The organism is Streptomyces sp. ISL-94 (genome assembly GCF_018614075.1).
GTDB lineage: Bacteria > Actinomycetota > Actinomycetes > Streptomycetales > Streptomycetaceae > Streptomyces.
Window position 1 is genome coordinate 56,973 of record NZ_JAGGOZ010000023.1, and the last position, 54,869, is coordinate 111,841.

Consider the following 54,869-nt stretch of genomic DNA (forward strand, 5'->3'; position numbering starts at 1 on the left):
GGAGCAGGACCAGCAGGGCGATGGGTTTCCGGTACGGACCCAGATGGGTCCGCAGAAGTCGTATGAGCACGCGCAGGCTCCGGTCGGCAAGATCGAGGGGGTTCACCCCATCTTCGGCCAACCGGCGGCCCGATCCCCACCGGTTTTCGCAAAGCCCGGTCAAAAGGAGTAGTCCGCCTGCGCCCCCGGTCCTAGGGGCGCCCGGCCGGAACGCCCCTGGGCGGGGCGGGAACGCCCCTGGGCGCGGGGGAATGCCCCGGCGCCCGGGGGAATGCCCCTGGGCGCGGGGGAATGCCCCGGCGCCCGCCTGGAACGCCCGGCGCGCCGCTGGAACGCCGCGGTGCCCGGCCGGAACGCCCCCGCGCCGCCTGGAACGCCCGGCGCGCCGCTAGAACGCCCCGGCGCCCGGCTGGAACGCGCCGGGGTGGATCTGCTCCCGCGTTGCGATGTACTGCTGGCGCACCGCCTGCCAGGCCGGGAACTCCTCGCGCGGCTCGAACACCTGCGCCGCGGGGGCCGGCCAGACCGGCGGGGTGTGCGGGGCCAGCGTGCCCTGCGCCACACCGAGCGCCCACGCCGCCTGGCGCGCCGCGCCCAGCGCCGCGTAGTCGGCCGGCGCCGGTACGACGACCTGCGTCCCGAACAGCCCCGGAGCCGCGGCCTGTACGGCGGGCAGCTCGGCCGCCGCGCCCAGCAGGAACACCCGGCGGATCTCGACCCCGCGCGTGCGCAGCACGTCGAGCGCGTCCACCAGCCCGCACAGCATGCCCTCGAAGGCGGCCCGCGCCAGGTGCTCCGGCTTCATCGAGTCCCGGCGCAGCCCGGACAGGGTCCCGGCGGTGTGCGGCAGGTTCGGCGTCCGCTCACCCTCCAGGTACGGCAGGAGTACGAGGCCGTGCGCACCCGGCGTCGACTTGAGCGCGAGCTCGGAGAGCCCCTCCAGATCGGTGCCCAGCAGCTCGGCGGTGCCGCGCAGCGCCCGTACGGCATTGGAGGTGTTCACCACCGGCAGGTGCATGCCGGCCGCGTCGGCCAGGGAGGTGATCAGACCGCCGGGCTCCGACAGCGCCTCGTCGTGTACCGCCATCACCGAACCGGAGGCGCCCAGCGAGACCACCGCGTCGCCGGGGCCTAGCCCCAGCCCGAGCGCGGCGGCCATCGTCTCGCCGGTGCCGGCGGATATGAGCAGCCCCTCGGGCGTGGTCCCGGCGGCGTCGGCCGGACCGAGCACCTCGGGCAGCAGCGCCCGGTGCCCGAGGGCGAGCTCGACCAGGTCGGGGCGCCAGGAACCGGTGGCCGCCGACCAGTACCCGGTGCCGGAGGCGCCGCCGCGGTCGGTGGTCCGGCGGGCCGGCCGGCCCAGCAGCTGCCAGACCAGCCAGTCGTGCGGGGACATCAGCACGGCCACCCGGCGGGCTGCCTCGGGTTCGGTGCGGGCCAGCCAGGCCAGCTTCGCCAGGGGCTGCGCGGCGTGCGGGACCGAACCCACCGCCTCAGCCCACGCCTGTCGGCCGCCGAGGCTGTCGACGAGATCGGCGGCGGCCACCTGCCCGCGCTTGTCGTTGCCGACCAGGGCCGGACGTACGAGCCCGCCCTGCGCGTCGAGCGGCAGCAGGCCGTGCTGCTGCGCGGACACCCCGATGGCCTGGACCCCTTCGAGGAGCCCGCCGCCGGCGGCCTCGCCGAGCGAGAGCAGCCAGGCCTGCGGATCGGTCTCATGGGGATTCGCGCCGTCCGGTTCCCCGGCGGGCTGTGGATGGGGTGCGTACCCCTGGCGCAGCACGGCACCGGTCTCGGTGTCGCAGACGACGATGCGTGTGAACGCGGAAGAGCTGTCCAGCCCGGCGACTATCCCCATGCGGAGAATTCTGCCGCACGCCGGCCCGGTCTCCACCGCCGCGGGCCCCCGGGATCCCATAGGTCCCGGAGGCCGCGGCAGCCTCGGAAATCTCAGGTCTCCCAGGTGACCCGGGACACGGGCGGGTTCCGGGTCACCTCGGCACCTCAGGTGTTGCTGGTGCCCCACTCGTCCTCGGAGCCGCCGCCGTACCGGCCGCGCAGTCCCCGTACCCGCGCGGCCAGCCCGGCCGGTACGGCGTCGCCGACCTTGTCGCTCACTGCGGCGAAGGCCTTCCCGGCGAACTCGCGCCCGCTCTGCCCGGCCGCCTCGGCGGCATTGCGCACCGCGGGGTTCTGCGCGAGCTCCCGCGCGGACTTCTTCAGCTCTTCGTACCGCTCGCGCCCGGCCCGGGTCCCGAGCACGTACCCGAGGGCCAGTCCGACTACGAACGTGACCTTGTACCGCATGCCTGTCACCTTTCGTCGTGTGGTGCCCGGCCTGCTGTCGATACCGATTGGCGGAGCACCCCCCTGCTTGCGCTAATCTATGACTCGCAACGGGCGCTCGCCCCCCGGCAAGGCCGGAGGTGGGCCGTTCGATGCACCGCAGCAATCCCCTGTAGCTCAATTGGCAGAGCAGCCGGCTGTTAACCGGCAGGTTACTGGTTCGAGTCCAGTCGGGGGAGCGCGGTCCCCTGTAGCTCAATTGGCAGAGCATTCGGCTGTTAACCGGAGGGTTGCTGGTTCGAGTCCAGCCGGGGGAGCAAGGAAGAAGAGGACCCCCTGGGTCCTCTTCTTTTTTTGCCCTGGCGGGGAACCGGGCAGCCCTCAGCGCGGTCTCCCTCACAGGCGAAGCCGATCATGCGAGGCATCCGAGGCAGGAGATCGTATGAGCGGCTATGCTGCGGCAGACGGCGCGCACACGTGTACGCGCCACGCCGTGAAGGGGCGGTAGCTCAGCCGGTTAGAGCAGCGGACTCATAATCCGTCGGCCGTGGGTTCGAGTCCCACCCGCCCCACCAGTACAGGTCTCTGACCTGCGGAAACGTCTCTTTCGAGGCGTCGGAGTGGCAACTTCAGCTCAGCGGACTGAATCCGCTGCCCGCCAGTTTGGTTCTGGACCGGTTTGTGATGGCTGGCACTGCGGTGACCTGCATGAATGCATGGTCTCGCTGTTCGCGCGAGCTGGTCGGAGATGGCTGGCTCTGACGGCCTTGGCCGTGAATTCGGGACGCTGGCAGGACACAGGGAACCGGAAGTCGCTACCTCGGGACCATCTGATAGGCGCTGCTCGAGTGGTGCGGAGTAGGTGCTGTCCGGCAGCAGTCGACCGGGGCTGCCGACCTCTGGGTCGTAATGTGGCCACCGCGGCGGACCGGCGGGAAACGGCCCGTACTGGAAACGGTCCAGAAAAGCACCCGGCTCGTGCAGAGATGGCTCATGGGTCGTGGCTCCTCGCTCCCAACAGCTGGGCCGGACGTCGGCCTCGCGGAGGCCGGACATACGGCTCTTCCGCGAGACTTGGACGCCGTCTTCTGGACGTCGGACTCGCAGAAGCACGCGCTCCGCCTTCCTCTTCTCGTCCGCCGCCGCCTGAGCCAGTCCTTGCGGACCAGGAGTCCATCGGCTCTTCGTCGGCGGCGTCCCAGTAGCGCGAGCGCGGTCGATAGGCGGTGTGCGGTTGGTGCCGGAGCAGCCGACGGCACAGCTTGAACGCAGGCAGACCGTCTCATGCGCATGGCGTACTCCGGGCTGCCACATATGCCCTGTCGGGTAAAGCTGGTCGAGACGACGGAGTAGGCACGTTCACGGCCGTCGACGTCGGAGGAGGCGGTATGGCAGCACTGGCTCGGATATCGCTGGAGGGTGGAGGCTGCATTCTGCTCGAGGACCCGGCGTCTGCGGTGGAGGGGCCGGTGAAGGCCGGTCGCATCGGCGATGCCGTCCATGACCTGCCGGGGACTTTGCAAGGGGCTCTGGAGCCGATCACGGAGGCGGCGCGTGCCGCACTCGACCAGCTGCGCAAGGCCCGCCCGGAAAAAATCACGGTCGAGTTCGGTGTCGACCTCGCGGCCGAGGCCGGCGCGGTGATCACCAGGAGCCAGGTCAGCTGCCATCTGCGGGTGACCTTGGTGTGGAAGAAGGACGACACCGGTCATTCTCACGCAGACGAAAATCCGGGCTGAGCCGTGAACAGTGCCGATAAGCAGCCAGGCGGCGGCACGGCGACGGAGCTGCCCGCTGCTGTGGCCCAGATCCTCGCACCGAACGGGAGGGTGGCTGGGGCGGGTTTTCTGGTCGCCGAGGGCCTCCTGGTCACCTGTGCGCACGTCGTCCAGGCAGCGGCAGCTGGCCCGGGGCAGACGGTGCGGCTGGCCTTCCCCCATCTGGAGGGCGGCCGCCAGCTAGAGGGACGCGTCCTGAACGAACGATGGCGTGCTCCCGAGCAGGACGACCTTGCCGTTATCCGTCTCCGCAGCACGTCGGCCGGCATGAGGCCGTTGCCACTAGGCTCCGCAGCAGGTTGCCGCGGCCACCATGTGCGCTCCTTCGGCTTCCCCGCCCAGGCACCGCCGCAGGGACACTTCGGCTTCGGGGTGGCCGGTGATCTACTGCCGACCGTCGCGGGCGAGGGACCACATTTGCAGCTGACCCTCGCCAACGACCTCACTACCGGCTTCAGCGGTGCACCGGTCCTTGACGAGGTAACCGGCCTGGTCATTGGCATGCTCACCGAGATCGCCGCCCCCGACGCGTACGGACGGGGACAGGGCATCGCCTACGTCACTCCGACACAGGTGCTCCGCGAAACCCTGCCGGAACTGGCGGTGCAGGACCTGTGCCCCTACCGGGGGCTGGAGCCGTTCACCGCCGAGCAGGCCCGCTGGTTCGAAGGCCGCAAGGACGCAATCCGACAGGTCGTTGCGAACCTGGCCCGGCAGCGGCGACTCACGTTGCTGCTCGGTCCCTCCGGCTCGGGCAAGTCGTCCTTGATCCAAGCAGGCGTCCTGGGTGCCTTGGCCGCGGGCGAGTTGCCGGGCAGTGACCGGTGGCTGCCAGTCCTGCTCCGGCCGCGACGGGACCTGCTGGCGGAAATCGAGCGCGCCGGACTGCCCGGGGCCACCACTTACGGGATTGCCGCAGCGGTCAGCCGCAAACTCGCGGCTGAACCCACCTACGAGCGCATCCTGTTGATCATTGACCAGTTCGAAGAGCTCCTGACCGAGCCCGGCCAGCATGACCGTCTGGCCGCCGCGGAGGAGATCGCCACTGCGGTCGACTCGTCGGCTGAGCTCAGCGTGATCCTGGTCATGCGAGATGACTTCTACCCCCAGTTGGCCGCCCTGACTCCCCAGCTGCTGGAAACTGCCATGCCCGGCCTCCTCAACGTGCCGGCCACCCTGAGCCAGCAGGACCTGCACGACATCATCACCCTGCCCGCCCAGGACGTGGGACTGCACTTTCAACCAGGGCTGCCGGAGCAGATCGTCACCGACGTCCTGGTCCCCAGCCCCGAGGCAGCCGCAGGGCGCCAGGCATCGGTCACCATGCTGCCCTTGCTGGAACTGACACTCAGCCAGTTATGGGCTAGACGCCGCGACGGGTACCTCACCCATGACGCGTACCGCCGCATCGGTGCGGTCAGCGGGAGCCTTACAAACTGGTGCGACACCGCCCTCAATGAGCTGGGCCTCGAGCAACGGCCCATCGCACGGGAAATCCTGACCTCCCTAGTGCATCCCGCTGACCCCGCCCGTAACGTACCCGCCGTACGGGCGCAGGTCCCTCTCCACGAACTGCACGACATGGCCGCCGATCCCGATGACGCGAGCAGCGGCAAAACCGTCAACGACGTCCTCGCCGCCCTTACGCACCACCGCATCATCACCACCCAAACACTGCACGCCCCGGAACGCCCCGACGCCCCTATTGGCCAACCGGTGGCCGAGCTGATCCATGACGCCCTCATCCGTGACTGGGGCACACTGCGCGAGTGGGTCAGCCAAGATCGCCGATTCCAAGGATGGCTGAACCGCACCCGCGATCGGTACGCCCGCTGGGCCGCAACATCCGACCCGGGAGACCTGCTTGGTGGTACAGCACTTGCAGAAGGCCTCGAATGGTCACGCAAGCGCCGCCTGCCAGGCGACCTCGCAGCCTTCCTCACTGTCAGCAAGCAGCGCCAGCAGGCGGTCATCCGGCGCAGCAGGCGCATCAACGTCATCCTCGCTACCGTGCTGGCTCTTGCACTCGTCGCCGCAGCGGGAGCGTTGTGGCAATGGCGGACAGCTGAAGCCGAACGACAAGCAGGTTTGTCGCGGCAACTCGCTGCGGAATCAAACACGCTCATCGACAAAAGCCCTGATCTGGCGTCGTTGCTGGCCATCTATGCGTACCGCGCGAGCCATACTCCCGAAGCCGCTGCGAGTCTGCAGGACGCCGCAGCCCTCCCGCTGCACCGGCGTCTGGTCGGCCACAAAGGTGAGGTGTACTCGGTGGCGTTCAGCCCCGACAGACACACCCTCGCCACCGCCAGCACCGACCACACAGTACGGCTGTGGGATGTGGCTGCAGGGAAGACCCGCACCGTCCTCACTGGACACAAGGGTGCTGTGTGGTCGGTGGCGTTCAGCCCTGACGGGCGCACCCTCGCCACCGGCAGCACCGACCACACGGTGCGGCTATGGGACATGATGACGGGCAAGACCCGCAGCATCCTCACTGGTCACGCAAATTGGGTGAGCTGGGCCACCTTCAGCCCGGACGGGCGCACCCTCGCCACCGCCAGCAAGGACCGCACGGCCCGGTTGTGGGACGTGGCCACTGGCAAGATCCGCACCATCATCACCGGCCACGCCGACTGGGTGTACTCGGTGGCGTTCAGCCCTGACGGGCGCACCCTCGCCACCGCCAGCAAGGACCGCACGGCCCGGTTGTGGGACGTGACCAACGGCAAGATGCGTACCATACTCTCTGCCCACACGGATGCTGTTTGGGCCGTAAAGTTCAGCCCGGACGGACGCACCCTCGCCACCAGCAGCTCTGATGGGACAGCCCGATTGTGGGACGTGGCCACTGGAAAGGCCCGCAAAACGCTCGTAGGCCACACTGATCAGGCGTGGGCGGTCGCGTTCAGCCCGGACGGGCGCACCCTTGCCACAGGCAGTGCCGACCAAACCGCCCGGTTGTGGGATGTGGCCACCGGCAACGCCCGAGCCAGCTTTGCCGGCCACACGGGCGCGGTAGAGGCGGTGGCGTTCAGTCGGGACGGCCGTACCCTCGCCACCGCCAGCGATGACCGCACCGCCCGGTTGTGGGATGTGGCCACCGGCAACGCCCGAGCCAGCTTTGCCGGCCACACGGGCGCGGTAGAGGCGGTGGTATTCAGCCCGGACGGGCGCACCCTCGCCAGCGGCAGCGATGACCGCACCGCCCGATTGTGGGATCCGAAGACGGGCAAGACTCGATTCGTCCTCACCGGCCACACGGACGCGGTTTGGGCCGTGAGATTTACCCCGGACGGACACACTCTCGCCACCGCCAGCTCTGACAAGACGGTGCGGTTGTGGGACGTGGCCACAGGGAAGCCTCGATCCACGCTCACAGGCCACAAAGCTGCAGTGACCTCGGTGGCGTTCAGTCCCGACGGACGCACCCTCGCCACCTGCGGTAATGACGAGACGGTACGGCTGTGGGACCTCTCCACCGGTCACATCCGCACCACACTTGTCGTCAGCCATGGGGCGGGCTTCTCGGCGAGTTCCGTGGCGTTCAGCCCGGACGGGCGCATCCTCGCCATCGGCAGCTCTGACAACACGGTGCAATTGAGGGACGTGGCCACCGAGAAGCCTCGATCCACGCTCGCAGGCCACGCGGACGCAGTGACCTCGTTGGCGTTTAGCCCCGACGGACACACGCTCGCCACTGGCAGCAATGACAAGACCGCACGGCTGTGGGACGTGGCCACAGGGAAGCCTCGATCCACGCTCACAGGCCACGCGGACGCAGTGACCTCGGTGGCGTTCGGTCCGGACGGACACACGCTCGCCACTGGCAGCAAGGACAAGACCGCACGGCTGTGGGACGTGGCCACCGGCAGGGCTCTCGCCACCTTCGCTGGCCATGCAGACTGGGTATGGTCTGTCGCCTTTAGCCCCGACAAGCGCACCCTTGCCACTGGCAGTTCCGACCAGACCGCAAGGCTGTGGGACTCGGTCCTACCTGAGCCCGATGCCGCAATCCGCATCATCTGTCGAAACGTAAACCGAGATCTCAGCGCGGACGAACGAACGGCCTTCCTGCCGGGACAATCGGCTGGCCGAGCATGTCCGTCAGGCTGATCGCCGGCTATTTCCCGTCGGTCATCCTGGGCGGCTGTACGAGCCTCTGGAAGTACCCGCAGCTCGCAGCGCAGCACCGCACGGCTGCTATGCGCTACGCCATACGGTGCCAGGTTGACATCAAGCTGGCAGACGTGGGCCGCCTTACCGACGGAACGTGAACGACAATATCCATGGTCTGGGAAGAGCACGAGAAGACCGCCCTAATCCTGTTCCGCCCTATCCGGCTCCGACCAGGCGGGAGACAGTCGACCGCTTAACCCGGCGGAAATGCACCGTCCTCAATGCGAAGGTGGAGCCAAATTCATTTCGAGATCCCATCGCCGTCCGCTCATACGTCGGCGGCGCGCGGTGACGGCCTGGATGTTCACGCCGTGCTTGCGGTGCTTGCCGGAGTAGTCGCCCTGACCGTCGCCCACGCGGTCGCACTCGGCGAGGGTGCCGTCCACGAGCACGTACTCCGGGTGTGCTGTCGCAGTGCGCGGGTGAGTGAGGGAGCGCGGGCGGACAGATGCGTGATCACACTGTGCACATAGGCGTGGGCGGTGCTCTCGCTGATCTGGAAGCCGGCCGCGATTTGGGCAGGGTGTCGTGCTTGCGCAGGTACACGAGCGCGATGAGGGCCCGCTGGGACGCCGGCAGCTTGCACCGGCGATCACCCTCCCGGGTGACGATCAGCATCGTCACCCACTCCACAAGGGCATGGGGAAGGTCCAATGCGGCAGGATAGGCAACCAACAAGGCTCCCTGTCAATCGAGTTGAGACGTGAGATCTCTCGCTCAACTGTCCGGGAGCCTTGCCCGTTACGCGCCCTCGCCCGTCACCCGATCAGTGGCCAACTTGAAGAAGCTCCATGAGGGCCGGGCCGTCGACGCCCTGGGGAAACCAGGGAAGTTCTCGACCTCGGTCGTCGTGGTGAGGGAGCCGCCGACGAAGATGGAGCTGCCGAACAACAGGGGCTTCAGCTGGGCCCGGGCGGTGTAGAGGGCGGCGGTGTATCCGGCGGGGCCGGAGCCGATGATGATGACGTCGCGTATCTCATCGGTCGTGGTGGTCTCGGTCACCGGTATCAGGCCTCCTGCTTGGCGTCGATCTCGGCGATCAGCCCTCGATGAGGGTCTTGATTCGTCGCGGATGGGGCGGACGGCCTCGATGCCCTGGCCGGCCGGGTCCTCGAGCTGTCAGTCGAGGTAGGTCTTGCCAGGGAAGTACGGGCAGGCGTCCCCGCAGCCCATGGTGATGATGTAGTCGGATGCCTGTGCGGCCTCGGGGGTGAGGACCTTGGGCTTCTGGTCGGAGATGTCGATGCCGAGCTCGGCCATCGCGGCGATGGCGGAGGGGTTGACCTGGTCGCCGGGGAGGATCCGGCGGAGCGGGCCTCGACGCGGTCGCCCGCGAGGTGGCGCAGGAAACCGCCGCCATCTCTGAACGGCCGGCGTCGTGGACGCAGACGATTTCGGCCAGGCCCACCGCGAGGCGCTGGGCGCCAACACGGAGGAGGAGCCACGACTGCGATCGGCCGCCTGAAAGCCAAGCCGCTCGGCGGCTCCGCCTGCGATCCGATCCAGCCCCTCCAGCCGGAGGGCGACTGCTGCGGCTGACCTCTGATCCACATTTCCGCACCCCCAGAGCAGGCCCGGTGCGCGAACCCCTCATGCACCGGGCCTGCGGGCGATGCCAGGAAGGCAAGGCCGGGCAGAGCCTCCGTCCGGGCGAGCCTGGCATCGAGCGCCAAGCCCGTGCCGACTACCCGCCACTCATCCCTGCCTTTGGTGGAGAACAATCTGCCGCACATCTGCCAGCCATTGACGCAGCCGCACGCCCTGGGGCGGGAGAATGCTGAGCCCAAGCGTTGCCGCGGACTTCTTGAGCAGCTGATCCGATTCGTTGAGGATCAGGAATTCGTGAATCTCGTCCGCCACCTGTCGGAGGTCACTCTCCGAAGCGTCTGAAGCGTAGTCGTCCAGAGCCTCCCTGTGCGAGGAGTACTCCAGCGAGAAATCTTGATGGAAGTATGCTCCCAGCAGGTGCGAGAGTTCGGGAAAGCGTTCTTTCCATTCCCATGCGGTTTGAGGAGGTGACTGGGAGGGGGTTGCCGGCTCCGCGAGGAACTGTCGGAGATGCCCGCCGATCACGGCAAGACAACTCTCCACTGTCTTCCCGTGGGGAGGGTGGATGTGAGGCAAGAGGTCGACGTCATCCGCGATCTCATCGTTGAACAGGCCGATCTCGAGGAGGTCGTCGATTTCTGCTGCCGCCTCGGCTGCGCGCGTGGGGTCGATCGCGGCTTGCCTGAGGTAGGCGCTGAGCGCAATTCCGCTGCGGTCCTCTGTGTCATCGAAGGCATAGCCGGTCACTTCATAAGAGCGCAGCAGCTGGCGCAGCTCACGAAAACGATCGTTCGACGGTGTCACCTGTTCATGCCTTACTCTCGAACTATGGAATGGGATATGAAGTGAGGACTCGGTAGCCGCTCGCAGCGGATGGATCACGCTTCAGGACCACTTGCACTCCGTTCACCCATTGTGCGGCGGTTCCGCGTTTGAAGTTCTCCCGGGTCAGACTCATGCCGGTTGCCTCGTCGAAGTGCTCAGAGAAGTCCATCTTCTTCCTCTTGGGGTTAGCGAGCCATTCGCCGATCTCCTTCTGGTGTTTCACCATTGCCGCATCAGTGAATCTCTGAGCAGAGGCCTCGTCTATGTATCTGGATGCCGCACCCATTCCGGGGTTGCTTCGGAGGCGCGCACGCAGGTCGCGCGTCGTCATAGTCACGTGCCGCTCGATGGTATGCGAGCCGTTGTTTCCTTCGTCGCCCGCGATATCGGCACGGTACCTGGGACTGAGCGGCCCCTTTCGCTTACTGCGAGGCCAGGCGTTCGGCTCTCCGTCGCGAAGGAGCATGCCGAGATCGCCCGCCTCGACCGCGAGCCCGCTGGGCAGCGCGAATTCCGGGGTGTAGCCCGGCAGGCGGACACCTCCCAGGAGGCTGGTCCAGCCACCGCCCTCCCTCGCGAGCTGGAACGCCTTCCCGGCTCCGCCGAAGACTCCGCCGGTAAGGCCTCCGTAGACTCCGGCATCCTGTGCCTCGTCAAGGTTGAAGCCGGTCTGGAGCCCTGCCGCTATCTTGAGCGGTTGCGCGACGGCGAGGTCGACGGTGACGGATTCGATGCCCGCGATGGCCGCGGTCGCGAAGACGGTGCCGGCGATGGTGGCGACCTCGGTAGTGAGGGCCACGCCCACGGTTGCCGCCAGCTCGACAATGGTGGCGGTGGCCGCCGCCGCGGCGACTTCGGTGGCGCCGAGGGTGAAGAACGCCAGGGCCGTGCCGGCGACGATGACGGCGCCGGCGATCTCCAGTTCGCGGTCGAGCTTCTTCTTCGCGTCAGCCACGGCATCGGCGTACTGGTCGATCCCGGCCGCCAGGGAGCGGGGGCCGTCGACGAGGTCCTGGAGCCACCCTTTCTTGTCGCGGTAATAGCGGGCCCAGAAGGGATCGGCGAAGGCGGAGATGGCCTCGCCAGTGTTGTTGTGAATCAGTGTCTGAGCGGCCTTGTTGGCGGCTGCTGCGACGTCTTCCATGTCGTCGGCGAACGTCCGCCAGGCGTTCGCGATGTCGCGCAGCTTTCCGACGTTGGCGGCGGGCCACTCGATTCCGGTGACGTCGGTGACGATCTCCCGGACCTTGTCACCGGTGCTCACTGCTGGTGGCCCGGGCCGTCGGGCCCCCCGGCGGGCGCCGGGGCGACCTTGCGGAACATGGCCCCGACCAGAGCGTCGTTTTCTATGTGGCCGTCTGCCATGTCGGTCATCGCCGTGTGGATGCTCGCCAAGCCGTCCTTGATGATGCCTGCGGACTCCACCATTTGAGCGACGATCGGCCCGTACTTGTCGTTGAACTCCTTGCCCGGGTCGTCGTCTCCCCAGGCGGCCCCCGCTTTCGCCAGCGATGCGGCAAGCGTGCCCAGGGCCGTGCCGAGCGCCACGCTCTGATCGTGGAACACCGGCGCGGTTGCCTTCAGATCAGCCGTCTTGATGTCAAGAATCTTGCCCTCGTCGCCCACCGCGTCCCCTTCCGTTGCCCTCGCAGCCATACGACCCTAACTGCGACCGATCGTTCGCAACTGCGGAGAACTCAAAGAACGAGCAAAGATCAACTTGTCCCGCTCAGGCGTCTCGGTGCACACCTGAGACCCATCTGTCTGGGGGGCATCGTCTGATCACGCCGCCGCGGCTGTGGGTGTGCAGAGGCTGTCCCCGGGGGACCGCCAGGGGACGCAAGGGCAGGAACAGGCTGGCAAGGGGTGGCAGGTAGCAGCGCAGACCGTGCCGTTTGACCTGCGTAAACGCTACAGGTCCGCGTCAGAGCGCAAAGGCCGCCAAGATCCCGAGAGGACTCATAATCCGTCGGCCGTGGGTTCGAGTCCCACCCGCCCCACTGCGAGCCGCAGGTGAAGAAACGATCTCACCTGCGGCTTTGGCGTATTCGGAGCGGGGTGCCAGGGCGCGCCGCGGTCAGAAGTTCTCCGTTTCGTCCGCGAGGTGGCGCAGTACGTCCGTCAGGTCCTGGCGGCGGGCGAACGCCGCGCGTTGGCGGTGGGCGCCCGAGCCGTCGCGGAGGAGGCCGGCCAGGGTCTTGGCCGCGTGGTCGAGGTCGCCGGCGGCGGCCAGTTCCGGAGCGACCAGGTCCAGCAGGGCCTCCGCGAGGTCGGCCGCCGGGAGTTCGACGCCCGTGTACGGGTCGAGCCCGAATCCCTCCAGGCCGTCGTGGGCCGCCCGCCAGCGCGCGAGGCGCAGGACGTCGTCCCGTAGGGCCGGCTCCGGGCGCTGCTCCGCGATCTCGCGCAGCGCCGTGGACACCAGGGCGCGGGCCAGTTCGGCCTGGAGGATGGCCGTGTCGATGTCCGGGGACATGTCCGGCGCCCGGATCTCGAGCGTGGGCCAGTTCCCGGACGGGCGGAGGTCCCAGTAGACCATCTTGGTGTCGAGGGCCGCCCCGGATCCGAGCAGGGTCTGCACCGAGCGCCGGTAGTGGGCCGTGGACGTGAAGTGCGGGGGCAGGCCCGCCGAGGGCCAGCCCGACCAGGCCATCGCCCGCCAGCTGGCGTGACCGGTGTCACGGCCGCCCCAGAACGGCGAGTTGGCGGCCAGCGCGATCAGCGTGGGCAGCCATGGTCTGAGCCGGTTGGAGACGGCCACCGCCGTGTCCACGTCGAGGGTGCCGACGTGGATGTGCCGGCCGCAGCTCACCAGGGTGTCGGTGAGCGCGCCGAAGCGGCGGTGCTGCTCGCGCTGGCGCGGTTCGTCGTCGGTCAGGTGCAGCGGCCCCTCCACGGCCACGACCGGCGAGGGGGCGGCCAGCAGACGGCAGCCGTGGGCGCGGGCGGCCCGCCCGAGGGTGCGCCGCCGGGCGGCGAGCTCCTCGCGCAGCGAAGCCGCCGAGTGGGCGATCGGGGTGGAGATCTCCACTTGGTAGCGGGTGCCTTCGGCATGCAGCTCGCCCGGCAGCCCGCCCGCCGTGGCGAGGACGAGCGGGGCGGCGGGGACCACCCGGAAGGTGCGGGCGTCGACGAGCAGGAACTCCTCCTCGACACCGATGGTGAGGGGGACGGTGGAGCGCACCGTGTTCCGCGCGGTGTCGGTGCTCGTGGTGCTGTTGCCAGGTTCGATCACTACGCCTCCCTGGACATACGAGTCTTTTCATCATGAGCTGAACCCGTGGCGGGCAGCGCACGCCGATTCGGTCAAATGTCCGGTGATAGTGGCGGGTTACCGGCAAAATTCGCCCGGCTCGGGACCTCGGTGCCCGGTGGGGCGCATGGTGCGGGTGGGGGGAAGGGGCGGACAGGCCGGGGGCTCCTGGCGGCCGGCGGTTACCATCCCATGTGACTCGTACGACCGCGCCCGCCCCGACCAGGCGGCGAATCTTCGCCGACATCACCCCTCTGCGCACGTCCCCTGACTACCGGCGACTGTGGATCGGCGGCACCATTTCCTGGCTCGGCCAGGCGATGACGGCCCTCGCGATCTCGCTCCAGGTCTACGACATCACCCGGTCCAGCTTCTCCGTCGGACTCGTCGGGCTCTTCACGCTGGTCCCGCTCATCGCCTTCGGGCTCTACGGCGGCGCCATCGCCGACACCGTGGACCGGCGCAAGCTCGGCCTCCACAGCTCGCTGGCCGCCGCCGGGCTGTCGGCGGCGCTGGCCGCGGCCGCGCTGCTCGACTACCACCGGGTCTGGTTCCTGTACGGCGTCGTCGCGCTCCAGGCGGTGTGCGGGGCGCTGACCGGACCGGCCCGCTCCGCCATGATCCCGCGGCTGCTGCCGGCCGATCAGCTGCCCGCCGCCAACGCCCTGAACTCCGTGACCATGACCTCCGGGATGATGGCCGGCCCGATGCTGGGCGGGCTGATCGTCGGCTGGTGGGGCTACCAGGCCGCGTACCTGATCGACGCCGTGACCTTCGGCGCCGCCCTCTACGCGATGTGGCGGCTGCCGTCGATGAAGCCCGACCGTGAGAGCGGCGCGCGGGGGAGGGCCTCCGTCGTCGACGGCCTGCGCTTCCTCGGGACCCGTCCCAACATCCGGATGACCTTCTTCTCCGACCTGGCCGCCATGGTCCTGGCCCATCCCCGGGCGCTGTTCCCGGCCATCGCCGGGCTCTGGTTCGGCGGCGACGCCAAGACCGTCGGCCTGCTGGCGGCCGCGCCCGCCGTCGGGGCGCTGCTGGGCGGTCTGTTCTCCGGCTGGCAGGGCCGTATCCGGCGGCACGGGCTGGCGATCCTGCTCGCGGTCGCCGCCTGGGGACTGGCCATCGCCGTCTTCGGGCTGACCCGGAACCTGTGGCTGGGGCTGCTGTTCCTGGCGGTGGCCGGGTGCGCGGACACCATCTCCATGGTGTTCCGGACCACCATGCTCCAGGCCGCCACTCCCGACGAGATGCGAGGCCGCCTCCAGGGCGTCTTCATCGTGGTCGTCGCGGGCGGGCCCCGGCTCGGGGACTTCCTCGCCGGGACCGCCGCTGAGCTGACCTCCCCGGCCGTGGCGATCACAGGCGGGGGGCTCGCGTGCGTCCTCGTACTGGGCCTGCTCGCGCTGCGGTGGCGCGGATTCGCCCGCTACGACGCATACGCGCCGCAGGCCTGAGCGGCAGGGGGGCCGGCGGAGGCGTCAGGCGTCCACCGGCTCCCGGGTGCGCTCGCCGCCCGCGGTTCCGGTGTTGACGGTGCCCGTCGGCTCGAACAGCAGGATCGCCGCCTCCTCGTCCGCCGCCGGGCAGTGCTCCACCCCGCGCGGGACGACGTACAGCTCGCCGGGCTCCAGGACGACGTCGCCGTCGCGGAGGCGGATCGTCAGGGTGCCGCTGATCACGAGGAAGAGCTCGTCGGTGTCCTCGTGGGTGTGCCAGACGAACTCGCCCTGGAGTTTGGCGGCCTTGACCTCGTAGTCGTTGACGCGGGCGATGCGGCGCGGGGCCCACCGCTCGTCGAAGGCGGACAGCTTCTGCGCGATGTTCACGGGGGTGTTCGGTGTCATGGGTTCAGGCTGCCGGGCCGGGAGCGGGCGGTCTTGTACGTTCCTGACACGCCTGCCTTCCTGGGATGGCCTACGGTCCTGACATGGCCGCGATACGTCCGCGCAGCACCGTCTCCGCCTGGCAGCCGCCGGTCCCGGGGATCGCCGAGGTCTTCCACGCCCGGTTCACCGACCACGCCTACCCGGCGCACGTGCACGACACCTGGACGCTGATGATCCTGGACGGCGGCCGCGTCGACTTCGCGCTGGACCGCGAGCGGCACGGCGTCGGGGTCCGGGATGCCGTGGTCCTGCTGCCGCCCGGGGTGGTCCATGACGGGCGGACCGTCACCGAGGCCGGCTTCCGCAAGCGCGTCCTCTACCTCGACACCTCCGTCCTGCCCGAAAGCCTGACCGGGGCCGCCGTCGGCGCCCCGCTGCTGCTCGACCCGTCGCTACGGGAGCGCGTGCACGGGCTGCACCGGGCGCTCGGCACGCGGGAGCTGCCGGCCGGGGCGGTCGAGCGGCTGGAGGCCGAGTCGCGGCTGGCCTTCGTACGGGAACGGCTGCACCGGTGGCTCGCGGGGCGCGCGCCGACGCAGTACGGGGCGCCGGGCGCCGGGCTCGCCGTACGGCTGCGGGAGCTGCTCGACGCGCGGGTGACCGAGGGGATCGCCCTGGAGGAGGCTTCGGCGGAGCTCGGACACGTCCACCCCACGCACCTGATCCGGAGCTTCCGGACGGCGTACGGGCTGCCGCCGCACGCGTATCTCACGGGGCGTCGGGTGGCGCTGGCGCGGCGGCTGCTGCTCGCCGGGATGCGGCCGGCCGAGGCGGCCGTGGCGGCCGGCTTCTACGACCAGGCGCATCTGACACGGCACTTCGGGCGGCACGTCGGGACCAGTCCGGCGCGGTTCACCCGATCCGCCCGGGCGTGAAGGGCGCATCCAGCCCCGCGTGGCCGCGCCAGGTTCCGCCGTAGGGCAGGCCCTCGGCCTGGTGCAGTACGGCGTCCGGTGCGAAGAAGGGGGCGAGCAGGTCGAAGGTGGCCTTGCCGGGGCCGCCGGCCGCCAGGTAGGCGGACTCCGCGGCGTACAGGCCGCTGAGGACGGCCACCGGGTCTGTCGGGGAGGGAATCGTCATGCTGCCGGCGTGAACGGCCGGGGCCGGTCGCGCCGGCAGGAATCGGACGCCGAGGTGCGGGGCCGTCGTCGGCCGGCCGTCACTCCCGCGGCAGGTCCTGGTCGCGGGCCCGGGCCGGTCCCACGATGCCGCGGGCGACGCCCAGGGCGACCAGGTCCTGGGGGCGGATGCGGAGTTGGTCGGCGGTGGCGGGGGCGGCCGTCGGGGGGCGCTTGAGGATGGCGGCCGCCAGTTCCGGGGCGATGACCGAGAAGTAGCTGTCCGGGGTGACCCAGGTGTTGCCCGGTGCGGCCAGGGCGAGGGCGCCGCCCGAACCGCCCTCGCCGATCAGCAGGGTGGTGACGGGGACGGCGGCTCCGGCCAGCGCCGCGAAGGTGTCCGCGATGGCGGCGCCGGCGCCGGCGTGTTCGGCGGCGGCGTCGTTGGCGGCGCCGGGGGTGTCCACCAGGGTGAGCACCGGGATGCCGAGCCGGTCGGCGAGGCGGATGACGCGGGAGGCCGTACGGTATCCCGCCGGGCGGGTGGCGGTGCCGCACTGGGCGGCGTACGCCACGGCCCGGCCCTCGCGCAGCCCGAATCCGCACAGCATGCCGGGGTCGGTGCCGCCGGCGCGGTCCCCGGAGAGGGGGAGGCGGAGGGCGAAGTACGCGTCCAGGTACGCCTCGGCGTGCGGGCGGTCCGGGTGACGGGCCTGCCGGACGGCCTCCCAACCGGTCGCAGGCGCCGCTACGCCGGCCAGTGCGGCCGGGGGTTCGACGGGTCCGGTGGCGCGGGGCGCGGCCAGGACGCGCAGCCAGTCGGCGAGCGTGCCGGGCAGTTCGCCCGGAGGGACGACGGCGTCCACGTGCCCGGCGGCGTACTGCCCCTCGGCGCAGTACGCCGCCGGGTCCGCGTCCGCCGGGCGCACCCGGGAGCCGGCGAAGCCGATCTGGGCGCCGGGCAGCGCGAGGACCACATCGGCCCCGGCCCCGAGGGTGGCCCAGCCGCCGCCGGTGGTGGGGTCGCGCAGGACGGCGATCTGGGGGAGTCCGGCGGCCCGGTTCAGGACGCTTTGGCGCGCCACGCGCTGCAGCTGGGTCAGCGCGAGCATGCCCTCCTGCATGCGGGAGCCGCCGGTGGCGATCAGGGAGACGAGGGGGAGCCGGTGCTCGCGGGCGTGCGTGTAGGCGGCTTCGAGCCGGTCTCCGGTGCGCTGGCCCAGCGAGCCGCCGAGGAAGCCGAACTCGAAGGAGATCAGGGTGGCTTCGCGGCCCCCGATGAGGGCGGTGCCGGTGACGACGGACTCCTGCTCGCCGGTCCGCTGCGCGGCGCGGGCGCGGGAGTCGTCGTAGCCGGTCCAGGCGAGGGGGCCGTCGGCGGGAGATTCCCGTCGGGGGGCGGGGAGTTCGGCGAAGCTGCCGGGGTCGGTCACGGAGGCGATGGCTGCGCGGGCCGAGAGGCGGGTCGTCGTCACGCAGCCACCCTAGGCGGTGCCCTTTCCCCTCAGGGCGGCGGCGGTGTCACGGGAGCGGGAGGGCGATCTTGACGGCGTAGGCGGCGACGAGCCCGTAGCCGAGGCGGAAGGTCCACACGCGGGCGGTGGCGGGGATCCGGCTCCCCGCGAGTGCGGCGAGGGCGACGAGGGTCTGCTGCCAGAGGAGCGAGGCGGCGCCGACCCCGACGAGGAAGGCGGTTCCGGCTGCGCCTGTGTGGAGGGTTGTGCCCTGGGCCGTGGTGAGGGCGGCGAAGTAGAGGGCGGTGGTGGGGTTCAGCGCGGTGAGCCCGACGTACCGGCCGAACGCCCTGCCCGTTCCCGATCCGGGACTCCGTCCCGGTCCAGGCGCCTCAATCGCCGGCGGGGCTGGGTGATGGTCCCGTGCCTGGAGTGCTGGCGCGGCTGGGTGGGGGCTGGGTGCCTCGGACGAGGGTGGGGCCGGGTGGGCGGGGTGTGAGTCGGGGCGGTGAGCCGGGTGGGCCGGGGCCGCGGGGCTCCGCCCCGGTCCCCGCGCCTCAATCGCCGGCGGGGCTGAAACGTGGTCCCGCGCCTCAATCGCCGGCGGGGCCGAAACGTGGTCCCGTGCCTCAGTCGCCGGCGGGGCTGGAAGGGGGGAGGGGTGCGGCTTGGTGAGGCCGCGGGCGGCGATGGACAGGAGGATCAGGGCCGAGGCCAGGCGGACCCAGGCCTCGATCGGGGAGACGTGGGAGGCCACCCAGGGGCCGAGGGCGGTGGCGACGGCGGCGTAGCCGAGGTCGACCGCCGCGATGCCGGCGGCCGCGGCCGCGGCCACCCGGCGGCTGCGCATCGCCTCCTGGATCAGCAGCACGCTCATCGCGCCCATCGGCACGGCCACCCCCAGGCCCGCCGCGGCGCCGGCGAAGGCCGGTGTCATCAGTTCGCTCATGGAAGAGAGCGTTCGTCCCGGCAGCCGCCGGAGGGGCGCGAATATCGGGCCCGGCTGCGACAATCGCGGAATGGACCGCCTCGACAGGGAAATCCTCGGCATCCTCCAGCAGGATGCGCGGATCTCGTACCGGGATCTCGGCGTCCGGGTCGGCCTCAGCGCCAACGCAACCGCCGACCGGGTGCGCCGGATGCGTCGGGACGGCGTGATCCGCGGCTTCACCGTCGTCGTGGATCCGGCTGCCGACACCCGGGGCGGGCTCGTCGTCTTCATCGACCTCACGCTCCGGCAGGACACCACGAACGAGGAGTTCGAGCAGCAGGTCGCGAAGCTCCCCGGGATCACCGAGGTGGTGCACGTGACGGGGGAGTACGACTACCTCGTACGGGCCCGGGCCGCAGACCCCGCCGCACTCGACGGGCTCCTGCGCCGGCTCAAGCGGGATGCCGGGGTGGCCCAGTCCAGCACCCGGATCGCCCTCCGGGCGGCCGGACACCGCCCGGCCCACCCTTAATGCCACCCGTAATCCCGCCCGCCGGGCACCCCGCGGGGCCCGGCGGCGCCGGCCACGACGGTTACAGCTCCGACTCCCACGTCACCGTCGTCCCCCGAGTCCCCGATTCCGTCCGCCCGTCGTCCCACACCGTCAGCCGGACCCGGGAAGGCGCCGCGTCGACCTCCACCTCGATGGAGGTGACCTCCGCGCGCCGGTGTGCCGCCGCCAAGGTGCCGCGCAGGGCGGAGAGCAGGTCGCGCGCCACCGGCTCCGTCAGCAGGGCGTCCACCGCCCCCGCGAAGTGCACCGACGGCTGGAAGCCGAGCAGGACCGCCGCCCCGCCCGTTTCGCGGAGCACCCGGCCCCGGAAGGTCGTCGGGGTGTCCGTCGGCGGCTGCTGGAGGGCGAAGATGGCCGTCCGGACCTCCTGGATGGTGGAGTCCAGCTCGTCGACGGCGCGGCTCAGCTCCTCGCCCACCGTGTCCCCGGCGGGTGCGGACGCCGAGCGCTTCCTGGTGCTCTCCAGCATCATCTCCGTCGCGAACAGCCGCTGGACCACCAGGTCGTGCAGGTCACGGGCGATCCGGTCGCGGTCCTCGTAGACGGCCAGCTGTTCGCGGTCGTGCTGCGCGTCCGCCAGGACGAGGGCCAGCGCCGCCTGCGAGGCGAACTGCGAGGCCAGCAGCCGGTCCACCGCGTCGTACGGGGGGCCGCCCCGGGCGCGCGGCAGGGCCAGGGTGCCGATCAGCTGTCCGCCGCTCCGGAGCGGGAGCATCATGCTCGGGCCGAAGCGCTCGCGGACGTGCGTGGTCATCCGGGGGTCGGTGGCCGAGTCCTCTATGAAGACCGCTTCGCCTCCCAGGAGTTGTTCCAGGACCGGTGATCCAGGGGCGATCGCCGTTCCGACGAGGTCTCCGGGGTCCCCGTGCGTGGAGGCGGCGACGATCTCCATGCCGCCCTCGGGGGTCGGCTGGAGGACCACCCCGGCCGCCGCGTCCGCCAGCAGCCGGGCCCGGTCGGCGACACACATCAGCGCGTCCGACGCGGGCCGGCCGGCCAGCAGGGTCGTCGTCACGGCGGCGGCGCCCTCGATCCAGCGCTCCCGGCGGCGCGCGGTCTCGTACAGCCGGGCGTTGCCGATCGCCATCCCCGCCTGCGCGGCCAGGACGCGTACGAGGGCCAGGTCCTCCTCCGTGAAGGGGCCGCCGCCCGCCTTCTCGGTGAGGTAGAGGTTGCCGAAGACCTCCGTGTGCACCCGGATCGGGACGCCCAGGAAGCTGCGCATCGGCGGGTGCCCGGGCGGGAATCCGGCGGACCGGGGGTCCTTGGCGAGGTCGTCGAGCAGCAGCGGGCTCGGATCGCTGATCAGGGCCCCGAGCAGGCCCGTGCGCCCGTCCGGCAGGCGCGGGACGGCGGCGCGCTGCTCCTCGGTCATCCCGGCCGTGAAGAGCTCGGTCAGCCGGACGCGCTCGGGGTCGACGACCCCGAGCGCTCCGTAGCGTGCCGCGCAGAGCTCGGCCGCCGAGTCCACGATGTGCTGGAGGGTGGCGTGCAGCTCCAGCTCGGAGCCGACGCTGAGGACCGCTTCCAGCAGCACCGGGAGGCGCGCCGGCTCCTGCCCGGCCTCCGTCATTCGGCCAGCGGGTTCAGAACCATGGGGGCGATCTTCCCTTCCAGCATCGCGCCGAGGCCGAGTACGGCGCACACGTCCGGCCGTTCCGCGATGGCGACGGGCATCCCGGTGGCGCCCCGCAGCATCTCGTCCAGGCCCGGCAGCAGGGCGCTGCCGCCCACCATCATGATCCCCTTGTCCGTCAGGTCCGCGACCAGGTCCGGCGGGCAGTCCCGCAGCACCCTGCCGATGCCGTCGAGGACGGCGGTCAGCGGGGTGTGGATGGCGTCCCGTACGGCCGCGGTGTCCACGTGGACGGAGCGGGCCAGTCCGGTGGCCACGTCGCGGCCGTGGATCAGGGTGGAGGCCGGGCCGTCCGGCGTGATGCCGTTGCCGTGCAGGGCCAGCTGGAGCGGCCGGACGGCCTGGCTGGGCAGCATCAGCTCGTGCGCGTGGCGCAGGTGCTGGACGACCGCGTGGTCGATGGCCTCGCCGCCGACCGGGATCCGCTGGGCGGTGACGATCGAGCCGAGGGAGAGGACGGCCACCTGGGTGGCCGCGGCCCCGCACACCATGATCATCGTCGCGGTCGGCTGCTCCACGGGCAGGCCGCAGCCGACGGCCGCCGCGATCAGGGTGTCGACCAGTTCGACGCGGCGGGCGCCGAGTCCGACGAGGGTTTCCACGGTCGCCCGCTGGGCCAGCGGGTCCGCGTCGTGCGGGGTGCAGGCGGCGGCCCGCAGCCGGGGCTTGCGGCGCAGGGCGCGCCGCAGCTTCTCGCCGAGCAGGTGGCGGAGCATCCGCTGGGCCATTTCGATGTCGACGACGGTGCCGCCGGAGACGGGGCGTACGACCCGGATGTAGTCGGGCGTGCGGCCGGTCATCCGCTCGGCGAAGGTTCCGACGGCGATGAGTGCGCCGGTCCGCGTGTTCACGGCGGCGACGCTGGGCTCGTCGACGACCAGGCCGGCGCCCTTGACGTACACACGGGTCCTGGCGGCTCCCAGGTCGACGGCGACGTGGCAGCGGCGCAACTGCTCAAGACTGACGGTCACGGCAGATCCTCCCGAGAGCGCTGACGCAAGATGACCGGCGGAATGCCGGTCGCTTTTTCCTATCATCTCGGGCATTTAGGGCTAACCGCCCGTTGGGTTGCTCCGGCTGGGGGGTCTGACGCGCCTGCATGGGGGTGGATTTCTGTACCGACAGGCAGCACGATGCCCGCACCGCACGCGCTACTCGCGCGTAACAAGGTATGGGGGACTCGATGCTGACGACCCGCCAGAGGCTGCCGGCGCTCCTGACGCTCTGCCTGGCGCTGCTCGCGCCCGTCTCGGCGCATGCCGCCGACCGGGTCATGGCCGGCGCCTCTGACCTGGCATCACCGCGCAATCCGGTGATCTTCGTACACGGTTACAACGCCGACCCGGGCGTCTGGGGAGCCCTGCGCGAGGACCTGCGGGCGGCGGGGTACGCCGATTCGGAGCTCTTCTCCTGGGGTTACGACACGCACCAGTCGGTCAACGAGGTCCTCTCCGGGCGGCTCTCCTCCTACGTCGAGGACGTCCGCCGGCAGACCGGCGCCGCCAAGGTCGATGTCGTCGCCCACTCCTTCGGCTCGCTGGTGAGCCGCTGGTACGTGAAGTTCGGCGGCGGCGAGGCCACCGTGGGCCACTGGGTCTCGCTGGCCGGACCCAACCGCGGCACCTCCACCGCATGGGCCTGCGCCCTGTGGGACCAGGCCTGCCGGGACATGACCCCGGGCTCGTACGTGGTGAAGAACCTGAACGGCGGGGACGAGACCCCGGGCGCGGTGAAGTACGCGACGTTCTGGTCGAACTGCGACGAGATCGTGAACCCGGACGACAGCGTGCCGCTGACCGGGGCCGCCAACACGCCGGTCGGCTGCCTCAAGCACAACGACCTGCTCGGCGACGACGGGACCTCGGCAGGCGTCCGCGCCTTCCTCGCGTCCTAGCCGAGCGGCCGGCCCCAGCACTGGAGCGCAGAGCGGCCGGCGTCTTCTCACGAGACCCGCTGGAGCAGGCCGTACGTGAACTCCGCCACGCAGGGCCGACCGCCCGCGGCGAACGCGAGCCGCCAACGGGTCGGCGCGGTGCCCTCCATCGGCCGCACCGGGGTGAAGGCCCGCGCCACCTCGTCCACCGTCGCCGACCAGGGCCGCAGGTCGTCCGGCGACTGGAGTACGGGCCCGCGCGCGCCCGGGGCCCGTACCAGCCACTCGTTCCACACCGCCCCGTCCGGCGCGGCCAGCACCTCGAAGCGCAGGTCCGGCCAGAGCGGCACCGGCCACAGCAGGGCCTCGCACTCCAGGTCCCCGATCCGGCGGTGCTCGGCGGACTCCGGCGGGCCCAGCACCGAGCGGTAGCGGGCCAAGGCCCCGCGGGACCGGGGGGAGCGGACCATGGCCTGCCAGCGCTTGTTCGCCTCCCGCTGGTCCGCGAGCGAGGCCCCCAGCGTGCGGCGGGCCTCCTCGGCCAGGTCCGGCTGGAAGTCGGCCATCCGCCGCAGCAGCACCAGCTGGAACGCGGCCGGCCCGAAGTGTCCCGAGGGCCTCGGAGTCGGGTTCGCTGTCATGGAGGCCACGATTCCACACAGGATCCTTACGTTCCCGGGATACGGATGTTGCCGCCGACCACGTAGCCTGCGGGCGCCATGAACTACTGCCCTGCATGCCGGAGACACCTCAACGGCGCACTGGCGTGCGCCGGGTGCGGCACCCCGGCCGAGTACCTCGTAGCCGTCGCGCCCGGCGGCCCGGCCGTGCCCGCCGCCCCCGCGGCCGAGGCCGGCCCGCCGGCAGCGCTGGCCGACGTGTTCGCGGACTCGCTCGTCGTGCTGTCCGCGCCGAACGAGCGCCGGGTGGGTGCGCGCCGCCGCGCCACGCACCGGCGGCGCCGCCGGACGGTGCTGACCATCGCGTTCGGGATGCTGATCGCGACGGGCGGCTCGTTGGCCGTCGCCCGCATGGCCGCCGACGGGGACCGCTCCGACCGGGCCGCCACGGTGGTGCTGACCGACGACGCGGGGCCCAAGGCGCCGGATCCGCTGCCGAGCCTGAAGGGGGACCCGGCCGCGCCCTCGGTCCTGCCGTCCGCGAAGGCCGGGGCCGCGAAGGCCGCCGCGAGCGGTGCCAAGACGGCCGGGCCGGTCGCCTCCGCCGGGGCTGTGACGCAGTCGGCTCCGGCGTCGACCGCCCCCGCGCCCGCGACATCGGGACCGGCCTCCCGGACCCCCGGCCCGGGGGGCAGCGTAAAGCCGACCAAGTCGGGGCAGCCCTCGCCGACCGCCACCGGTGGCACGCAGCCGACGACCCCGGCGTCGCCGACACCCACGCAGACGCCGAAGCCGAAGCCGACCGAGGGCTGCTGGTTCTTCTGCGGCTGGTTCTGAACCGCCTGGTCAGCCCAGCATCCGCTTGAGCAGGTCCCGCAGGACCGCCCGCTCGGCCGTCGACAGCCCGGCCAGCGGCTCGCGCGCGAAGTCCAGCGACTCGCGCAGCCGGTCCGCGGTCTGCACGCCCTCCTCGGTGGGGGCGGCCAGCTTGACCCGGCGGTCGGCCGGGTCCGGGCGGCGCTCGACCAGGCCGCGGCTCTCCAGCCGGTCGATGATGCCGGTCACGTTCGACGGCTCGCAGCGCAGCTTCTGCGCGATCCGGCGCATCGGCAGCGGCTCCAGCGCCAGCAGGTTCAGCACCCGGGCCTGGGCGCCCGTGAGCTGGTGGCTGGCGGCCGCGTGCTCGTACTCCATGTGGTAGCGGGCCACGACATCGCCGATGAGCTCGACGACCTCAAGGGTCACTGGGTCTACGCGACGACTGGGCATGGATCCAGAGTACCCATTTACTTGACAACATGAAATATCCAGGCGCATGGTTGTTTCACCTACTGAAGCAATTTCCGTTCTTACCAGGAGCGCCGCATGTCCGAGATTCCCGCCATCAGCCGCGAGTGGCACCTCGTCCGTCGCCCGCAGGGCTGGCCCGTCGCCGAGGACTTCGCCCTGCGCGAGGTGCCCGTGTCCGCCGAGCCCGCCCCCGGCCGGATCCTCGTGCGCAACCTCCACATGTCCGTGGACCCGTACATGCGCGGCCGGATGAACGATGTGAAGTCGTACATACCGCCCTTCCAGCTGGACCAGCCGATGGACGGCGGAGCGGTCGGCGAGGTCGTCGCCTCCGCCGCCGAGGGCTTCGAGGTCGGCGACCACGTCCTGCACGGCCTGGGCTGGCGCGAGTACGCGGAGTTCGACGCGAAGCACGGCACCAAGGTGGACGCCTCGCTCGCCCCGCTCTCCGCCTACCTCGGCGTCCTCGGCATGCCGGGCCTGACCGCCTACGCCGGGCTCTTCGAGGTCGCCTCCTTCAAGGAGGGCGACTCCGTCTTCGTCTCCGGCGCGGCCGGTGCGGTCGGCAGCCTCGTCGGCCAGTTCGCGAAGATCAAGGGCGCCTCCCGGGTGATCGGCTCCGCCGGCTCGGACGAAAAGGTGACGCTCCTCACGGAGAAGTACGGCTTCGACGCCGCCTTCAACTACAAGAACGGCCCGGTCGGCGAGCAGCTGCGCGCCTCCGCCCCCGAGGGCGTCGACGTCTACTTCGACAACGTCGGCGGCGACCACCTGGAGGCCGCGATCTCCTCCATGAACGTGAACGGCCGGGCCACCCTCTGCGGCGCGATCGCCCAGTACAACGACACCGAGGCCGCCCCCGGCCCGCGCAACCTCGTGCAGGTCATCGGCAAGCGCCTGCGCCTCCAGGGCATCCTCGTCAACGACCACGCCGGACTCCAGCAGCAGTTCGTCCAGGACGTGGCCGGCTGGCTGCGCTCCGGGGAGCTGCGCTACGACGAGACGGTCGTCGAGGGCGTCGAGAACGCGGCCTCCGCCTTCCTCGGCCTGATGCGCGGCGAGAACACCGGAAAGATGATCGTTTCTTTCACCGGTTAGGCTCATCCCCACGCCGTCGCGACCGTGGGCGCGAGTCGCGGCGATTACGAGGAGGATCTCTCTACATGTCCATCCAGCAGTCCGACGTCGCGTACACCGCTGTTGCCACCGCACAGAACGGCCGTGACGGCCGCGTCGCCACCAACGACGGCCAGCTCGACGTCGTCGTGAACCCGCCGAAGGAGCTCGGCGGCAGCGGCGCCGGCACCAACCCGGAGCAGCTGTTCGCCGCCGGCTACAGCGCCTGCTTCCAGGGCGCCCTGGGTGTCGTCGCGAAGAACGAGAACGCCGACATCTCCGGCTCCAGCGTCACCGCCGAGGTCGGCATCGGCAAGAACGACGACGGCTTCGGCCTGATCGTCAAGATCTCCGCCGTGATCCCGAACGTGGACCCCGCCACCGCCAAGGACCTCATCGAGAAGGCCCACCAGGTCTGCCCGTACTCCAAGGCGACCCGCGGCAACATCACCGTCGAGCTCGCCGTCTGATCCGGCACTGCTCAGCGAAGGCCGCACCCCGGTTCCGGGGTGCGGCCTTCGCCGTAGACTGGCGCCATGCGTGATCTTGCGGGGGGTTTCCGGTACCTGCTGGCCGGACAGCGATGGGTGTTCGGCCACGGCCGCCGGCTGGGCTTCGGCCTGCTGCCCGGGCTGGTGTCCCTCGTCCTCTACGCGGGGGCGCTGATCGGGCTCGGCTACGGCGCCGACGACCTGACCGCCTGGGCCACTCCCTTCGCCGACGACTGGTCCTCGCCGTGGCTCGGGCTCTTCCGCGGCTTCCTGACCGCGCTGGTCTTCTGCCTCGGGCTCTTCCTCGCCGTCATCACCTTCACCGCCGTGACCCTGCTCATCGGCCAGCCGTTCTACGAGTCCCTCTCGGAGCAGGTCGACCGCAGCGAGGGCGGCGAGGTCCCCGAGTCGGGGCTCCCCCTCTGGCGGGAGCTGTGGATCTCGGCCCGCGACAGCCTGAAGGTGCTCGGCCGGGTGCTGCTGTACGGGATCCTGCTCTTCGCCCTCGGGTTCCTCCCCGTGGTCGGGCAGACGGTGGTCCCGGTGCTCGGGTTCTGCGTCACCGGGTACTTCCTGACCCAGGAGCTCACCTCCGTCGCGCTCCAGCGGCGCAAGGTGGAGCTGCACGAGCGGCTGGCGCTGATGCGGTCGCGGCGGCTGCTGGTGCTGGGCTTCGGGGTGCCGCTGGCGCTGGCGTTCCTGGTCCCGCTGGTCGCGGTGTTCCTGATGCCGGGCGCGGTGGCGGGGGCCACGCTGATGGTGCGGGACCTGCTGCGGCCGGAGGAGGCCCCGGCCGCCGAAACGGCCGCCGGCGGCTTCGGGCCGCCGCCTCCCGCGTACTCCTGACTACCGCTTCAGCAGGGTGAGGGCGCCGACCGTGTCCTCGGCGCCGTGGGCCGCCGGGTCGGCGTCCAGCCGCCGCCGCATCAGCTCCAGGTACGGGGCGATCAGCTCGGGGCTGACGCCCTGGTCCTCGGCGGTCCGCAGCAGGGTGCGGCTGCCCGCGACCTGCATGGCCAGGTTGGACACCACCCCGGTGGTGAAGTCCCGCGAGGTCAGCCGCTCGGCGGCGTTGCCGACGAAGAAGCCCATGGCGCCGAGCCACTCGGTCAGCAGGGCGGACAGTTCCTTCGGGGCGATGTCCTCGCCCTCGATCAGCGCGTAGGCGTGCGAGATCCCTGCGAACAGCCCGTACATCGCGCTCAGCAACGCCACGTCGTGCAGGGCGGCGTGACCGGGGTCCTCGCCGACGAAGCGGGCCCCGGCCGGGACCTCCAGCGCCGCCCTGTGGGTGTCGAAGAGGGCGCGCGAGCCGCTGTAGAAGACATAGCCTCCGGCCTGCGGCACCCCGATCATCGGCGGCGTGGCCATGATCCCGGCGTCCACGAACCGGGCTCCGCGGGCCGCGGCCCAGGCGGCCCGCGCGCGGCCCTCGGCGGGCGTGCCGGTGGTGAGGTTGACCAGGTCCTTGCCGGTCAGGTCGATTCCGTCCAGGGCGGACTCCACGGAGGCGTCGTCCAGCAGGCAGAGCACGACCAGCTGGTTCGCGGCGACGGCCTCGGCGGGGCTCGCGGCGGCGAGGGCCCCTTCGGAGGCGAGCGCCCCGGCCTTGGCGGGGGTGCGGTTCCACACGGTGAGGGGATGCCCGGCGGCGAGCCAGGTGCGGGCCAGGGCGGTGCCCATGGCGCCGAGTCCGAGCAGGGTGAGCGGGTGCTGCGGTGCGTTGTCGGTCATGGCGTTTAGCCTGGTGGCAGGTAGGTGAGGGCTCAAGTACGCACTTTGGAGTGGGTGGTTACCCCAAGGTGAGCGAGCAGGTGGGAGGGGTGCGCGATGGCGCTGGCAGCACGGAGGCCCGGTGCGGATCACTGCGGGATCGCCGCGGCGATGTCCGTGATCGACGGCAAGTGGAAGGTCTCGCTCCTGTGGGAGCTGGAGCAGCGGCCGCGCCGCTTCGGTGAACTGCGTCGGCTGGTACCGGGGATTTCGGAGAAGGTGCTCGCCGCCCAGCTTCGCGAGCTGGAGACCGACGGCATAGTCCACCGCGAGGTGTACGAGGAGGTCCCCCCGCGCGTTCAGTACTCCTTGACCCCGCTGGGCGAGGAGCTGAACACGGCCCTGAAGGCGCTCGGGGCCTGGGGCGCCGAGCACCTCCTGCCCGCGACGGCCTAACCGCGCGGTACCACCCACAGGGCTTCGGCGGCCGCGCAGAAGTCGCCGGTGGCGGTGGCCAGGGCCGTGCCCACGCGGTACTTGCGGCCCTCGGCGGTCAGCATCCAGGAGTACGAGACGAGCCCCTCGCCCACGGGGACCGGCCGCATCAGCCGGGCGGTGAGCGCGGCCGTGACCGCACCGGCCGGGCGGTCGTCGAGCAGGCGCCCGGCCGCGTTCCCGGGGCAGTCCAGCGCGCCCCACACCAGTTCGGGCGGCAGCAGCCCGTCCGGGCCCGCGAGTTCCGCTCCGGGGGTCCAGGCGGTGGCGACCAGCTCGCGGCCCGGTACCCGGCCGCAGTGCAGGCGCAGCCCGGTGGCGGGGGTGCGGTCCAGGCCACAGCCGAAGCAGTCGGTCTGCCCGTCCGGCGGGGCCGCCCGGTAGGCCTCGGCGGCCGCCCGCGCCTGCTCCCAGGACGGGGCCTCGGGCACCTCCCCGGCGAATGCGGCAGGGACCGCGGCGGCCAGCAGCAGCTCGCCGTCCGTCAGTGCGCAGCCGCCGTCGGGGGTCCCGGCGAGCCGGACCGGCGCCCCGGTCGGCACGGGCCGCCGGAAGTCCACCCGTACGTCCTTCGCGGCGGCCCGCCCGGCCAGCACGCCCGCCACGTAGCCGCCGAAGGCCACCCCCGGATATCCGTGGAGGTGTTCGGGAATCGTGATCGTCTCGAAGTCGTTCGCCATGCCGGCCACCCATCACACCGAGGCCGTCACCACGCCGGGTGTACGGTCGTCCGCCTCGGCCGTCAGAGCGCCGCCCGGGGCCCACACGGCCGCGCCACCGCAGCCGGTCCACGGGCCTGCCGGGCCGACGTGGTTGGCGAGGACCACGTACAGGCCGTGCTCCTTCGCGATCCCCGGATACACGGTGGCGCGCTCGCCGATCCCGTCGCCCGTCCCGTACAGCGAGCTCGCGAGGTGGACCCGGCAGCCGTCGGCCGCGGCCCGGCTGGCGAGCTCGGGGAAGTGGTTGTCGTAGCAGATGCCCAACGAGAAGCGGATCCCGCCGAGTTCGAACCGGCCGTCGCCCGCGCCGGGCTCGAAGAGGTCCTGCTCGTGCCGGAAGAGGTGCTGCTTCGCGTACGTGGTGACGTGTGCGCCGTCCGCGTCGTACACCAGCGTGGCGATGAGGGGCCGGGGGCCGGCGCCGGGCAGCGCGACATTGACCGCGGTGGCGATGCCCGCGGAGCGCAGCGCGTCCAGGCGGGGGTCGTCGGCGCCGGTCCACAGCCCGGGGTCGGCGGCCAAGGCCGCCAACTCGTAGCCGGTGAGCGTGAACTCGGGGAACACCACCAGCTCGGCGCCCTCCGCCCGGGCCCGCACGGCAAGTGCGGCGGCCCGGGCGGCGTTGGCGGGCACGTCGGCGGGCAGGCAGGTCAGCTGGGCTGCGGCGATTCTCACCCGTGCAGCATGCCAGGCCGGCCGGCGACCGCCGTGACCGGCCGGCCAGGGCCCGCCGTGCCCGCGTCAGGCGGTGACGGCCACCGACTCGATCATGACGTGGTGATCGGAGAACGCCGAGTCGGCCACCATGCACCAGCGCCGGGTCTCGCTGCTGAACACGTAGTCGATCTTCCCGCCGAAGGAGTGCGTGGCCCGGCCGGTGCGCGAGGCGCCCGTCTGGTCGCACTCCACGTAGCCCTCGGTGCCGGGGCCGGTGGAGTAGAGGCCGGCGGGCCACACCCAGGCGTCCTTGGTGTTCGGGTCGTCGGGGGACAGCGAGTTGAAGTCCCCGCCGAAGACCGTCTTCGGGAAGGTGTTCACGATGGCCTTGATCTCCGCGAACTGGTCGTCGCGGTAGTCCCAGTCCGGGTGGTCCGGGTTGCTGCCCAGGCGCGAGGCGTGGACGTTGCACAGCCGGACGTTCCAGTACACCGCCGTCGCGCACTGGAAGGGGCTCTGCTGGCCGACGTACGGCTGCGTCACCGGGTATTCCCGGGCGTCCGCCATCTGGCCCTTGAGCACGATCGCGGTGCCGATGGCGTCGGCGCGCCCGGTGTCCTCACCGCAGCGGCTGTTCCACTTGCCGTCCGCCCCCTGCGACCACTGGTACGGGGCGAAGCTCTTGGTCCAGCCCGGGCCCAACTGGGCCATCAGCTCGGTGAGATCGCCCTCGCACACCTCCTGGAGCAGCGCGGCGTGGACGTAATTGTTCTGGACGTGGTACTTGACCACGTCGATCTTCTGCTGCGGCGTGCCCGTGCCCTCGCAGTGCCAGGTGGAGCGCTGCGAGCCGCACATGTTCCAGGACATGACCTGGAGGTTCTTCGTCTCGGCGGCCACGGCCGAGGGCGTGCCGACCGCCGCGGCCAGGAGCAGCGCGGTCACCACCCCGGCGGTTCTCTTCATCAGTCCGGACATCCCCATGGACCTGCCACCCCTCGTCTTCGGTTGGTTCGACGATCAAGGTATCCGCAGGTCCGACGCCGGTAGCGAGCGGGTCGGGGACCGGTCAGGGGCGGGTGTCCGGCCCCCGCAGCAGCGTCAGGAAGGAGCGGAACGCCGCGGGCATGTCCACCGACTCCGGGGCGAGCAGCCACTGGTACTGGAGGCCGTCCATGACCGCCGTCAGCAGCGGGGCGGCCTGCTCCGGGGTGAGCCCCGAGGGGAGGCGCTCGCCGAACTCGGCGCGCAGCACCGCCGCCATCTCCCCGCGGACCTGGGCGTAGCGCTCGGTGAAGAACTCCCGGGCCGGATGCCCGTCGGTGACGCTCTCGCCGAGCAGTGCCGAGAAGGTCTGCACGATGCCCGGGCGCATGGCGTTGTACTCCACCAGCGAGGCCAGCAGGTCCAGGCGCCAGGCGTCCGCCGAGGCGCGCGAGCCGCCGCCCGTGTCCCAGCGGTCGCGCTCCTCCAGCACCGCGACCAGCAGCGCCTCCTTGGTCGGGAAGTAGTGCAGCAGCCCCTGCTGGGTCAGGCCCACGCGCTCGGCGACCGTGCCCAGGGACGCGCCCCGGTAGCCGCGCTCCGCGATCACCTCGAGGGCCGCGCGGACGATCTCCCCGCGCCGCTCCTCGCTCCTCGCCCTGGCCATCGCCCCCGGCACCCCTTTCGCTCGCACCCGTCAGCAGGACCGTACGACATCTGAATATCACGAACAGGTTACGAACCCTACCGCTCTACAGGTAACCGGTCCACGATGGGGGCACCGCACCGCACCGCACCGTTCCACCGCACCGCACCGCACCGCACCGCACCGCACCGCACCGCACTCAACGAGGAGGCACGGCCGTGACCGATGCCGATCAGGTCCGCACCAGCGCAGTCGAAGTGGCGCTCGGCAAGCTCGATCTCGACACCAAGACCCGGCTGCTGGCAGGCCAGGACATGTGGTCGCTGCCCGCCATCCCCGAGATCGGGCTGAAGTCCCTGGTCATGTCCGACGGCCCCATCGGGGTGCGCGGCGTGCGCTGGACCGCCGACGACCCCTCCATCGCCCTGCCCTCCCCGACCGCGCTCGCCGCGGCCTGGGACCCGGCCCTCGCGCGCCGCGCCGGCCGGCTCCTCGCCCAGGAGGCCCGCCGCAAGGGCGTCCACGTCCTCCTCGCGCCCACCGTGAACCTGCACCGCTCCCCGCTCGGCGGCCGGCACTTCGAGTGCTACTCCGAGGACCCGTACCTCACCGGCGCCATCGGCACCGGCTACGTCAACGGCGTCCAGGACGGCGGGGTCGGCACCACGGTCAAGCACTTCGTGGGCAACGACGCCGAGACCGAGCGGTTCACCGTCGACAGCGTCATCGCCCCGCGCCCGCTGCGCGAGCTGTACCTGGCGCCCTTCGAGGCCATCGTCGCGGGCGCCCACCCCTGGGGCATCATGACCGCCTACAACCAGGTCAACGGCACGACGATGACCGAGCACCGCCACCTGGTCAACGAAGTCCTGCGCGGCGAATGGGGCTTCGACGGGTACAACGTCTCCGACTGGATGGCCGCCCGCTCCACCGCCGGCGACATCCTGGGCGGCCTCGACGTGGCCATGCCCGGCCCGCAGACCGTCTACGGGGCCGCCCTCGCCGAGGCGGTCCGCGCCGGCGAGGTCCCCGAGTCCGCCGTCGACGAGGCGGTGCGCAACGTCCTGCGCCTCGCCGCCCGCGTCGGCATCCTGGAGGGCGCGCCCGCCGTCGTCGAGGAGGTCCCGGCCCCGATCGACGGGCAGGCGCTGGCCCGCGAGCTCGCCGCGCGCGGCTTCGTCCTCGTGCGCAACGAGAACGGCACCCTGCCCCTCGACGCCGCCGGCGGCACCGTGGCCCTCATCGGCGCCGCCGCCCGCGACGCCCGCGTCCTCGGCGGCGGTTCCGCCACCGTCTTCCCCGAGCGGATCGTCTCCCCGCTCGACGGCCTCACCGCCGCGCTCCCGGAGGGGTCCTTGACCTGCGCCGTCGGCGCCGACCCCTCCGACGAACTCGCCCCCGCAGACAAGGGCTTCGAGCTGCGCGCCATCTGCCGCGACGCCTCCGGTGCGGTCATCGGCGAAGGCAGCCTGCCGACCGGCCAGGTCCAGTGGATCGGTGACGACCTGCCCGCGGGCGCCACGTACGAGACCATGGCGAGCATCGAGGTCACCGGCACGTTCGTGCCGCGCGAGAGCGGCGAGCACGCCTTCGGCACCCGGGGGCTGGGCGCCTTCGCCCTCGCCGTCGGCGGCGAGACCCTCTGGGCCGGCGTCCAGGAGATGGGCAACGAGGCCGACCCCTTCGAGGCCTTCTTCGGCGCCCCCAGCGAGCGCGCCCGGACCATCCTCACGGAGGGGGAGCCCGTCGAGGTCTCACTGACCTTCCAGGTCCCGGACATGAGCGCGCTGCCGCTCAAGGCGATCATGTTCTCGCTGCTCCACCTCGGCCCGCGGCGCGATGCCGACGAGCTGATCGCCGAGGCCGTGGAGGCCGCCCGCGCCGCGGACACGGCCGTCGTGGTCGTCGCCACCACCGAGCGCGTGGAGTCCGAGGGCTTCGACCGCCGCGACCTCACCCTCCCGGGCCGCCAGGACGACCTGGTCCGTGCCGTCGCCGCCGCCAACCCGAACACCGTGGTCGTGGTCAACGCCGGTTCCCCGGTGGAGCTCCCGTGGCGCGAGGAGGTCGCCGCGGTGCTGCTGACCTGGTTCCCCGGGCAGGAGGGCGGGGCCGCGCTGGCCGACGTACTCCTCGGCGAGGCGGAGCCCGGCGGGCGGCTGCCCACCACCTGGCCCGCGCGGTTCGCCGACGCGCCCGTCACCGAGGTCGTCCCCACCGAGGGGCGCCTGGAGTACCGCGACGGGCTGTTCATCGGCTACCGGGCGTACGAGGCCCAGGGCATCACCCCCGCCTTCCCCTTCGGGCACGGCCTCGGCTACACCGACTGGGCCTACGACTGCCTGGAGGTCACCGGCACCACGGCCCGGGTCCGCGTCACCAACACCGGCGCCCGGCCCGGCCGCGAGGTCGTCCAGATCTACCTGGCCCCCGTGGCGGGTGCCTCCGCGAGCGCGCAGAGCACGACCGTCGAGCGCCCGGCGAGCTGGCTGGCCGCCTTCGCGGGCGTCGAGGCGGGCCCCGGCGAGAGCGTCGAAGCCGAGATCGCCCTGCCCGCCCGGGCCTTCGAGATCTGGGACGAGGAGACCCGCGGCTGGCAGCGGATCGGCGGCTCCTACGAGGTCCGCGCGAGCCGTGCGCACGGGGACACGCGGCTGACGGCGGCACTCGACATCCCGTAACACACCGTAACAACAGGAATGGCCGGAAATCACCCCCAAAAACCGGGCAGGGGGCGGGTCCTGACACCCGCCCCCTGCCCACCGGCGTCAACGCGGCGGCTGCGCCGCCGTCACCTGGCGGTGCGCCAGTTCCGCCAGCCGTGCCTGCCCCTCCTTGCCCGGATGGAACCAGTCCCAGCGGCTCAACTGATCCGCCGCGAAGGGGTACTGGAAGACCGCGCCGCCGTCGTAGCGGCACAGCGGGTCCTTCGCGCACACCTCGCGGAGCACCTCGTTGTACTCGACCACCCGCGCCCGCACCTGCTCGCGCCGGCCCGTCGCCCCCATGGCCGCAGACAGCGGATCGGAGAGCATCGACTGGCAGATGCCCAGCTTCCAGACCTGCCGGACCATCGGGCTGTCCTTGCCCTGCTCCCACAGCCGCTGGAGGTCCGGGATGCTGGAGACGTACACCTGGGAAGTGGGAGACGCGGCCCGCAGACCCGCGAGGGCCTGCTCGAAACCGGCCCGGAACTCCGCCACCGGCGTCATCGACGAAGCCGTGGGCCGGCAGGCGTCGTTCGAGCCCACCATCACCGTGACCAGGTCGGGCTTGTGTGCGGCCGCCTCGGCCAGCTGCCCCGGCAGGTCCGCCATCCGCGAGCCGGTCGCCGCGTAGTTCCAGCTGCGCGCCGGGGCCTCGGCGTCCCCGAGCAGCCGCGTGGCGAGGGAGCGGACCTCCGGGTCGCTGCCGGTGGCCCAGGAGACCTCCGGGCAGTCGGCCAGGACCGAACAGGCGTCGAAACCCCGCGTGATGGAATCGCCCACGGCCGCGATCGAGGTGGGCGCGGTGTTCCAGCGCGGAGCGGCCTGCGCCCCGCGCTCGCCCTCGTCACCCGACCCGCCCGGCCCGCATCCGGCCGCAGTCCCGGCCAGCAGCGCGGCCGCTGCCGCCGCTCCCCTGAGGGTCCGGCGCGCGCGGCGGCGCGCAGCGGTGGTGCGCATCGGGATGGTCCCCTCCTTGACGTCCCCACTTCCTTCGGGGGGTCCTGCTGAGTGAAAGCTCTGTGTTTACCGGCCTTGGAGCGACCGTACGTCACACCATGACCCCTGACGCACGGTAGCTTTTTCCCGTGGCGTTTCGGCCGCAGGTCCCGTTGCGCAATGTCAAATAATTTCCGTTACATTACATCACGTCACATACTGTCCGTTTTCTGGAGTTTATTCCCGACCTCGTCCCACACTGGAGGTCCCGGTGACGACACGTGGAGTTCTGTACGTGCACTCCGCACCGCGCGCGCTCTGCCCGCACGTGGAATGGGCGGTTGCGGGCGTGCTCGGGGTGCGGGTGAACCTCGACTGGATCAGGCAGCCCGCCTCCCCGGGCACCTGGAGAGCCGAGTTCTCCTGGCAGGCCGAACCGGGCACCGCCTCGAAGCTCGCCTCCGCCCTCCGCGGCTGGCACCTGCTGCGCTTCGAAGTGACCGCCGAACCCTGCCCGACTGCCGAGGGCGAGCGCTACAGCTCCACTCCGGAGCTGGGCATCTTCCACGCGGTCACCGGCATGCACGGCGACATCCTGATCCCGGAGGACCGGCTGCGGGCCGCCCTCGCCCGGTCCGCGCGCGGTGAGACCGACCTGGAGGCGGAGATCGCCAAGCTGCTCGGCAAGCCGTGGGACGACGAACTGGAACCCTTCCGCTACGCGGGCGAGGGCGCCCCGGTGCGCTGGCTCCACCAAGTCGTCTGAGACCCCTCTTTGCGCCTGAGCCGGCGCCGCTCTCGCGGACCTGGTTGCTCGCCGTTGGGGTTCCTCAATTGATGGTTGCGGTGTTCGTCGCTTCGCTCGCGCAACCGGTACGCGGAAGGCCCACCCGGAATGCCGGGTGGGCCTCGCGTGCAGGGAGGCTCAGACAGAGCGGAACGCGAGGGTCACGTTGTGGCCGCCGAAGCCGAAGGAGTTGTTGATCGCGGAGATCGGGCCGTCGGCCGGCAGCTTGCGCGGCTCGCCCCGCACGATGTCCGCGTCGATGTCCTCGTCGATGTCGTCGAGGTTGATCGTCGGCGGCGCCAGCCGGTTGTACAGCGCCAGCACGGTCGCGACGGTCTCGATGCCGCCCGCGCCACCGAGCAGGTGACCGGTCATCGACTTGGTCGCGGAGATCGCGATGTGGTCGAGGTCGTCGCCCAGCACCTTGCGCAGGGCCTTCAGCTCGGCCGTGTCACCCTGCGGGGTGGACGTGGCGTGCGCGTTCAGGTGGACCAGCTCGGCCGGGTCGAGGCCCGTGTTGTCGAGCAGGTTCTGCACGGCGGCCGCGACACCGCGGCCGGTCGGCTCGGGCTGCGCGATGTGGTGGCTGTCCGCGGACAGACCCTGGCCCAGCACCTCGCAGTAGACCCGGGCGCCGCGCGCGGCGGCGTGCTCGGCGGACTCCAGGACGACGACGCCCGCGCCCTCGCCCAGGACGAAGCCGTCACGCGCCTTGTCGTACGGGCGCGAGGCCTGCTCGGGGTTCTCGTTGTTCTTGGACATCGCCATCATGTTGGCGAACGCGGCGATCGGCAGCGGGTGGATCGCCGCCTCGGTGCCGCCCGCGACGACCACGTCGGCACGGCCGTTGCGGATCATCTCGACGGCGTAGCCGATGGCCTCGGCGCCGGACGCGCAGGCGCTGACCGGGGTGTGCACGCCCGCCTGGGCGTTGATCTCCAGGCCCACGTTGGCGGACGGGCCGTTCGGCATGAGCATGGGAACGGTGTGCGGGGAAACCCGGCGCACACCCTTTTCCTTCAGTACGTCGTACTGGTCGAGCAGGGTGGTCACACCGCCGATGCCGGAGGCGATCACGGTGCCCAGACGCTCGGGGGCGATGGCGCCGTCCTCACCGGCCGCGGCGGTGTAGCCGGCGTCGGCCCACGCCTCGCGGGCGGCGATGATGGCGAACTGCGCCGAGCGGTCGAGCTTGCGGGCCAGCGGCCGCGGCAGGACCTCGTTCGGGTCCACGGCGGCCAGGGCGGCGATACGAACCGGGAGTTCGGCGAAGCGTTCGCCCTCCAGGGGCTTCACGCCGGAGCGACCGGCGAGCAGACCTTCCCAGGTCGAAGCGCTGTCGCCACCCAGCGGAGTGGTTGCGCCGATACCGGTGACGACCACGGTGCGATTGGTCGGGCTCACAGGAATTCTTTCTCCACGTCTCAGAGGGTGCTGAATTGTCACGGCGCCACCGCCGGGTGGCGACAAACGCTCGTCAGGCTCAGGCCTGGTGCTTCAGGATGTAGCTCGCGGCGTCGCCGACCGTCTTGAGGTTCTTGACGTCCTCGTCCGGGATCTTGACGTCGAAGCGCTCTTCGGCGGCGACGACGACCTCGACCATGGACAGCGAGTCGACGTCCAGGTCGTCGGTGAAGGACTTGTCGATCTCGACGTCCTCGACGGGGATGCCGGCGATCTCGTTGACGATCTCGGCGAGACCCTCGACGATCTCTTCCTGGGTGGCGGCCATGTGGCGCTCCTTCTCTTGGTAACTGGTATGCGGGCCGGGAAAGCGGAATCCGGCCCTAGGGGAGGGTAACGACCGTCGCGGCGTAGACGAGTCCCGCCCCGAAGCCGATGACGAGCGCGGTGTCGCCGCTCTTCGCCGCACCGGTCGCCAGGAGCCGCTCCATAGCGAGCGGGATCGAGGCGGCCGAGGTGTTGCCGGTGGTCTCCACGTCACGGGCGACCGTGACGTGCTCCGGCAGCTTCAGAGTCTTCACCATCGAGTCGATGATCCGCATGTTTGCCTGGTGCGGAATGAAGACGTCCAGGTCGTCCGCGGTGATCCCGGCGGCATCGAGCGCCTGCTGGGCCACCTTGGCCATCTCGAAGACGGCCCAGCGGAAGACCGCCTGGCCCTCCTGCGTGATAGCCGGAAACTTCTCGGCGCTGTCCGTGCTGCGGTACTCGTCCCACGGCACGGTCTGCTTGATGGTCTCGGACTTGTCGCCCTCCGAACCCCACACCGTGGGGCCGATGGCCGGCTCGTCCGAAGGGCCGACGACCACGGCGCCGGCGCCGTCGCCGAACAGGAAGGCCGTCGCGCGGTCCGCCAGGTCGGTCAGGTCCGAGAGCCGTTCCACGCCGATGACGAGGACGTACTCGGCGGACCCCTCCACCACCAGGCCCTTGGCCAGGGTCAGGCCGTAGCCGAAACCGGCACAGCCCGCGGAGATGTCGAAGGCGGCGGGCTTGCCCGCGCCGATCCTGTGCGCGATCTCCGTCGCGACGGCCGGGGTCTGCTTGAAGTGCGAGACCGTCGAGACGATCACCGCACCGATCTGCTGGGGGGAGACACCGGCATCGGCCAGTGCCTTGCCCGAGGCCTCCACCGACATCGCGGCGACGGTCTCCTGGGGCGAGGCCCAGTGCCGGGTCGCGATACCGGAGCGGGAGCGGATCCACTCGTCGGACGAGTCGATGGTCTCGAGGATGACCTCGTTGGGCACCACGCGCGTCGGGCGGTAGCCGCCGACGCCGAGAATGCGGGCGTAGGGGGAGCCCTTGGCCGGCTTGATCTTGGACATGCTCTGTGGGCTCCTTCTCTCAGGCCGTCTGCTCGGCGACGAGCGCCGCGGCCTTGTCGAGATCGTCCGGGGTCTTCAGAGCCACGCTCGGTACGCCCTTCAGCGCGCGCTTGGCCAGACCCGTCAGGGTGCCGCCGGGGGAGAGTTCGATGATCCCCGTGACGCCCCGCTCGGCGAACGTCTCCATGCACAGGTCCCAGCGGACCGGGTTCGCGACCTGGCCCACCAGGCGGGCGACGACGTCGGCGCCCGTGGTGACAACGTGGCCGTCCTTGTTCGACACGTACGCCAGCGCCGGGTCCGCAGGGGACAGGTCCCCGGCGGCCTTCTCCAGCGTGGCGACCGCCGGGGCCATGTGGTGCGTGTGGAAGGCGCCCGCGACCTTGAGGGCGACGACCTTCATCGAGCCTTCGGGCTTGTCCGCCACCAGCGCCTCGATCTGCGCCATGGTGCCGGCGGCCACGACCTGACCCGCGCCGTTGATGTTGGCAGGCGTCAGACCCAGCTTTTCCAGGTGGGCGACGACGACGTCGGTTTCGCCGCCGAGGACGGCGGCCATGCCGGTCTCCGTGACGGCGGAGGCCTCGGCCATGGCCAGACCGCGCGTACGGACGAACTTCAGGGCGTCGGCCTCGGAGAGCACGCCCGCGTAGGCGGCCGCGGTGATCTCACCGACGCTGTGGCCGGCGACGGCGCCGAAGGCCGTACGGGAGCCGAGCGCGTCGGCGGACAGGAGACCTGCGGCGACCAGCAGCGGCTGGGCCACGGCCGTGTCGCGGATCTCGTCCGCGTCGGCCTTCGTGCCGTAGTGGGCAAGGTCGAGCCCGATGGCGTCGGACCAGCCCTGGACGCGGTCACGGGCGCCGGGGAGGTCGAGCCAGGGAGTCAGGAAGCCAGGCGTCTGAGCGCCTTGGCCGGGAGCGACGAGTACGAGCACCCTCACACTCTCTCTTGTGGATGGTCCCTGCCGCCCGTGGGGACAGGGACCAAGAACGGTCGGGGTAATTGTTGATGTCCGACAAAAGTCTAGGACTGCGGATCGCCGTCGGCCAGACGCCCGAGGATCAGGGCGATCCGCAGCGTGAACGCGGAACGGACATCGGAGGGTGACCAGCCGGTGACGTCGGTCACACGTCGCAGCCGGTAGCGCACCGTGTTCGGGTGCACGAACAGCATCCGGGCCGCCCCTTCGAGGCTGCTCGCCTGCTCCAGATAGACGCTCAGCGTCTCCAGGAGCGCGGACCCCGCCTCCTCCAGCGGTCTGTAGATCTCCTCCACCAGCTGTTCCCTGGCAGCGGGATCCGAGGCGATCGCCCGCTCCGGCAGGAGATCGTCCGCCAGCACCGGCCGCGGGGCGTCCTGCCAGGCGGTGCAGGCCTTCAGGCCGGCCGCCGCGGCCTGCGCGGACTTCGTCGCGTTCAGCAGGTCCGGCACCACCGGGCCGGCCACCACCGGACCGGCCGCGAACGGCCCGATCAGGGACTTCGCCACCTGCATCGGATTGTCGCTGCCGCCCGCGATGACGACCAGGCGGTCCCCGAGGACCCCCGTCAGGACCTGGAGCTTGTGGTGGCGGGCCGCGCGCCGGATCGCCTCGACCGTCAGCTCGCTGTCCCCTTCCGGCGCGGTGCCCAGCACCACGCACACGTGCTCCGGGGAGTTCCAGCCCAGCGCCGCCGCCCGGGACAGGGCGCCCTCGTCGGCCTCGCCGGACAGCACCGCGTTGACGACGAGGGACTCCAGCCGGGCGTCCCACGCGCCGCGCGCCTCGGCGGCCTGCGCGTACACCTGGGCCGTCGCGAAGGCGATCTCCCGGGCGTACACCAGCAGGGCCTCGCGCAGGATGGACTCGTCGCCCGGGGCCGCCACCTCGTCGATCGCGGCCTCCATGACCTCGATCGTGGTGCGGACCATCTCGACGGTCTGGCGCAGGGTGATCGCCCGGGTCAGCTCGCGCGGAGCCGTCCCGAAGACATCGGTGGAGATCGCCTGCGGGGTCTCCGGGTGCCGGAACCACTCCGTGAACGCGGCGATGCCGGCCTGCGCGACCAGGCCGATCCAGGACCGGTTCTCCGGGGGCATCGCCCGGTACCACGGCAGGGTCTCGTCCATCCGCGCGATCGCGTTGGCCGCGAGCCGGCCGGAGGACTTCTCCAGTCGGCGCAGCGTCGCGGTGTGCGGATGGGCGGGCGCGGGATGCGCGGCGTGTGTCGCGGGGGAATGCTCACGTTCGGGTTGGGGCACGGGACAAGACTGCCTTATCGGGAAGCCCGCGCGGAGTCCGGTCCCGGGTCGGGCCCGAGTCAGGCCCCGTGTCCGGCGCGTGTCAGGTCCCGCGTCTGGCCCGCCTCCGGCCCGCGCCGGGTCCCGTGTCCGGTCCCGCGTCCGCCGCCTGCCCGGCGGCTACGGTGGCACCCATGATTGAAGTACGCCGCGGCGCCGACCGGTACGAGGGCGGGGACCCGGCCGCCGGGATCACCACCCGGCACGCCTTCTCCTTCGGATCCTTCTACGACCCGGACAACCTGCGCTTCGGCCCGGTCCTGGCCTGCAACGAGGAGCTCCTGAGGCCGGGCGCCGGGTTCGACGAGCACCCGCACAGCCACACCGAGATCGTGACCTGGGTGACCGAGGGCGAGCTCACCCACCAGGACAGCACCGGCGAGAAGGGCCTGGTCCGGCCCGGCGACATACAGCGGCTCAGCGCCGGATCCGGGGCGCGGCACGTGGAGCGCAACGACGGCGAGGTGCCGCTGCGCTTCGTGCAGACGTGGCTCGCGCCGCTCACCGCCGGCGGCGAGCCCTCGTACGAGGTGGTCCGGGGCATCGCCGACGGCACGCCCTACGAGGTCCCCGCGGCCGGCGCCGTGCTGCACGTGCGGCGGCCGGGCGCGGGCGAGCGGGTCCCCGTACCGGCGGCGGAGCGCGTGTACCTGCACGTGGTGCGCGGGGACCTGCGCCTGGACGGGCAGGAGCTCGGACCGGGGGACTCGGTGCGGATCACCGCCGAGCGGGACCTGCAGATCACCGCCGGATCCCCGGGGGAGCTGCTGATCTGGGAGTTCCCTAGCGGGACCTGAGCTCGGCCAGGACCGCGTCGGTGAACGGGGTCCAGGCCTCCACGGCCCACGGGCCGAAGGCGCGGTCCGTCAGCGCCACGCACGCGGCGCGCGCGTCCGGATCCACCCACAGGAAGGTGCCGGACTGCCCGAAGTGCCCGAAGGTGCGGGGCGAGGACGAGCTGCCCGTCCAGTGCGGGGACTTGCCGTCGCGGATCTCCAGCCCGAGCCCCCAGTCGTTGGGGGACTGGTGCCCGTAGCCGGGCAGGACGCCCTTGAGCCCCGGGTGGACGACGGAGGTGGCCTCGGCGACCGTGCGGACGTCGAGCAGCCGGGGCGCCTGGAGCTCGGCCGCGAACCGTACGAGGTCGGCGACGGTGGAGACGCCGTCCTTGGCGGGCGAGCCCTCCAGGGTGGTGGCGGTCATGCCGAGCGGCTCGCACACCGCCTGGTGCAGGTACTCCGCGAAGGGGATGCCGGTGGCCTTGGAAATGTGGTCGCCGAGCACCTCGAAACCGGCGTTCGAGTACAGCCGGCGCTGCCCGGGCGGGGCGCTCACCCGGTGCTCGTCGAAGGCCAGGCCGCTGGTGTGCGCGAGGAGGTGACGGACCGTCGACCCTTCGGGACCGGCCGGCTCGTCGAGCTCGATCGCCCCCTCCTCGTACGCGACGAGGGCCGCGTACGCGGCGAGCGGCTTGGTGACCGAGGCGAGGGCGAAGCGGTGGGCGACGGGCCCGTGGGAGCCCGCCAGGCTCCCGTCGGCGCGCACGACGGCCGCCGCGGCGGTCGGCACCGGCCAGTTCTCGATGATCCGCAGGCTTTCCATGCTGGTGGCGGCCTCCATGCTCTCCATGGGCCCGAGCCTACTTGCCTGGAGTGCACTCCAAGGTTTTAGCGTGGGGCCCATGAGCCAGAGCCAGAGCCTGAGCCTGACGCAGACGCGGTACACGATCAGCGAGGTCGAGGCCCGGACCGGTCTGACCCAGCACACGTTGCGCTGGTACGAGCGGATCGGCCTGATGCCGCACGTGGACCGCTCCCACTCGGGGCAGCGGCGGTTCAGCGACCGGGACCTCCACTGGCTGGAGTTCGTGGGCAAGCTGCGCGCGACCGGGATGTCGGTGGCGGACATGGTCCGCTACGCCGAACTGGTCCGCGAGGGCGAGCACACCGTCGGCGAGCGGCGCGAGCTGCTGGAGCGGACACGGCGGGAGGTGCGGGCGCGGATCACGGAGCTGACGGACGCGCTCGCCGTACTGGACTACAAGATCGGCATGTATTCGGGCAACGCGGCTGCGATGAACACGGTCGCTGGGAAGGCACAGCAATGACGGAGCACGGCACGCACGGCACGCACGGCACGCACGGCACGCACGGCACGCACGGCACCACGCACGGCACGGTGATCGAGCAGGTCGAACTCGGCAAGGGCGGCCCGCTGGTCGGGGTCCAGGGCCTCGGCTGCATGGGCATGAGCGAGTTCTACGGGGACACCGACGAGGCGGCTGCCCGGGAGACTCTGGAGGCGGCCCTCGCGGCCGGCGTCACCCTCTTCGACACGGCGGACACCTACGGGCGGGGCCGGAACGAGGAATTCCTCGCCCCCTTCCTGGCCGCCCACCGGGACGAGGTCACGCTGGCGACGAAGTTCGCCATAGAGCGGAACGACGATCCGCACTACCGGGGCATCCGCAACGACCGCCCCTACATCCGCCAGGCCGCGGAGGACAGCCTGCGGCGGCTCGGCGTGGACGTCATCGACCTCTACTACATGCACCGGCGTGACCCGGCCGTGCCGTTCGCCGAGTCGGTGGGCGCGATGGCGGAGCTGGTGCGGGAGGGGAAGGTGCGCCGGCTGGGGCTCAGCGAGGTCACCGGGGCCGAGCTGCGCGAGGCACACGCGATCCACCCGATCGCGGCGCTCCAGTCGGAGTGGTCGCTGTTCAGCCGGGACGTGGAGCGCAGTGCGGTGGGGGCGGCGGCGGAGCTGGGAGTGGCCTTCGTGGCGTACTCCCCGTTGGGGCGGGGCTTCCTGACGGGCTCCTTCGCCGACGCGTCGGCGGACCTCTCGGAGGGGGACTACCGGCGCCACCAGCCGCGGTTCACCGGCGACAACGCGAAGGCGAACGCGGCGCTGCTGGCTCCCGTCCGGGAGGTCGCGCAGGCGCACGGGGCGAGCGCGGCGCAGATTGCGCTGGCCTGGGTGCAGCAGCGGGCGGCCGTGCACGGGCTGACCGTGATCCCGATCCCGGGCACCCGCAAGGCTTCGCGCCTGGCGGAGAACGCCGCGGCGACGCGGATCACCCTGACAGAGCCGGAACTGGCCCTGCTGGAACCGATCGCCGGCCGGGTCGCGGGCGACCGCTACCCGGACATGGCGTTCACCTCGGCAGCCCGCGAGTCCTGACCCCTCCGCCGGGCCGCTACAGCAATTCCGCGGTGCAGCGGTCGCGCAGGGCCGCGTACTCGGCGTCCGTCAGGAGACCCGCGCTGTGGAGCTCGCTCAGGTGCCGCAGGCGTTCCTCCCCCGAGCGGGCCCGTGGGACGGAGGCCACCGGGGTGCGCGCGCGCAGGGCGGCGAGGACCGTCGCCGCGAACGGGAGCGATTCGTGCACCGCGCCGTAGCCCACGCCGAAGACGGCCGCCGCCAGGTCGTGGTCGGGACGCGGGTCGGCGGCGCCGAGTCGGGGTTCCCGCACGAGGAGCCGCAGGTGGCCGTTCGGGCCGTCCGGGGAGTGCCACTCGACCCCGGTCAGCTCGGACAGCGCGTACCGCTGGTCGCCCGCCTTCCACTTGGTGCTGGTGGCGCCCGTACGGGACCAGTGGAAGGTGACGGCGGAGCCGTCGAAGCCGACCCGGGCGTCGTACGCCTTCAGGTGCGCCGCCGGCTGCGGGGCGGGGACCAGGAAGCGCCCCGCCGGCTCGGCGGCATCCGGCCCGAGCCGGGACCGCAGCGCATCGGCGAAGGCGGCGGCGCGCGGCGCCCGCTCGCCCGGCAGCACCAGCCGGTACGGGTCGCAGGCTTCCTTCAGCTGGCCCGCGGCGGCCTCCATCAGCGGATCCGCGCCCGGCCGCGGCACGGCGCGCAGCACCACCGTGTCCCGCCTGCCGGCGGTCACGGTCACCTCGGACACCGCTTCCAGGGGGATCCGGCGCGAGCCCAGGGCGTGAAAGAGCCTCGGCGCCCTCGGCGTTCTCATCCCCCGTGCGAAGCGGATGAGCACCGAGTCCGAGTCGAACTCCCAGACGGCATGGTTTCCGGCCAGTACGTCACCCATGCGGCACATGGTAAAGGGCGGCGGCCCCGCGCGTCCCCCTCGTTGCGGAGCCCGTTTTCCGGGCCTCTACGCGCGTCAGCCCTCCTCTGCCCCGTAAGTTCCGCGTCGGCATGCGTCGTCCCCGGTCGAACAGACAACGGAACCGAATGCGCCGGTTCCGATTTTGGCGAAGTTGTCCACCGAGTCGGTACCTGGCGCGAAATAGCCGGTGTGACTCTTGGCCGTCGCGGAGGACAGCAGCCGCGCACCGAACTCCGGAGACACCGGATCGGCTCCGTGGCCCAGGCCGCCGACCTCCAGGTGCGGTACGTCCGCGATCCAGTCGCCCTCGTCCCGCGTGGCCCACACCCGGGCCGCGGTGTGCAGTGCGGCGACGTTCTCCGCGCGCATCCCGGGGCTGCCCGCGACCACCACGTCCGTCACCCGGTCCGGCAGTTCGTGCGCGGCGACCCCGCACACCACCGATCCGTAGCTGTGGCAGAACAGCGCCACGGTCGCACTCCCGGGCAGGGCGGTGGCCAGCGCCTTCAGCCGGACGGCTCCGTCGACGGCCATGTGGCCCGTGGCGGCGTCCACGCCGACCCCGGTGGGCGCGATGTAGCCGGCCCAGGCGATGACCGCGGTCCCGGTGTCCGGCGCGGCCGCGCGCTGGGCCTCGTACAGGGACTCGGCCATGCCGACGGGGGCGGTGAAGCGGCGCTGGGTGCGCTCGAAGGTGAGCAGGTCGGTGTCGACTCCGGGGACGATCACCGAAACCCGGCGGGCCCGGTCCAGGTCGCCGAAGACCTCGGCCACCAGGCCGCCGCCGGTCGGGTCGAAGGCGAGGATCTGCCGGCCGGGCACGGCGAGCGAGGCGAAGCGGTGCGCGCGGCGGGTCGCGTTGCCCCGGTCGGCGGGGGTCAGCGCGACATCGCGGCTGCGTGCCTCCTCGACCTTGCCTGCCTCCTCCAGGCCCCGCAGGTTGGCCCGGTAGCGGGTCGTGGCGGGGGCCCCCCCGAGGTTGCCCACGACGAGGGGGTAGCCGTCGGCGAGCCGGGCCCGCTGGGCGCCGTCGAGGCCGGCGAAGAAGCGGGCCACCGTCCGTACGGGCGCGTCCGCGGGCGGCACGGGGCGGCCGTCGATCCGGGCCTGCGCCCAGGCAGAGAGCGCGGCGGCCCGCAGCGGGGTGCCGCCCTCGGGCCGGTGCACGGCCGTCCAGCCGGTGATGGCCAGCATGAGGAACACCACCGCGAGCGCGAGCAGGGTGCGCAGGGCGGCAGGGCGCGGTTCGGCGCCGGGGGCGGTGGAGGGGGCAAGGCCGGGCAGGTTCACTGGGACCAGCGTAGGAGACCCTTTGCGGCCCTGGGACGTCGGGTGACAGGGCTCACGGCCGAGCGTGGGACGGGGCGTCCCGCGTGTCGGCGCACGGCCGTGAGGTCTGGTACGGGAACCCGGTGCGGCGACCGGCACGGTCAGATCCGGCCCGCGGCGGGCGCGCTGCGCCAGTCGGCGGCCAACGCCGGGCCGATCTGGTCGAGGTAGGCCGCCGTCATCCGCCGGATCGCGGCCACGCTGGTGTCATGGCCCTGCCCCCACAGCCGCCCGGTGACTCTCATCACCCCCGAGAACGCGGCGACGGCCACCCGCGGCCGCGGATCGGCGTCCACGTCCAGGCCCTCGCGGCCGGCGACCAGCCGCGCGATGCGCTCCTCCAGGTCGGTGGAGCGCCGCAGGTGCACGGCGAGCAGCGCCGGGGTGGACTCGATCAGCTGGTAGCTGCGCATGTAGAGGTCGACGGAGACCACCTCGGAGATGGCCTCCTCGACGGTGTCCCAGGCGGCGAGCACCGCGCCCCGCATGGCCGCGAAGGGGCCCTCCGAGGCCGGCCGGGCCTGCAGCGCGGCGAAGAAGTGCGACTCGACCAGGTCCTGGACGGCGAAGGCGGCCTCTTCCTTGCTGGCGAAGTAGCGGAAGAAGGTCCGCTGGGACACGTCCACGGCGTCGGTGATCTCGTCGACGGTGGTCTGCTCGTACCCCTGGGAGATGAAGAGCAGCAGTGCGGCGCGCAGCAGCGCGTCCCGGGTGCGCCGTTTCTTGCGCTCGCGCAGCCCGCCCGCCGGCGCGGGCCGCTCGTCGGTCATCACTGCGGGTCCTCTCCGAGGCCGATCTGACGCTGAGTGAGCGGTCAGGGTACCTGTGACCGGCGTGACGGGGACCGCAGCGCCGAGCCGTTTTGCGCACTGTCACCCACGGTCACTTGCCGCCGCGGCCCTACGGTCGGCACCTCTTTCGGGGACAACGCGCGCGCGGCGCAGCCGCCCCCGGTCGGCAACGCCGCCGCGGGCACGGGCGCGGACCACGTCGGAGGCGTCAACTCCGGTCCTGGGACGCCCTCGCCGGATGGTTCCGCCGGGGCTGTCGCCTATCAGGGTGGACCAGCCCGCCGCCTCTTCCGCCCGCCCGTCGGCCCAGGTCAGCGTGGTGTCGGCGGAGCCTTCGGAAACGGTCCGGGGCACGTTCGTCCACAAGGAGTTGACCCGTCATGCGTACGTGGAGCACCCCTCTCGCCGTAGTCGGCCTGGCCCTCACCGCCCTCATCCCGAGCACGTCCGGCGCGGCGCACGCCGCCGGCCCGGCCGCCACGCTCGGGGCCTGCGCGACCGGGCAGCTGTGCCTGTGGGCGAAGCCGGAGTTCAAGGGCGCCCGGCAGACCCACGAGCTGAGCACCCTCGACATCAACAGCTGCACCGCCCTGCCCGCCGGGACCAGCGCCCAGTCCCTCGCCAACCGGACCGGCCGCCCGGTGACCACGTACCAGTCGGCGGAGTGCGCGGAGACCGGCGAGTTCCAGACCTATCCGGGTGACGGGGTCTGGCTGCCGCAGTCGCCCTACCAGGTGAGGGCGTTCAAGGTGTGGGAGACGTAACCTCGCGCGGCGCCGGGTCGGCCGGCTGCTCGGCCGGCCCGGTGGCCATCGCCGGCCCGGTGGCCATCGCCGGTCCGCCGCCCAGGGCCGCGACCTCGGCGCGCAGCGCCCGTACCTCGCCCTGCAGTTCCCGGATGGCCGCCAGCTGAAGCCGTTCCACCTGGTCGTCGCGCTCGAAGCGGGCGATGAACCAGGCGGCGATGTTGGCGGTCACCACACCGAGCAGGGCGATGCCCGACAGCATCAGGCCGACGGCCAGGACCCGGCCCAGGCCGGTGGTGGGGGAGTGGTCGCCGTATCCGACCGTCGTCATGGTGGTGAAGGACCACCACACGGCGTCGCCCAGGTTCTTGATGTTCCCGTGGGGCGCGTCGCGCTCCACGCTCAGCACGGCGAGGGAGCCGAACATCAGCAGGCCCACGACGGCCCCGGCCACGTAGGTCGTGAGCCGGACCTGCGGAGCCATCCGGGCCCGCCGGCCCACCAGCAGCAGGGTGGCGACCAGCCGGAGCAGCCGCAGCGGCTGGACGAGCGGCAGTACCACGGCCGCCAGGTCCAGCCAGTGGGTCCGTACGAAGACCTTGCGGTCCGCGGCGAGCCCCAGCCGGACCAGGTAGTCGGCGGCGAAGGCACCCCACACCACCCACTCCGCGTGCGTGCACGCCCGGTGCACGTCCGCGTGCGCTTCGGGGGCGACGATCGGCACGGCGTACGCGGCGGTGAAGCACAGGGCGAGGACGAGCAGCGGCGTCTGGCTCCGTCGCTCCCACCGCGCCTGACGTGAGGGTTCCTTCATGCGGAGCATCGTATGGAAGGCGTAAAGAGGAGGTGCCCCCGGCAAGGCCGGGGGCACCTCCCCCTACTCGGTCCGCACCCCATATGACGGGCGGAGCCCGCGGGCGGGCCGGCGGGCCGGGCTCACCGGCCCGCCCTCACCCCGGTCGGCCCGCGGCAGGCGTCAGGCGTCGCCGCCCGCCGGGCCCGGGTCCGCCGCCGTCACGTCCAGCAGCTGGTAGCGGTCGACCGCCTGCTTCAGGACCGAGCGGTCGATCCTGCCCTCCTTGGCGAGCTCGGTGAGCGTCGCCAGGACCACCGACTGGGCGTCGATGTGGAAGAAGCGCCGGGCCGCTCCCCGCGTGTCCGCGAAGCCGAAGCCGTCCGCGCCCAGCGAGGTGTACGGGCCGGGCACCCACCGCGAGATCTGGTCCGGGACCGACCGCATCCAGTCCGAGACCGCCACGAACGGCCCCTCCGCACCCGACAGCTTCCGGGTCACGTACGGGACGCGCTGCTCCTCCTCCGGGTGGAGCAGGTTGTGCTCCTCGACCTCGACCGCCTCGCGGCGCAGCTCGTTCCAGGAGGTCGCCGACCAGACGTCCGCCCGCACGTTCCACTCGGCCGCCAGGATCCGCTGAGCCTCCAGCGCCCACGGCACCGCCACGCCCGAGGCCATGATCTGCGCCCCGATGGTGCCCTCAGTGCCCTGCGACACCCGGTGGATGCCCTTGAGGATGCCGTCCACGTCGACGTCCGCCGGTTCGGCCGGGTGCTGGATCGGCTCGTTGTAGACCGTCAGGTAGTAGAAGACGTCCTCCGCCTGCGGCCCGTACATGCGCCGCAGACCGTCCTGGACGATGTGCGCGATCTCGTAGCCGTAGGCCGGGTCGTACGCGACACAGCCCGGGTTCGTCGACGCCAGCAGCTGGGAGTGACCGTCGGCGTGCTGGAGGCCCTCACCCGTCAGGGTGGTCCGGCCGGCGGTCGCGCCCAGGACGAAACCGCGCGCCAGCTGGTCGGCCATCTGCCAGAACTGGTCACCGGTGCGCTGGAAACCGAACATCGAGTAGAAGACGTAGACCGGGATCAGCGGCTCGCCGTGCGTCGCGTACGCCGAGCCGGCGGCGATCAGCGAGGCCGTGCAGCCCGCCTCCGAGATGCCGTCGTGGAGCATCTGGCCGGTCGGGGACTCCTTGTACGCGAGCAGCAGGTCGCGGTCGACCGCCTCGTACTGCTGGCCCAGCGGGTTGTAGATCTTGGCGCTCGGGAAGAAGGCGTCCATACCGAAGGTGCGGTACTCGTCGGGCGCGATCAGCACGAAGCGCTTGCCGATCTCCTTGTCCCGCATCAGGTCCTTCAGGATGCGGACGAAGGCCATCGTGGTGGCGATCGACTGCTGCCCCGAGCCCTTCTTCGCCGACGCGTAGGCCTTCTCGTCCGGCAGCTGGAGCGGCTTCGCGCGCACCACGCGGGTCGGCACGTAGCCGCCGTGCGCGTTGCGCTGGTCGTGCATGTACTGGATCTCGGGCGAGTTGCGGCCCGGGTGGTAGTACGGCGGCGCGCCGTTCTCCAGCTGCGCGTCGGTGATCGGGATGTGCAGGCGGTCGCGGAAGCGCTTGAGGTCGTCGACCGTCAGCTTCTTCATCTGGTGCGTCGCGTTGCGGCCCTCGAAGTTCGGGCCGAGGGTCCAGCCCTTGACCGTCTGGGCCAGGATCACCGTCGGCTGGCCCTTGTGGGCCTTGGCCGCCGCGTAGGCCGCGTAGACCTTCTTGTGGTCGTGGCCGCCGCGGCCCAGGTGCTGGATCTGGTAGTCGGTCATGTTCTCGACCATCGCCCGCAGCCGGTGGTCCCCGCCGAAGAAGTGCTCGCGGATGTACGCGCCCGACTCGGTGGCGTACGTCTGGAACTGCCCGTCGGGCGTGGTGTTCATCTTGTTGACCAGGATGCCGTCGCGGTCCTGGGCCAGCAGCGGGTCCCAGGAGCGGTCCCAGATCAGCTTGATGACGTTCCAGCCGGCGCCCCGGAAGATCGACTCCAGCTCCTGGATGATCTTGCCGTTGCCGCGCACCGGGCCGTCGAGGCGCTGGAGGTTGCAGTTGACGACGAAGGTCAGGTTGTCGAGGCCCTCGCGGGCGGCGATGGACAGCTGGCCGAGCGACTCCGGCTCGTCCATCTCGCCGTCGCCGAGATACGCCCATACGTGGGACTTGGAGGTGTCCGCGATCCCGCGCGCCTCCATGTACCGGTTCATCCGGGCCTGGTAGATCGCACCGAGCGGGCCGAGGCCCATCGAGACGGTCGGGAACTCCCAGAAATCCGGCATCAGCCGCGGGTGCGGGTAGCTGGACAGGCCGTACGGGGCCTTGGACTTCTCCTGGCGGAACGCGTCGAGCTGCTGCTCGGAGAGCCGGTCCAGGAGGTAGGCGCGGGCGTAGATACCCGGGGAGGCGTGCCCCTGGAAGAAGATCTGGTCGCCGCCGTCGCCCTCGTCCTTGCCCCGGAAGAAGTGGTTGAAGCCCACGTCGTAGAGGGAGGCGGAGGAGGCGAACGTCGCGATGTGGCCGCCGACCCCGATGCCCGGGCGCTGGGCGCGCGAGACCATCACGGCCGCGTTCCACCGGGTGGCGTTGAGGACCTTGCGCTCGATCTCCTCGTTGCCGGGGAAGAACGGCTCGTCCTTGGTGGCGATCGTGTTGACGTAGTCCGTGCTGCGCATCTCCGGCACGGCCACGCGCTTCTCGCGGGCCCGCTCGATCAGGCGCAGCATCAGGTAGCGGGCGCGTTCACGGCCGCGCTCGTCGACGGCGGCGTCCAGGGAGTCGAGCCACTCCTGCGTCTCCTCCGGATCGAAGTCCGGGACCTGACTCGGCAGGCCGCCAATGATGATCGGATTGCGATCGGATGCGGAAGCCACGCTGTTCCTTCGCTGTCGGGGGAGTCGTGCCTTGGGTTCGCCGCCTCCCATGGTCTTACGCTCGGCCGGAATCGTCATCTCTACCGCTGGGTATTCCCTCGAGCCGGCAGGGGAGCGAGCCCGGGGCCGAGGGATCGGAGGCGGTCCGGCCGAACCGCAACCCTACGCCCAGACCGGTCAACGACTTCGTAAGGCCGTTCGTCCCTCAAACAGGTAGGAAAGTCCTCAAGCAATGCCGAATGAGCTGGAATGGTGTGGGATGCATCACCAGAGGCGTACACGGGGAGGTTGAAAGTTGCGGCGAGACGGCCGCAATCGTCACCGTTTCGACGGTCTCGGCGGCCGGGTACTTGCGCGATCCGCCGCGCCCGTGTGGACTACGTCCAATGCTGCGCGTACGCGCGCCGCCCAAGACATTCACCGAACATGAGCAGGAGGCACCCCGTGAGCGCGACCGCGGACCACGCGGAGAACCTGGCCGCCCGGCTGGGTTTCCAGTCCGAACAGGTGGTCCAGGAGATCGGCTACGACGACGACGTCGATCAGGAATTCCGTGACGTCGTTGAGGAGCTCGTCGGCGACCTCGTCGACGAGGACTACGACGACGTCGCCGACGCCGTGCTGCTGTGGTTCCGAGAGGACGACGGCGATCTGGCGGACGCACTGGTCGATGCCACCGAGCTGATCGAGGACGGCGCACTGATCCTGCTGCTGACCCCCAAGACGGGCCGTCCCGGCTACGTCGAGGCCAGCGACATCAAGGAAGCCGCAGAGACCGCCGGCCTCTCGCTGGCCAAGGGCTCGCCCGTCGGCAAGGAGTGGGCCGCCACCAAGCTGGTGACGCCCAAGACGGCCGCCAAGAAGCGCTGATCCCAGCCCCGCAACCCAGCGGACACACGCCGGACCCTGTGGCCATAGGGTGGCACCACCCGAACAGCCCAACGCGGACGAGCAGGAACGAAGGGATGCGACACATGGCGATCGAGGTCGGCGACAAGGCCCCGGACTTCGAACTCAAGGACAACCACGGCGCCACCGTGCGCCTCTCCGACTTCCGGGGGGAGAAGGCCGTCGTGCTGCTCTTCTATCCGTTCGCCTTCACCGGCGTCTGCACCGGCGAGCTGTGCGAGCTGCGCGACCAGCTGCCGCGCTTCCAGAACGACGACGTGCAGCTCCTCGCCGTCTCCAACGACTCCGTGCCGACCCTGCGGGTCTTCGGGGAGCAGGAGGGCCTGGAGTACCCGCTGCTGTCGGACTTCTGGCCGCACGGGGAGACCTCCCGCGCGTACGGGGTCTTCGACGAGGACAAGGGCTGCGCGGTCCGCGGCACCTTCATCATCGACAAGGACGGCGTCGTGCGCTGGACTGTCGTCAACGGACTGCCCGACGCCCGTGACCTGAACGAGTACATCAAGGCCCTCGACAGTCTCTGAGGGCAGCCGCTGGGAGCCGTCCTCGCGGTTCCCCGCGAAAACCCGCCTACAAGCGGGAACCCGTCACTAGGATCGAAACGTTGATCCGGTAGCAATTGCACGACGGGGCCCCGCCCCACACAGAACCCAATGGAGGACCCGTGGGAGTCAGCCTCAGCAAGGGCGGCAACGTCTCGCTGACCAAGGCCGCGCCTAACCTGACGGCGGTCATCGTCGGTCTGGGCTGGGATGCTCGCACCACCACCGGTGTCGACTTCGACCTCGACGCCAGCGCGATCCTGACCAACGACCAGGGCAAGGTCGCCAACGACTCGAACTTCGTCTTCTTCAACAACCTGAAGAGCCCCGACGGCTCGGTCGAGCACACCGGTGACAACACCACCGGTGAGGGCGAGGGCGACGACGAGGCGATCAAGGTGAACCTCGCCGGTGTCCCGGCCGATGTCGCCAAGATCGTCTTCCCGGTGTCGATCTACGAGGCCGAGAGCCGCCAGCAGAGCTTCGGCCAGGTCCGCAACGCGTACATCCGCGTCGTGAACCAGGCCGACAACAGCGAGCTCGCCCGCTACGACCTCTCCGAGGACGCCTCGACCGAGACCGCCATGGTCTTCGGCGAGCTGTACCGCAACGGCGCGGAGTGGAAGTTCCGCGCCATCGGCCAGGGTTACGCCTCGGGCCTGCGCGGCATCGCGCAGGACTTCGGCGTCAACGTCTGAGCCTGAGAGCAGTTCACCCGTCCGGCGCCGTGCACTGTGTGTACGGCGCCGGACGGGCTTTACGGCGGGACCGCTTCACGGCTGGACCGCCGCACCGCCGGACCGGCTTCGCGGCCGTTCCGGCTTGCCGGGCCTTACCACCGCCACCGTCGTCCGGGGAGGACCACAACATGGGCGTCACACTCGCCAAGGGGGGCAATGTCTCCCTCTCCAAGGCCGCACCGAACCTCACCCGGGTTCTGATCGGCCTCGGATGGGACGCGCGCTCGACCACGGGAGCAGACTTCGACCTCGACGCCAGCGCGCTGCTGTGCAGCGACGGCCGGGTCCTCGGGGACGAGTACTTCGTCTTCTACAACAATCTGAAGAGCCCCGAGGGATCCGTCGAACACACAGGGGACAACCTCACCGGCGAGGGCGAGGGCGACGACGAGTCGATCATCATCGACCTCACCAAGGTCCCGGAGCGCGTGGACAAGATCGTCTTTCCGGTCTCGATCCACGAGGCGGACGTCCGCCGGCAGAGCTTCGGCCAGGTCAGCAATG

54 protein-coding genes, 3 tRNA genes and 3 pseudogenes (2 of these 60 cut by a window edge) are annotated in these 54,869 nt (G+C 71.4%); 25 read left to right on the top strand and 35 right to left on the bottom strand.

Annotated elements, in window-relative coordinates:
- The 3 genes from J7E94_RS08350 to J7E94_RS08360 form a co-directional block, all read right to left on the bottom strand.
- A protein-coding gene (locus tag J7E94_RS08350; protein ID WP_215013698.1) for an ABC transporter ATP-binding protein crosses the window boundary here: on the bottom strand, window positions 1–70 show its start. It extends 1,664 nt beyond the left edge of the window; the window shows 70 of its 1,734 coding nt (coding positions 1–70); its start codon is at window positions 68–70; its stop codon lies off the left edge, out of view.
- A gap of 318 nt (window positions 71–388) precedes the next feature.
- Entirely contained in the window at window positions 389–1,858 is a 1,470-nt protein-coding gene (locus J7E94_RS08355; protein ID WP_215013700.1) for an FGGY family carbohydrate kinase, read from the bottom strand.
- Window positions 1,859–2,004: 146 nt separating this feature from the next.
- Complete coding sequence (locus J7E94_RS08360; protein ID WP_215013701.1) at window positions 2,005–2,307, bottom strand: YtxH domain-containing protein; 303 nt, start codon at window positions 2,305–2,307, stop codon at window positions 2,005–2,007.
- 145 nt (window positions 2,308–2,452) lie between these two features.
- On the opposite strand from J7E94_RS08360, the gene J7E94_RS08365 reads away from it, so the two are divergent.
- The 6 genes from J7E94_RS08365 (at window position 2,453) to J7E94_RS08390 (ending at window position 8,341) form a co-directional block, all read left to right on the top strand.
- A tRNA-Asn gene (locus tag J7E94_RS08365) sits at window positions 2,453–2,525 on the top strand.
- A gap of 5 nt (window positions 2,526–2,530) precedes the next feature.
- A tRNA-Asn gene (locus tag J7E94_RS08370) sits at window positions 2,531–2,603 on the top strand.
- Window positions 2,604–2,784: 181 nt separating this feature from the next.
- Window positions 2,785–2,861, top strand: a tRNA-Ile gene (locus J7E94_RS08375).
- Between the two features lie 813 nt (window positions 2,862–3,674).
- Window positions 3,675–4,025, top strand: coding sequence for a CU044_2847 family protein (locus J7E94_RS08380; protein ID WP_215013702.1), 351 nt, complete (start codon window positions 3,675–3,677; stop codon window positions 4,023–4,025).
- A 60-nt stretch (window positions 4,026–4,085) separates the two neighbouring features.
- Window positions 4,086–8,180 (top strand): trypsin-like peptidase domain-containing protein, encoded by a 4,095-nt coding sequence (locus J7E94_RS08385; protein WP_215013703.1) that lies wholly within the window; start codon window positions 4,086–4,088, stop codon window positions 8,178–8,180.
- Entirely contained in the window at window positions 8,165–8,341 is a 177-nt protein-coding gene (locus J7E94_RS08390; RefSeq protein WP_215013704.1) for a hypothetical protein, read from the top strand. Before J7E94_RS08385 ends, J7E94_RS08390 begins: the two co-directional genes overlap by 16 nt.
- Window positions 8,342–8,530: 189 nt before the next feature.
- Here J7E94_RS08390 and J7E94_RS08395 read toward each other — a convergent pair.
- The 7 genes and pseudogenes from J7E94_RS08395 to J7E94_RS08425 all read right to left on the bottom strand — a co-directional run.
- Window positions 8,531–8,918: pseudogene (locus J7E94_RS08395) on the bottom strand (transposase family protein); the annotation flags it as partial.
- A gap of 112 nt (window positions 8,919–9,030) precedes the next feature.
- Window positions 9,031–9,245: pseudogene (locus tag J7E94_RS08400) on the bottom strand (NAD(P)/FAD-dependent oxidoreductase); the annotation flags it as partial.
- Window positions 9,246–9,250: 5 nt separating this feature from the next.
- A pseudogene (locus tag J7E94_RS08405) lies at window positions 9,251–9,603 on the bottom strand (arsenate reductase ArsC).
- Window positions 9,604–9,938: 335 nt separating this feature from the next.
- Entirely contained in the window at window positions 9,939–10,595 is a 657-nt protein-coding gene (locus tag J7E94_RS08410; RefSeq protein WP_215013705.1) for a contact-dependent growth inhibition system immunity protein, read from the bottom strand.
- A 22-nt stretch (window positions 10,596–10,617) separates the two neighbouring features.
- Window positions 10,618–11,880: an RNase A-like domain-containing protein gene (locus J7E94_RS35605; protein ID WP_215013706.1), complete on the bottom strand. Its 1,263-nt coding sequence runs from the start codon at window positions 11,878–11,880 to the stop codon at window positions 10,618–10,620.
- Window positions 11,877–12,242, bottom strand: coding sequence for a hypothetical protein (locus J7E94_RS08420; RefSeq protein WP_308344718.1), 366 nt, complete (start codon window positions 12,240–12,242; stop codon window positions 11,877–11,879). Before J7E94_RS08420 ends, J7E94_RS35605 begins: the two co-directional genes overlap by 4 nt.
- A 451-nt stretch (window positions 12,243–12,693) precedes the next feature.
- Window positions 12,694–13,851, bottom strand: coding sequence for a glutamate--cysteine ligase (locus tag J7E94_RS08425; protein WP_215013710.1), 1,158 nt, complete (start codon window positions 13,849–13,851; stop codon window positions 12,694–12,696).
- A 212-nt stretch (window positions 13,852–14,063) separates the two neighbouring features.
- Here J7E94_RS08425 and J7E94_RS08430 point away from each other — a divergent pair, with 212 nt between their 5' ends.
- On the top strand, window positions 14,064–15,326 hold the full coding sequence (locus tag J7E94_RS08430) for an MFS transporter (RefSeq protein WP_215013712.1): 1,263 nt from the start codon (window positions 14,064–14,066) through the stop codon (window positions 15,324–15,326).
- Window positions 15,327–15,350: 24 nt separating this feature from the next.
- Here J7E94_RS08430 and J7E94_RS08435 read toward each other — a convergent pair whose 3' ends face one another.
- Window positions 15,351–15,716: a cupin domain-containing protein gene (locus J7E94_RS08435; protein WP_215013714.1), complete on the bottom strand. Its 366-nt coding sequence runs from the start codon at window positions 15,714–15,716 to the stop codon at window positions 15,351–15,353.
- A gap of 83 nt (window positions 15,717–15,799) precedes the next feature.
- Between J7E94_RS08435 and J7E94_RS08440 the strand changes: the two genes are divergently transcribed.
- The gene (locus J7E94_RS08440) at window positions 15,800–16,633 is read left to right on the top strand and encodes an AraC family transcriptional regulator (RefSeq protein WP_215013716.1); all 834 of its coding nucleotides are present in this window, start codon (window positions 15,800–15,802) and stop codon (window positions 16,631–16,633) included.
- On the opposite strand, the gene J7E94_RS08445 is transcribed toward J7E94_RS08440, so the two are convergent.
- The 3 genes from J7E94_RS08445 to J7E94_RS08455 all read right to left on the bottom strand — a co-directional run bounded on the left by J7E94_RS08445 (window position 16,611) and on the right by J7E94_RS08455 (window position 19,219).
- A complete protein-coding gene (locus J7E94_RS08445; RefSeq protein WP_374224409.1) occupies window positions 16,611–16,838 on the bottom strand; it encodes a hypothetical protein in 228 nt (75 codons plus the stop codon). The two genes, J7E94_RS08440 and J7E94_RS08445, sit on opposite strands and share 23 nt — an antisense overlap.
- Before the next feature lie 79 nt (window positions 16,839–16,917).
- A complete protein-coding gene (locus J7E94_RS08450) occupies window positions 16,918–18,291 on the bottom strand; it encodes a carboxyl transferase domain-containing protein (protein WP_308344719.1) in 1,374 nt (457 codons plus the stop codon).
- A 46-nt stretch (window positions 18,292–18,337) separates the two neighbouring features.
- Window positions 18,338–19,219, bottom strand: a complete 882-nt coding sequence (locus tag J7E94_RS08455; RefSeq protein ID WP_215013718.1) for a hypothetical protein — start codon at window positions 19,217–19,219, stop codon at window positions 18,338–18,340.
- Window positions 19,220–19,289: 70 nt separating this feature from the next.
- On the opposite strand from J7E94_RS08455, the gene J7E94_RS08460 reads away from it, so the two are divergent.
- Window positions 19,290–19,733: an Lrp/AsnC family transcriptional regulator gene (locus tag J7E94_RS08460; protein ID WP_215013720.1), complete on the top strand. Its 444-nt coding sequence runs from the start codon at window positions 19,290–19,292 to the stop codon at window positions 19,731–19,733.
- Window positions 19,734–19,794: 61 nt separating this feature from the next.
- Here the strand turns inward: J7E94_RS08460 and J7E94_RS08465 are convergent, their stop codons facing one another.
- Both J7E94_RS08465 and J7E94_RS08470 read right to left on the bottom strand, forming a co-directional pair.
- Entirely contained in the window at window positions 19,795–21,348 is a 1,554-nt protein-coding gene (locus tag J7E94_RS08465) for a GAF domain-containing protein (RefSeq protein ID WP_215013722.1), read from the bottom strand.
- A complete protein-coding gene (locus J7E94_RS08470; protein WP_215013723.1) occupies window positions 21,345–22,382 on the bottom strand; it encodes a rod shape-determining protein in 1,038 nt (345 codons plus the stop codon). The genes J7E94_RS08465 and J7E94_RS08470 overlap by 4 nt, the downstream gene beginning before the upstream one ends.
- Before the next feature lie 212 nt (window positions 22,383–22,594).
- Here J7E94_RS08470 and J7E94_RS08475 point away from each other — a divergent pair, with 212 nt between their 5' ends.
- Entirely contained in the window at window positions 22,595–23,305 is a 711-nt protein-coding gene (locus J7E94_RS08475) for a triacylglycerol lipase (RefSeq protein WP_215013724.1), read from the top strand.
- A 47-nt stretch (window positions 23,306–23,352) separates the two neighbouring features.
- On the opposite strand, the gene J7E94_RS08480 is transcribed toward J7E94_RS08475, so the two are convergent.
- Window positions 23,353–23,925, bottom strand: a complete 573-nt coding sequence (locus tag J7E94_RS08480) for a hypothetical protein (RefSeq protein ID WP_215013725.1) — start codon at window positions 23,923–23,925, stop codon at window positions 23,353–23,355.
- A gap of 78 nt (window positions 23,926–24,003) precedes the next feature.
- On the opposite strand from J7E94_RS08480, the gene J7E94_RS08485 reads away from it, so the two are divergent.
- A complete protein-coding gene (locus tag J7E94_RS08485) occupies window positions 24,004–24,741 on the top strand; it encodes a hypothetical protein (RefSeq protein ID WP_215013726.1) in 738 nt (245 codons plus the stop codon).
- 9 nt (window positions 24,742–24,750) lie between these two features.
- Here the strand turns inward: J7E94_RS08485 and J7E94_RS08490 are convergent, their stop codons facing one another.
- Entirely contained in the window at window positions 24,751–25,173 is a 423-nt protein-coding gene (locus J7E94_RS08490) for a MarR family winged helix-turn-helix transcriptional regulator (protein ID WP_215013727.1), read from the bottom strand.
- A gap of 96 nt (window positions 25,174–25,269) precedes the next feature.
- Between J7E94_RS08490 and J7E94_RS08495 the strand changes: the two genes are divergently transcribed.
- The 3 genes from J7E94_RS08495 to J7E94_RS08505 all read left to right on the top strand — a co-directional run bounded on the left by J7E94_RS08495 (window position 25,270) and on the right by J7E94_RS08505 (window position 27,647).
- Window positions 25,270–26,292 carry an NADP-dependent oxidoreductase gene (locus J7E94_RS08495; RefSeq protein WP_215013728.1) on the top strand — a complete coding sequence of 341 codons (1,023 nt, stop codon included), beginning with the start codon at window positions 25,270–25,272 and terminating at the stop codon, window positions 26,290–26,292.
- Window positions 26,293–26,357: 65 nt separating this feature from the next.
- A complete protein-coding gene (locus tag J7E94_RS08500) occupies window positions 26,358–26,780 on the top strand; it encodes an organic hydroperoxide resistance protein (protein WP_215013730.1) in 423 nt (140 codons plus the stop codon).
- Window positions 26,781–26,846: 66 nt separating this feature from the next.
- The gene (locus J7E94_RS08505; protein ID WP_215013732.1) at window positions 26,847–27,647 is read left to right on the top strand and encodes an EI24 domain-containing protein; all 801 of its coding nucleotides are present in this window, start codon (window positions 26,847–26,849) and stop codon (window positions 27,645–27,647) included.
- On the opposite strand, the gene J7E94_RS08510 is transcribed toward J7E94_RS08505, so the two are convergent.
- Window positions 27,648–28,535, bottom strand: coding sequence for an NAD(P)-dependent oxidoreductase (locus tag J7E94_RS08510; protein WP_215013734.1), 888 nt, complete (start codon window positions 28,533–28,535; stop codon window positions 27,648–27,650).
- 96 nt (window positions 28,536–28,631) lie between these two features.
- Between J7E94_RS08510 and J7E94_RS08515 the strand changes: the two genes are divergently transcribed.
- Window positions 28,632–28,970, top strand: coding sequence for a helix-turn-helix domain-containing protein (locus J7E94_RS08515; RefSeq protein WP_215013736.1), 339 nt, complete (start codon window positions 28,632–28,634; stop codon window positions 28,968–28,970).
- Here J7E94_RS08515 and J7E94_RS08520 read toward each other — a convergent pair.
- From J7E94_RS08520 to J7E94_RS08535, 4 genes are all read right to left on the bottom strand, one after another.
- Window positions 28,967–29,689 (bottom strand): hypothetical protein, encoded by a 723-nt coding sequence (locus J7E94_RS08520; protein ID WP_215013738.1) that lies wholly within the window; start codon window positions 29,687–29,689, stop codon window positions 28,967–28,969. The genes J7E94_RS08515 and J7E94_RS08520 overlap by 4 nt on opposite strands.
- A gap of 12 nt (window positions 29,690–29,701) precedes the next feature.
- Window positions 29,702–30,406, bottom strand: coding sequence for a carbon-nitrogen hydrolase family protein (locus J7E94_RS08525; protein WP_215013740.1), 705 nt, complete (start codon window positions 30,404–30,406; stop codon window positions 29,702–29,704).
- Window positions 30,407–30,472: 66 nt separating this feature from the next.
- Window positions 30,473–31,354, bottom strand: a complete 882-nt coding sequence (locus J7E94_RS08530) for an endonuclease/exonuclease/phosphatase family protein (RefSeq protein ID WP_251056327.1) — start codon at window positions 31,352–31,354, stop codon at window positions 30,473–30,475.
- Window positions 31,355–31,457: 103 nt separating this feature from the next.
- Window positions 31,458–32,039: a TetR/AcrR family transcriptional regulator gene (locus tag J7E94_RS08535; protein WP_215013742.1), complete on the bottom strand. Its 582-nt coding sequence runs from the start codon at window positions 32,037–32,039 to the stop codon at window positions 31,458–31,460.
- Between the two features lie 197 nt (window positions 32,040–32,236).
- On the opposite strand from J7E94_RS08535, the gene J7E94_RS08540 reads away from it, so the two are divergent.
- The gene (locus J7E94_RS08540; protein WP_215013744.1) at window positions 32,237–34,699 is read left to right on the top strand and encodes a beta-glucosidase; all 2,463 of its coding nucleotides are present in this window, start codon (window positions 32,237–32,239) and stop codon (window positions 34,697–34,699) included.
- A gap of 87 nt (window positions 34,700–34,786) precedes the next feature.
- On the opposite strand, the gene J7E94_RS08545 is transcribed toward J7E94_RS08540, so the two are convergent.
- Entirely contained in the window at window positions 34,787–35,683 is an 897-nt protein-coding gene (locus J7E94_RS08545; RefSeq protein ID WP_215013746.1) for an SGNH/GDSL hydrolase family protein, read from the bottom strand.
- Between the two features lie 250 nt (window positions 35,684–35,933).
- Between J7E94_RS08545 and J7E94_RS08550 the strand changes: the two genes are divergently transcribed.
- The gene (locus J7E94_RS08550; protein ID WP_215013748.1) at window positions 35,934–36,428 is read left to right on the top strand and encodes a DUF3145 domain-containing protein; all 495 of its coding nucleotides are present in this window, start codon (window positions 35,934–35,936) and stop codon (window positions 36,426–36,428) included.
- A 159-nt stretch (window positions 36,429–36,587) separates the two neighbouring features.
- Here J7E94_RS08550 and fabF read toward each other — a convergent pair whose 3' ends face one another.
- The 5 genes from fabF to J7E94_RS08575 form a co-directional block, all read right to left on the bottom strand.
- A complete protein-coding gene (gene fabF, locus J7E94_RS08555) occupies window positions 36,588–37,853 on the bottom strand; it encodes a beta-ketoacyl-ACP synthase II (RefSeq protein ID WP_215013750.1) in 1,266 nt (421 codons plus the stop codon).
- Between the two features lie 79 nt (window positions 37,854–37,932).
- Window positions 37,933–38,181 (bottom strand): acyl carrier protein, encoded by a 249-nt coding sequence (locus J7E94_RS08560; protein WP_215013752.1) that lies wholly within the window; start codon window positions 38,179–38,181, stop codon window positions 37,933–37,935.
- 55 nt (window positions 38,182–38,236) lie between these two features.
- Window positions 38,237–39,241: a ketoacyl-ACP synthase III gene (locus J7E94_RS08565; protein WP_215013753.1), complete on the bottom strand. Its 1,005-nt coding sequence runs from the start codon at window positions 39,239–39,241 to the stop codon at window positions 38,237–38,239.
- Window positions 39,242–39,260: 19 nt separating this feature from the next.
- Window positions 39,261–40,178 (bottom strand): ACP S-malonyltransferase, encoded by a 918-nt coding sequence (locus J7E94_RS08570; RefSeq protein WP_215013754.1) that lies wholly within the window; start codon window positions 40,176–40,178, stop codon window positions 39,261–39,263.
- An 89-nt stretch (window positions 40,179–40,267) separates the two neighbouring features.
- Window positions 40,268–41,485, bottom strand: coding sequence for a CdaR family transcriptional regulator (locus tag J7E94_RS08575; protein ID WP_215013755.1), 1,218 nt, complete (start codon window positions 41,483–41,485; stop codon window positions 40,268–40,270).
- 173 nt (window positions 41,486–41,658) lie between these two features.
- Here J7E94_RS08575 and J7E94_RS08580 point away from each other — a divergent pair, with 173 nt between their 5' ends.
- Entirely contained in the window at window positions 41,659–42,321 is a 663-nt protein-coding gene (locus tag J7E94_RS08580) for a pirin family protein (RefSeq protein ID WP_215013756.1), read from the top strand.
- Here the strand turns inward: J7E94_RS08580 and J7E94_RS08585 are convergent.
- A complete protein-coding gene (locus tag J7E94_RS08585) occupies window positions 42,308–43,126 on the bottom strand; it encodes a serine hydrolase (protein WP_215013805.1) in 819 nt (272 codons plus the stop codon). The two genes, J7E94_RS08580 and J7E94_RS08585, sit on opposite strands and share 14 nt — an antisense overlap.
- Window positions 43,127–43,205: 79 nt before the next feature.
- Here J7E94_RS08585 and J7E94_RS08590 point away from each other — a divergent pair, with 79 nt between their 5' ends.
- Both J7E94_RS08590 and J7E94_RS08595 read left to right on the top strand, forming a co-directional pair.
- Entirely contained in the window at window positions 43,206–43,631 is a 426-nt protein-coding gene (locus J7E94_RS08590; protein ID WP_251056328.1) for a MerR family transcriptional regulator, read from the top strand.
- Window positions 43,628–44,707 (top strand): aldo/keto reductase, encoded by a 1,080-nt coding sequence (locus J7E94_RS08595; protein WP_215013758.1) that lies wholly within the window; start codon window positions 43,628–43,630, stop codon window positions 44,705–44,707. Before J7E94_RS08590 ends, J7E94_RS08595 begins: the two co-directional genes overlap by 4 nt.
- A 16-nt stretch (window positions 44,708–44,723) precedes the next feature.
- Here J7E94_RS08595 and J7E94_RS08600 read toward each other — a convergent pair whose 3' ends face one another.
- The 3 genes from J7E94_RS08600 to J7E94_RS08610 form a co-directional block, all read right to left on the bottom strand.
- The gene (locus tag J7E94_RS08600) at window positions 44,724–45,578 is read right to left on the bottom strand and encodes a DUF4429 domain-containing protein (RefSeq protein WP_215013759.1); all 855 of its coding nucleotides are present in this window, start codon (window positions 45,576–45,578) and stop codon (window positions 44,724–44,726) included.
- Between the two features lie 75 nt (window positions 45,579–45,653).
- The gene (locus tag J7E94_RS08605) at window positions 45,654–46,805 is read right to left on the bottom strand and encodes an alpha/beta hydrolase (RefSeq protein WP_374224412.1); all 1,152 of its coding nucleotides are present in this window, start codon (window positions 46,803–46,805) and stop codon (window positions 45,654–45,656) included.
- Between the two features lie 224 nt (window positions 46,806–47,029).
- The gene (locus tag J7E94_RS08610) at window positions 47,030–47,698 is read right to left on the bottom strand and encodes a TetR family transcriptional regulator (protein WP_215013761.1); all 669 of its coding nucleotides are present in this window, start codon (window positions 47,696–47,698) and stop codon (window positions 47,030–47,032) included.
- A gap of 401 nt (window positions 47,699–48,099) precedes the next feature.
- Here J7E94_RS08610 and J7E94_RS08615 point away from each other — a divergent pair, with 401 nt between their 5' ends.
- Complete coding sequence (locus tag J7E94_RS08615) at window positions 48,100–48,483, top strand: peptidase inhibitor family I36 protein (RefSeq protein ID WP_215013762.1); 384 nt, start codon at window positions 48,100–48,102, stop codon at window positions 48,481–48,483.
- Here J7E94_RS08615 and J7E94_RS08620 read toward each other — a convergent pair.
- Both J7E94_RS08620 and aceE read right to left on the bottom strand, forming a co-directional pair.
- A complete protein-coding gene (locus J7E94_RS08620) occupies window positions 48,464–49,279 on the bottom strand; it encodes a potassium channel family protein (RefSeq protein ID WP_215013765.1) in 816 nt (271 codons plus the stop codon). The two genes, J7E94_RS08615 and J7E94_RS08620, sit on opposite strands and share 20 nt — an antisense overlap.
- Window positions 49,280–49,441: 162 nt before the next feature.
- Complete coding sequence (aceE, locus tag J7E94_RS08625) at window positions 49,442–52,174, bottom strand: pyruvate dehydrogenase (acetyl-transferring), homodimeric type (protein WP_215013767.1); 2,733 nt, start codon at window positions 52,172–52,174, stop codon at window positions 49,442–49,444.
- A gap of 444 nt (window positions 52,175–52,618) precedes the next feature.
- Here aceE and J7E94_RS08630 point away from each other — a divergent pair, with 444 nt between their 5' ends.
- The 4 genes from J7E94_RS08630 to J7E94_RS08645 all read left to right on the top strand — a co-directional run.
- Complete coding sequence (locus J7E94_RS08630; protein WP_215013769.1) at window positions 52,619–53,044, top strand: DUF3052 domain-containing protein; 426 nt, start codon at window positions 52,619–52,621, stop codon at window positions 53,042–53,044.
- 104 nt (window positions 53,045–53,148) lie between these two features.
- Window positions 53,149–53,607, top strand: a complete 459-nt coding sequence (locus J7E94_RS08635) for a peroxiredoxin (protein ID WP_030819487.1) — start codon at window positions 53,149–53,151, stop codon at window positions 53,605–53,607.
- A gap of 140 nt (window positions 53,608–53,747) precedes the next feature.
- Window positions 53,748–54,323, top strand: coding sequence for a TerD family protein (locus tag J7E94_RS08640; RefSeq protein WP_030160471.1), 576 nt, complete (start codon window positions 53,748–53,750; stop codon window positions 54,321–54,323).
- A 170-nt stretch (window positions 54,324–54,493) separates the two neighbouring features.
- On the top strand, window positions 54,494–54,869 hold the 5' portion of the coding sequence (locus J7E94_RS08645) for a TerD family protein (RefSeq protein ID WP_215013771.1). The gene runs 200 nt beyond the window's last position; 376 of the gene's 576 nt are visible here — the first part of the coding sequence; it begins with the start codon at window positions 54,494–54,496; the stop codon falls past the right edge of the window.

Excerpts from the sequence above, each read along its gene's own strand:
- J7E94_RS08445 (WP_374224409.1), bottom strand. The coding sequence starts at position 16,838 with ATGACGATTCCCTCCCCGACAGACCCGGTGGCCGTCCTCAGCGGCCTG.
- J7E94_RS08455 (WP_215013718.1), bottom strand. The coding sequence starts at position 19,219 with ATGAGCGAACTGATGACACCGGCCTTCGCCGGCGCCGCGGCGGGCCTG.
- J7E94_RS08360 (WP_215013701.1), bottom strand. The coding sequence starts at position 2,307 with ATGCGGTACAAGGTCACGTTCGTAGTCGGACTGGCCCTCGGGTACGTG.
- J7E94_RS08390 (WP_215013704.1), top strand. The coding sequence starts at position 8,165 with ATGTCCGTCAGGCTGATCGCCGGCTATTTCCCGTCGGTCATCCTGGGC.
- J7E94_RS08435 (WP_215013714.1), bottom strand. The coding sequence starts at position 15,716 with ATGACACCGAACACCCCCGTGAACATCGCGCAGAAGCTGTCCGCCTTC.
- J7E94_RS08380 (WP_215013702.1), top strand. The coding sequence starts at position 3,675 with ATGGCAGCACTGGCTCGGATATCGCTGGAGGGTGGAGGCTGCATTCTG.
- J7E94_RS08500 (WP_215013730.1), top strand. The coding sequence starts at position 26,358 with ATGTCCATCCAGCAGTCCGACGTCGCGTACACCGCTGTTGCCACCGCA.
- J7E94_RS08475 (WP_215013724.1), top strand. The coding sequence starts at position 22,595 with ATGCTGACGACCCGCCAGAGGCTGCCGGCGCTCCTGACGCTCTGCCTG.
- J7E94_RS08535 (WP_215013742.1), bottom strand. The coding sequence starts at position 32,039 with ATGGCCAGGGCGAGGAGCGAGGAGCGGCGCGGGGAGATCGTCCGCGCG.
- J7E94_RS08580 (WP_215013756.1), top strand. The coding sequence starts at position 41,659 with ATGATTGAAGTACGCCGCGGCGCCGACCGGTACGAGGGCGGGGACCCG.
- J7E94_RS08560 (WP_215013752.1), bottom strand. The coding sequence starts at position 38,181 with ATGGCCGCCACCCAGGAAGAGATCGTCGAGGGTCTCGCCGAGATCGTC.
- J7E94_RS08485 (WP_215013726.1), top strand. The coding sequence starts at position 24,004 with ATGAACTACTGCCCTGCATGCCGGAGACACCTCAACGGCGCACTGGCG.
- J7E94_RS08440 (WP_215013716.1), top strand. The coding sequence starts at position 15,800 with ATGGCCGCGATACGTCCGCGCAGCACCGTCTCCGCCTGGCAGCCGCCG.
- J7E94_RS08480 (WP_215013725.1), bottom strand. The coding sequence starts at position 23,925 with ATGACAGCGAACCCGACTCCGAGGCCCTCGGGACACTTCGGGCCGGCC.
- J7E94_RS08610 (WP_215013761.1), bottom strand. The coding sequence starts at position 47,698 with ATGACCGACGAGCGGCCCGCGCCGGCGGGCGGGCTGCGCGAGCGCAAG.
- J7E94_RS08635 (WP_030819487.1), top strand. The coding sequence starts at position 53,149 with ATGGCGATCGAGGTCGGCGACAAGGCCCCGGACTTCGAACTCAAGGAC.
- J7E94_RS08620 (WP_215013765.1), bottom strand. The coding sequence starts at position 49,279 with ATGAAGGAACCCTCACGTCAGGCGCGGTGGGAGCGACGGAGCCAGACG.
- J7E94_RS08505 (WP_215013732.1), top strand. The coding sequence starts at position 26,847 with ATGCGTGATCTTGCGGGGGGTTTCCGGTACCTGCTGGCCGGACAGCGA.
- J7E94_RS08565 (WP_215013753.1), bottom strand. The coding sequence starts at position 39,241 with ATGTCCAAGATCAAGCCGGCCAAGGGCTCCCCCTACGCCCGCATTCTC.
- J7E94_RS08465 (WP_215013722.1), bottom strand. The coding sequence starts at position 21,348 with ATGACGGAGGCCGGGCAGGAGCCGGCGCGCCTCCCGGTGCTGCTGGAA.
- J7E94_RS08495 (WP_215013728.1), top strand. The coding sequence starts at position 25,270 with ATGTCCGAGATTCCCGCCATCAGCCGCGAGTGGCACCTCGTCCGTCGC.
- J7E94_RS08545 (WP_215013746.1), bottom strand. The coding sequence starts at position 35,683 with ATGCGCACCACCGCTGCGCGCCGCCGCGCGCGCCGGACCCTCAGGGGA.
- J7E94_RS08530 (WP_251056327.1), bottom strand. The coding sequence starts at position 31,354 with ATGAAGAGAACCGCCGGGGTGGTGACCGCGCTGCTCCTGGCCGCGGCG.
- J7E94_RS08520 (WP_215013738.1), bottom strand. The coding sequence starts at position 29,689 with ATGGCGAACGACTTCGAGACGATCACGATTCCCGAACACCTCCACGGA.
- J7E94_RS08600 (WP_215013759.1), bottom strand. The coding sequence starts at position 45,578 with ATGGGTGACGTACTGGCCGGAAACCATGCCGTCTGGGAGTTCGACTCG.
- J7E94_RS08515 (WP_215013736.1), top strand. The coding sequence starts at position 28,632 with ATGGCGCTGGCAGCACGGAGGCCCGGTGCGGATCACTGCGGGATCGCC.
- J7E94_RS08615 (WP_215013762.1), top strand. The coding sequence starts at position 48,100 with ATGCGTACGTGGAGCACCCCTCTCGCCGTAGTCGGCCTGGCCCTCACC.
- J7E94_RS08510 (WP_215013734.1), bottom strand. The coding sequence starts at position 28,535 with ATGACCGACAACGCACCGCAGCACCCGCTCACCCTGCTCGGACTCGGC.
- J7E94_RS08590 (WP_251056328.1), top strand. The coding sequence starts at position 43,206 with ATGAGCCAGAGCCAGAGCCTGAGCCTGACGCAGACGCGGTACACGATC.
- J7E94_RS08460 (WP_215013720.1), top strand. The coding sequence starts at position 19,290 with ATGGACCGCCTCGACAGGGAAATCCTCGGCATCCTCCAGCAGGATGCG.
- J7E94_RS08355 (WP_215013700.1), bottom strand. The coding sequence starts at position 1,858 with ATGGGGATAGTCGCCGGGCTGGACAGCTCTTCCGCGTTCACACGCATC.
- J7E94_RS08490 (WP_215013727.1), bottom strand. The coding sequence starts at position 25,173 with ATGCCCAGTCGTCGCGTAGACCCAGTGACCCTTGAGGTCGTCGAGCTC.
- J7E94_RS08585 (WP_215013805.1), bottom strand. The coding sequence starts at position 43,126 with ATGGAAAGCCTGCGGATCATCGAGAACTGGCCGGTGCCGACCGCCGCG.
- J7E94_RS08595 (WP_215013758.1), top strand. The coding sequence starts at position 43,628 with ATGACGGAGCACGGCACGCACGGCACGCACGGCACGCACGGCACGCAC.